Below are 47,621 nucleotides of genomic sequence, written 5' to 3' on the forward strand. Positions count from 1 at the left end.
CGATGGCCGACGTCGGCTCGTCCATCACCATGAACGATGCGCCGCGGTAGAAGTTCCGGGCCATCGCCAGCCGCTGCCACTGCCCGCCGGAAAGGCCGGAGCCCTTCCGCCCGCGCGGGTCCTCCATCCAGTTGCTGACGTGGTTGTCCAGGCCGTTGGGCAGTTTGTTGATGAATTCGAGGGCCTCGGCATCCGCGGCGGAGCGCCGGACCCGTCCGTCGTCGCGGGGCGAATCGACGTCGCCGAAGAAGATGTTTTCCGCCGCGGTGGCGAATTCATACTTCAGGAACTCCTGGCTGAGCACCGCCAGGTGCCGGTGCCAGGAGGTGACGTCGACGGCGGCGAGGTCCACGCCGTCGAGCATCACCTGCCCGGAGTCGGGACGGTACAGCCCGGCCAGGATACGGATCAGGGTGGACTTGCCGGCGCCGTTCTCCCCCACGATCGCGATGTGCTGGCCCTGCCTGATGGTCATCGAAATGCCGCGGATCACCTCCAGTTCGCTGCCGGTGTACGTGAAGCGGATGTCCCGCAGTTCCACCGTCTTCGGCGCCTGCAGCAGCGGCGGCGCGTGGCCGGACGGCACGGGCAGGGCCATGAAGAGCTCGTAGTCCGTGAGGTTCGCCAGGTCCTCATCGATTGAGCTCAGTGAGGAGACGAGGCTGTTGGCGGTCGAAAGGGCGCGGCTGACAATCTGCTGGACATAGAGGAACTGCCCCACCGGCTGGGCCCGGGCGATGATCTGGCCCACCACCCAGATCAGCGAGACCACCTCGGCGCCGTACTGCAGGGCATCGGCCGCGAGCTGTTTGGGGATGTAGCGCTTCTGGAAGTCCAGCCGGCGCTTTTCATCGGCGTCCCGCAGGCGGGAGCGCAGGCCCATCAGGTAGCCGACAATCCCGTAAAGCCGCATCTCGGCGATGTGCTGCGGCCGCAGGAGGTTGGTTTCGATCATCCTGCGCTGCCGGCGCGAATCGACCTGGGTGTTCCAGTGCGCGATCTGTTCGCGGGAGAGCTTGAACTGCAGGTAGACGCTGGGGACGATCGCAACCAGGACGATCACGGCGATCCACCAGCTGACCAGCAGCAGCGCGCCGATCGCCAGCAGCACGGAGACGAGCTGGGTGAAAATGGCGGCGATCCGGTCCAGGACGCGGGCGTAGGAGTCGGAGAAACGCTTCGCCCGGTCGTACAGGTCCACGGTCTCTTTGTCGTCGTAGCGCCAGAAGTCCAGGGTCAGGAAGCGCTCGTACATCAGGTCACCGACGATCGCGCCGACCCGGAAACTCATGAGCTGCTGGATGTAGCGGTCCACGCTGCTGAACGATCCCCAGAAGAGCCCGAGTGCCGCGGTGATGATGACGTACACGACGGCCTGCGCGCCGGCGTCGGCGTCACCCGCGTAGGCGGCGGCCAGCGCCGTGGTGGTCAGGGCGGCGAAGTACGTCGTGACCAGCGGCAGCAGTGCCGAGATCAGCGAGCCCAGGACCTTCATGACGACGGCGGCGGGCGAGGCGCGGAAGCTCACCCGCAGCACTTGTGCCACGGCGCGGGCGTAGGGCTTGAGCGCGAGCTTGCGTTTGGGCGCGCGTGCCGGCAGGAGTTCGGACATGCCTCCAGCCTAGTTCCGGGACCCGGAGCCGGGCGTGAGCGGCACTGCCGCCGGGATTCGGGGCGCCCTTAAACCGGGTGAGCCCGCCGAAACTGTGGTTTCGGCGGGCTCACCCGGGTTAAGGGCGGCGGGTTTTAGCGCGACCCGTAGTTCGGGGCTTCGACCGTCATCTGGATGTCGTGGGGGTGCGACTCCTTGAGCCCGGCCGCGGTGATGCGGACGAACTTGCCGCGCGCCTTCAGCTCCGCCACGGTCGGTGCGCCGGTGTAGAACATGGTCTGGCGGAGCCCGCCGACCAGCTGGTACGCCACCGACGACAGCGGACCGCGGTACGCGACCCGGCCCTCGATGCCTTCCGGGATGAGCTTGTCATCGCCGGAGACGTCGGCCTGGAAGTAGCGGTCCTTGGAGTAGGAGGTGTTCTTGCCACGGGTCTGCATGGCGCCGAGGGAGCCCATGCCGCGGTAGCTCTTGAACTGCTTGCCGTTGACGAAAATCAGGTCGCCCGGGGATTCGTCGCAACCGGCCAGGAGGGAGCCGAGCATCACGGTGTCGGCGCCGGCGACGAGCGCCTTGCCGATGTCACCGGAGTACTGCAGGCCGCCGTCGGCGATCAGCGGCACGCCGGCCGGGATGGCGGCCTTCGCCGACTCGTAAATGGCGGTGATCTGCGGGACGCCGACGCCGGCCACCACACGGGTGGTGCAGATGGACCCGGGACCGACGCCGACCTTGATGCCGTCGGCACCGGCGTCGATCAGGGCCTGGGCGCCTTCGCGGGTGGCGGCCTGGCCGCCGATGATGTCCACGTGCGCGGCAACGGGATCGGACTTGAGCCGGCGGATCATTTCCAGCACACCCTGGGAGTGGCCGTTCGCGGTGTCCACGAAGAGGGCATCCACACCGGCGTCGATCAGCGCCATGGCGCGTTCCCAGCCGTCGCCGAAGAAGCCGATCGCCGCGCCGACGCGCAGGCGGCCTTCGTCGTCCTTGGTGGCGAGCGGGTACTGCTCGGCCTTGGTGAAGTCCTTCGTGGTGATCAGGCCCTTGAGCCGGCCCTGCTCGTCAACGAGCGGGAGCTTCTCGATCTTGTTCGTGGCCAGCTTGTGCGAGGCTTCCTCGCGGCTGATGCCGACGTGTCCGGTCACGAGCGGCATCTTGGTCATGACATCGCTGACCAGCCGCAGCGGGAAGTCGGATTCGGGCACGAAGCGGGTGTCGCGGTTCGTGACGATGCCCAGCAGCCTGTTGCCCTCGTCCACGACCGGCAGGCCGGAGACGCGGTAGCGTGCGCAGATTTCGTCCAGCTCGGCCAGCGTGGCCTCGGGGCCGATGGTCAGGGGGTTGGTGATCATGCCGGATTCGCTGCGCTTAACCCGGTCCACCTGGTCGGCCTGGTCGGCGATCGAAAGGTTGCGGTGCACGACGCCGAGACCGCCCTGGCGGGCCATGGCGATGGCCATCCGGGACTCCGTGACGGTGTCCATCGCGGCGGAGAGCAGCGGGGTCTGGACCGTGATGCGCTTGGAGATCCGGGACGACGTGTCCGCTTCCGAGGGGATCACGTCGGTGTGGCCGGGCAGGAGCAGGACGTCGTCGTACGTCAGGCCGATGAAGCCGAAGGGATCGTGTTCGGGCTGGGTCATGAGTGCGCCTCTTACCTTGGGTTACGGGTTCACGGGTAGGGGTTGCAACAGATGACCAGCCCGTCATTACGGGTCTGGCCTGTGCAGAAGGTCATGCAGAAGGTTCGTGCAGATGATTCGTGCAGAAGTCCTCAATAAATAGTAGAACCTTGGCGGCGATAGCCATATTCCGGGCGGTAATGTCCGGTTTCAATGTGAGCCGCCCCATGCCGGACGGCTCCCCCGGCTCCCCCGTCCGGCCGGTGCTGCTCCCCGGCCGGTCGGCGTCGGACTACTTCCAGCCGGTGGCGGCGAGCAGCCTACTTCCAGCCGGTCGCGGCGAGCAGCCGCCGTTCGAACATGGGGATCATGGTCTGGACGTACGTCTTGGTCAGGTGGTTGTCGTCCTTGTAGACGTACACGTTGCCGACCACCGCGGGGCATGTTCCGTTGGCGCAGATGAAATCGCTCATGTCCATGAGGTGCAGCCTGGGCACCTGGCCGCGGTACGCGTCCAGCGGCGAGGACCCCGCGAGCGATTCCTGCTCCGGCACGTTGCACTCCGAGGCATCCGGGCCGTTCTTCTGGACGCACTCGGGCATATTGATGGTGAAGCGGGGGTTGTCGCGGATGCCCACCACGTCCATGCCGGCGTCGGTGAAGGGCTTGATGCCCGCCAGGTACTCAGGCACTTCGGTCTCGAACGGCGCTTCCTTGTGGGTCAGGGACGCAACCGTGAAAACGGCGTCGGGGCGGTGGTCCAGGACGTATTGCGCGCTGGCCCGGTTGAAGGCGTTGCAGTCCGCGTCCCGCTCCGGGGACTCCCCGCCGAAGCGGCAGTTGCCTTTAAGGAGCGTGACAACTTCCCAGCCGTGGCTTTTCGCGATGGGGCCCAGCGCCGCCATGTACTGCTGGGCATGGGAGTCACCTAGCACCACGATCCGTTTGGTGACCTTGTCCGGCTTGTTGTTCTGCAGGCACCCCTGAAGCAGGGGGTCGCTGGGGACGTTGGCGTCCGTGCACAGCCCGTCGATGTCCGCCCACTCGTTCTTCATCGCCGCCGGCGCGGGGATGATCTTGGCTTCCGGCGTGGGCTTGCCGGCGTTTTCCGGTGCCAGGGCGGCCGCGCCGGGAGTCAGTTCCTTGGGCTGGGACGCCGCCTCGGCTTCGTCGGCCAGGAGCTGGCTCTGCCACACGGCGACGGGACCCGCCAGCAGGGCACCACAGGCGGCAATCACGACGGCGGTGCGCCAGGCGCGGCGCTTGGGCCAGTGCCATTCGCGCAGGGGCTTCTCGACGAAACGGGTGGTGAGCACGGCCAGGACGAGGGACGCGGCAACGATGCACAGCCCCTGGAACAGGTTGGGCGCCGTGATGCCCGCCCCGGCGAGGGCCAGGACCAGCAGCGGCCAGTGCCAGAGATAGAGCGCATAGGAGTTATCCCCCAGCGCCACCAGGGGTTTCCAGGTCAGGAAGCGGTCAACCCCGAAGCGGCTGCCGCTTTGACCGGCGGTGATGATCGCCGCGGCGGCCAGCGTGGGCCACAGCGCGATGAATCCGGGGAACGAACGGTCCACGGTCAGCAGGAGCCCGCAGGAGAGCATGGCCACGAGGCCGCCCCAGCCGAGCACGACGCGCAGGACCCTGCCCGGTTTCAGGTACGGCAGGGCGAGGGCCAGGAGCGAGCCGAGCGCGAACTCCCAGAGCCGGGCTCCGGTGTCGAAGTAGGCGTGGGCCTGGTTCGTTGCGGTCTGCTGGATCGAGTAGGCCAGGGACACCGCGAAGATGGCGCCGAAGGCCGCGGCCAGCAGGGAGCGGTAACGCAGCAGGACGTGGTCCTGGCGGGTCCGGCGGCGGAGCAGGCGGGAAAGAAGTGCGGTGCCGGCAAAGACGAGCGGCCAGAGCACGAACACCTGGCCCTGGATCGAGAGTGACCAGAAGTGCTGGAGCGGGCTCGCACCCGAATGGTCCTGGGCGTAGTAGTCCACGGCGCTGTCCGCCAGGAGCCAGTTCTGCCGGTACAGCAGGGAGGCCCAGGCCTGTTCAAGGACGTCGGGCCAGCGGCTTTGCGGCAGGATGGCCCAGGTGCCGGCGAGGACGCCGAGAACCACCACGACGACGGCGGGCAGCAGGCGCTTGAGCAGATGCAGCCAGTGGCTGAGCAGCCGCAGCGGCACGCCGCTTTCGACTTTCCGCGTGAAGCTGAGTGTCATCAGGAAGGCTGAAATGAGGAGGAAGATGTCCACGCCGCCGGAGACCCGGCCCAGCCACACGTGGTACGTGACCACCATGAGGACCGCGAGGGCGCGAAGGCCCTGGACTTCGGGGCGGTAGCTTGTTTTTCGGGTCGCCGGAGAACCTGCATCCGCCCGTGGCGGGGTGACGGTGGTTCGCTCGTTCGACACAAAGATCCCTTCAGGCCGGTTTCCAAAACATCAATGTTACCGAAACGTAATTTTCTTTGCCAATCACACGGGCCCGGCGGTGTCCTTCACACGCCTGGCCGGCGGCGCACCCAGGGGGGCGGCGGCGCCGTCGGCCGCGGGGCGGAAGCTAGGCTGGTAGGAGTCTGAGGAGGCCGCCACGTGATCGTGCAGGTGCGCATTTGTGTTCCGGGTGAATTGTCCGGAGTTGTTCTCGAAAGTTGTACAAACCACGTCGGCGTCTCGGAAGTGGCGCTCGCGAAGGCCTCTTCCGTCACGCCGCCCGGGGACGTCATCGAGGTTCTGCTGGCCCGGGAATCCGTGGAGGGGCTCGTGGAGAAGCTGCACGCCCTCGACGTCCAGCAACGGGGATCGATTACGGTCATCGCACCGGACCTTGTGCTCTCGGACCGCGCCGACAGGGCGGAGGCGGAGGCTCCAGGTGAGGGCGCGGACGCCGTGATCTGGGACGAGGTGTCGCGGCAGACCGGCGAGGATTCGCGCCTGACGTGGAGTTTCCTGGCGTTCCTGGTCCTGGCGACCCAGCTGGCGGCCATCGGCATCGTGACGGACTCCACCATTGCGATCGTCGGCGCCATGGCCGTGGGCCCGGAGTTCGGCCCGCTGGCTGCCCTGGCCGTAGCCCTGGTCCGGCGCCAGCGGCGGCTCGGACGTGACGCGGCGCTGGCCCTCGGCGTCGGTTTTCCCGTCGCGATGCTGGCCGCCGCGCTGACCGCGTGGCTCTCCGTGCCACTCGGGCTGTTCCCCGCGGACGCGCTGGACCACGGTTCAGCAGTCGAATTCATCTACCACCCCGGCCCTTATTCCCTGATCGTCGCCGTCCTCGCCGGGACAGCCGGGATGCTGTCGGTCATCAGCCGGCGCTCGGCGGCGCTGATCGGGGTGTTCATCTCCGTCACGACGGTGCCGGCAGCCGGGTTCGTGGCCGTGGCACTGGTCCTGGGCGAGTACCAGAAGGCAGCCGGCTCCGCCCTGCAGCTGTTCCTGAACCTGCTCGGAATCGTGGTGGCCGCCGTCGGCGTCCTGTTGTTCTACCGGCTGGTGACCAGGCGGCTGGCGCCGGACGCCGCCCGCCAGCTGCGGCGCAGGGCGGACCGCTCCCAGCACTGACCCACGGACGCCGCAGGTGCCCACGACGGCCGGCAGTCCTGGGGACTACAGCCGGCAGGCCCGGGGACCGTGGAGCTTAGGGGCCCGGGGACCGTGGAGCTGCGGGGACTACGGCCGGCAGGCCCGGGGACCGTGGAGCTTAGGGGCCCCATCCGGTCGCGGCGAGGAGCCTCTGGCTGAACATGGGGGCCATGCTGGCCGCATAGCTCCGGCTGAGGTGGTTGTCGTCCAGGTAGACGTAGGTGTTGCCGACCGCGCCCGGGCATTCCGTGCCATTGCAGATCAGGTCAGTCATGTCAACGAACGCGACGCCCGGCACCTTGCCATCCAGCGCGGCCAAGGGATTCGTTGCCGCAAGCATGCCCTGCTCGCGCGGCCTGCAGTCCGGCGCGCCGGCACCCTTCGTCGCTACGCACTCTGCCATGTTGAAGGTAAAACGCGGATTGTCCCGGAGGGCCACGACCTTGATGCCCTCGTCCGTCCAAGCCTTCGCGGTGGCTTCGAAGCCCGGGATCACGGTCTCCTGTGGCGACGACGGAGCCGCCTCCGTGCCCACGATGATAATGGCGTCCGGCGGGTTGTTCTTCACTTCCGATGCGACGGCCGCATTGAAATTGTCGCAATCCGCCGAGACGTGCTGCGGCGCGATGTTGGGCTTGCAGGCACCCTTGAGCATGGCGTAGAGCCGCCAGCCCTTCTCATCGCTGAGGGGAGCAATCGAGCCCAGCCATTGCTGTGCGTGGGAATCCCCGATCACGAGGACCTTTTTCGCTCCGGTGTCGGATTGATTGTTCTGGAAGCAGTCCTTCTGAAGGACCGGGTCCTGTGGCTGCAGGTCACCGGAGCACGAGTTAGGGAGGCTGGCCCAGTCCTGCGGCAGCGTCTGCGGGGTGGGGAGCAGGACGGCGTTGGCGTCGGCCTGGTCCACAAAGCCCGGCGTCAGCGCCAAGGCGCCCGGGTTGTTCTTCGGGGCTTGGGCCAGGACTGCTTCGCTTTCGAGGTGCTGCTGGATCTGAATCCCCGCCAGCGGCACGGCGGCGGTGACCACGGCCACGGCGATGGCAACGAGGGCGCGGCGCCGCCGCACCTCCGGCCACTGCCACTCACGCCAGGGCTTCTCAATAAAGCGGGTGGTGAGGTAGGCGAGCACCAGCGAAACAGTGACGATGACGGCGCCTGTGATCAGACCCGCTTTTTCCCTGTGCATCACGGCAAGGGAGATGACCAGAACCGGCCAGTGCCACAGGTACAGGGCATACGAAATGTCGCCAAGCCGGACCAAGGGCTTCGAACTCAGGATCCGGTCGACGCCCAGCTTGCTGCCCGACTGCCCGGCTGCGATGACACAGGCGGCCGCCAGGGTGGGCCAGAGCGCCACAAACCCGGGAAAGGAAGCCTGGACGTTGAGCAGGAGGCCGCAGCTGAGCATGGCCACAATGCCCAGCCAGCCAAGCCCGATCCGCCAGCCCCGCGGAAGCCGCAGGGCAGGAAGGGCCAAAGCCACGAGCGTGCCCAGGGCAAACTCCCACAGCCGGGCCCAGGTGTCGAAGTACGCCTCCGTTTGGCTCGCCTGGGTGAAGACGATCGAGTAGAGCAGCGAAACAACGAAGATCACGGCGAAGACGTAGGACAGCAGCACACGGTAGCGGAGCCTGAAGCGCTTGGCGACGAACGCGGCCCCCACAAAAATGAGCGGCCACAGGATAAAGACCTGGCCCTGGATCGAAAGGGACCAGAAATGCTGGAAGGGACTGGCCTGGCTGTGATCCGCGGCGTAGTAGTTTGTCGCCTGGGTCTGCAGGAGCCAGTTCTCGGCATAGCCCAGGGAGGCCCAGCCCTGGTTGATGATTTCCATCCACCGGGTCCGGGGCAGGAAGAGGACAGTTGCGGCAAGGATGGCCACCAGGACGGTGACGGCGGCAGGGACGAGGCGCCGGAAAAGGTGCAGCCAGTGTTTGATGAGGGCCATGGACCGGCCCTGCTCGTACCGGCCCACGAACTGCAGCGTCATAAGGAAGGCCGAGATCAGCAGGAAGACGTCCACGCCGCCGGAAACCCGGCCCAGCCAGATGTGATAGGTCATGACCATCAGCACAGCGAGGGACCGGAGTCCCTGGATTTCGGGCCTGAAGGTGGATTTTCGGCCAGACTTGGCTGCGGGATCGTGCCCCGTCGCGGCAATGTGCCGGGCAGGCCGGGGCAAGGTTCCTTGCTGTGTCATAGAACTACCCCTCAACCAGATAACCAAAGCCTCCATGTTACCAAACCGTAATTTTGATGGCCAATCGTCACGGCGGCCACTGAACCCCATTGAGGCATGCCAACGTGGGAGTTTCCAGTGAACCCGGGACGCTGGAGCGGCACCTGACGGGTTAACTCTGCCAGAATCACGGCAACTTGCGGCCACGAACACGGCAGGACGGCAGCAGAGACTCGACAGAAAAAGGGACGGCCCGGCAGATGCCGGACCGTCCCCCCTGCGGGCAGAGCCTAGTGCTTGTGCCCTGCGTGCTCGTCTTCGTCAGCCGGCTTCTCCACCACGAGGGTTTCCGTGGTGAGGACCAGTGCCGCGATGGAGGCCGCGTTGCGCAGAGCCGCACGCGTCACCTTCACGGGGTCGATCACGCCAGCGGCGATCAGGTCTTCGTATTCGCCGGACTTGGCGTTGAAGCCCTGGTTCACGGCGGATTCGGCGACCTTGGCAGCCACGACATAGCCGTCGAAGCCGGCGTTCTGGGCGATCCAGCGCAGCGGCTGGACCAGGGCGCGGCGGACGATGCCGACGGCCGCAGCCGCGTCACCTTCGAGGGCCTGGACGGCCGCGTCCTCGTCGAGCGCCTTCAGCGCGTGGATGAGGGCGGAGCCGCCGCCGGCCACGATGCCTTCTTCGAGGGCAGCGCGGGTAGAGGACACGGCGTCCTCGATGCGGTGCTTCTTTTCCTTCAGCTCAACCTCGGTGGCGGCGCCGACCTTGATCACGCCGATGCCGCCGGCCAGCTTGGCCAGGCGTTCCTGCAGCTTTTCCTTGTCCCAGTCCGAATCGGTGCGGGTCAGCTCGGCGCGCAGCTGGGCAACACGGGCGGCGACGTCCTCGGCCGAACCGGCGCCGTCGACGATCGTGGTGTTGTCCTTGGTGATCGTGATGCGGCGTGCGGTGCCGAGCACCTCGAGGCCAACGGTGTCCAGGCTCAGGCCCAGCTCCGCGGAGACAACCTGCGCACCGGTGAGGGTCGCGATGTCCTGCAGCATGGCCTTGCGGCGGTCACCGAAGCCCGGCGCCTTGACGGCGACGACGTTCAGCGTGCCGCGGATGCGGTTGACGATCAGCGTGGACAGGGCCTCGCCCTCGACGTCTTCGGCGATGATGAAGAGCGGCTTGGAGCTCTGCAGCGCCTTTTCCAGCAGCGGCAGGAAATCCTGCACTGAGGAGATCTTGCCCTGGTTGATCAGGATCAGGGCGTCCTCGAGGACGGCCTCCTGGCGTTCCGCGTCGGTGACGAAGTACGGGGACAGGTAGCCCTTGTCGAACTGCATGCCCTCGGTCAGTACCAGCTCGGTCTGCGTGGTGGAGGACTCCTCGATGGTGATCACACCATCCTTGCCGACCTTGCCGAACGCCTCGGCCAGCAGCTCGCCGACCTCGTCGCTCTGGGCGGAGATTGCGGCAACGTTGGCAACCTGCGTGCCTTCAACCGGGCGGGCGTTCTCCAGCAGGCGGGCGGCGACGGCCTCGACCGAAACCTCGATGCCGCGCTTGATTTCGCCCGGCGCGGCGCCTGCCGCTACGTTGCGCAGGCCTTCCTTGACCAGGGCCTGGGCCAGGACGGTGGCGGTGGTGGTGCCGTCGCCGGCAACATCGTTGGTCTTGGTGGCGACCTCCTTGGCAAGCTGCGCGCCAAGGTTCTCGTAGGGGTCATCCAGCTCGATTTCACGGGCGATGGTCACACCATCGTTGGTGATCGTGGGGGCGCCCCACTTCTTGTCCAGTACGACGTTGCGGCCGCGCGGACCCAGCGTGACCTTGACGGTGTTGGCGAGCTTATCGATGCCGGCTTCAAGCGACCGGCGGGCAGCGTCGTTAAACGCAAGCTGCTTTGCCATGGTTTTGTCCTTTCAAGACAGAACCCCGCGCAACTGATCCATTCAATGCGAAAGGATCGGCTGCGCGGGGGTCCAAGAGAGTTACTTTACGACGATCGCCAGAACGTCGCGGGCGGAGAGCACGAGGTACTCGGTGCCGCCGGTCTTGACTTCGGTTCCACCGTACTTGGAGTAGATGACGACGTCGCCAACGGCAACGTCAACGGGAACGCGGTTGCCGTTGTCATCGAAGCGGCCGGGGCCTACTGCAACAACTTCGCCTTCCTGCGGCTTCTCCTGCGCGGAGTCCGGGATAACCAGGCCGGAAGCCGTGGTCTGCTCGGCTTCGAGCGGGCGGACAACAATACGATCCTCAAGAGGCTTAATAGAGACCGACACTCGGACCTCTCCTTTTCGTCAGCAAATTCGTGGACTATGAAGCGGTGATGCCAAGGCGCACAGACCGTCGTCGCGGTGCCGGCAGCGTGCCTGGCGGAACGCGCTTCATGTGTTAGCACCCTCCTAGGGAGAGTGCTAATGACGACTCTATGTAAATGGTTAGCACTCGGTCAAGGCGAGTGCCAGAAATTCGTTCCGGGTGAACATTTCCCCCTAGGGGACATGCCCATTTTTGCCTGCGGCCAGAGGACACTTGGGCATCATGCTCTGTGCCCGCGCTGAGCGATGGACATGCCCTACGGGTCCGGGCTGCCCGGGAGGACATGCCCATCCGTGGCGCAGGAGGCTGGGCATGTCCCCTGGCCCGTGGCCGTTGGCCGTTTGGCGGTGCGGTGCGCGCCCACCAGCGGCGTCTATTCGCGCGCCTACTCGATGGCTACTGGTCTGCGAGGTCGTCGAAGTCCACGTCCTCGCCGTCGTCTTCGTCCGTGTTCTGGCCTTCGTCATTCCGGTGCCGGAACGACAGCACGGCGCCGGCGGCGGCCAGCAGAATGCCGGCGACGAGGAAGATGATGCCGCCGAGCCGGGCCGCGGCATACGTCTCGCGGATGGCCCGGGCCTCGTCCGTGGCGTCCTGGACGTTCTTGCCGCCGACGGAATACACGGTGGCGTTGAAGGAATCGAGGAAGAAGATAATCACCAAAAGTGCGACGGACACGACGGCGATCACCGCGCCGGCGATCAGCGCCGGTTTTGCGTAGCGGGCCAGTCCCTGCGGCCGCCGGCGCTCCTGCCTGGCGTCGTCGTCGCCGGCCGTGTCCTGCCCGGCCGTGTCCGCTGAGATGCTGTCGCCTGTGCCGCTGTCTTCCATGCCATCAAGCCTAGCCCCCGCCGTCCGGTCACAGCGCGCCCGCTGACCTCAACTACGCTGGATGCCATGACTGACGCACCGCAGGAATATATTGCCCCGATCCTCACCCCCGAGGGCTGGGAGCTGCTGGCGTCGTTGGGCCCGTACCGCGAGGACGAGGCCTTCCGCCTCACGGCGTCGCTGCGCAAGGCCGGCCACTCCCCCGAGCTGGTCTCGGCCGTGCTCACCCAGTCCCGGCTGCGGACCAAGGCCGAGGCGAAGTTCGGCGAATTCGCCCGGCAGATGATTTTCACGAAGGCCGGTCTGGAGCAGGCCACCCGGCTCACGGTGGCGGCGCGGCATGCGCAGCGGTTCGCGGAGGCCGGGATCGGCCACGTCGCGGATCTCGGCTGCGGGCTCGGGGCGGACTCCATGGCCCTGGCATCCCTGGACTTGACGGTCACGGCCGTGGAAATGGATGAGGCCACGGCCGCCTGCGCCACGATGAACCTGATCCCGTTCCGCAATGCCACCGTGGTCCATGCCGATGCCACGTCGGTATCGCTCGAGGGGATCGACGGCGTCTGGCTCGACCCGGCCCGGCGCACGACGTCCACCTCGGGTACCAAACGGATCTGGGATCCGGAGGATTTTTCCCCGCCGCTGTCCTTCGTGGAGTCACTCGCCGGCTCCGGGCGCGCCGTTGGCGTGAAGATGGGACCGGGCATGCCGCACGATTCCGTGCCGGCCGGCTGCGAGGCGCAGTGGGTCTCCGTGGGCGGGGACGTGACCGAGGTGGCCCTGTGGTTCAACGCGGTGCGGCGTCCCGGGGTGCGGCGCGCGGCCCTCGTGCTCGGACCCCTTGGTTCCGCTGAGCTCACCAGCGGCGAGGACTTCGGTGCCGGCCCGGTGGCGCCCGTGGGACCCGTGGAGGGGTACCTGTATGAGCCCGACGGCGCGGTGATCCGCGCCGGCCTGGTGGCCGACGTCGCCCTCCAGCTGGGCGGGCACCTCGTGGACGAGCACATCGCCTACATCTGCGCCCCGGAGCTGCATGACACCCCGTTCGCCAAGGCGTACAGGGTCCTGGAGGTGATGCCGTTCAACGTCAAAGCACTCAAGACCTGGGTCAAGGATCAAGGCATCGGGGTCCTGGACATCAAGAAGCGCGGTATGGCTGTCACGCCCGAAGAGCTGCGCAAGCAACTCCTGCCCGGCGGCAGCGCAAAGCACAAGGACAAGAAATCCGCCACCCTGGTCCTCACCAGGATCGGCGAGGACCGGGTGGCCGTCTCGGTGGAGCCGGTCTAGCACCGGCGTCCCGGAATCCCGGGACGAAACGGCGGGGCTATTGGGCCCGCGTGAACTCCTCGGCTGCCCGGATTTGCTCGTCGGTCGGCCGGACGCCGGTGTACAGCACGAACTGCTCGAGCGCCTGGATCGTGGCGACCTCGGCTCCGGTGATCACGGTCTTGCCGGCCGCGCGGCCGGCCTTGATCAGCGGTGTCTCGGCCGGGAGCGCGACGACGTCGAACACCACTTTGGCGGCATCGATGGCCTCCTGCGGGAAGGGCAGCGAGGCGGTGTCCGGGCCGCCGGCCATCCCGATGGGGGTGACGTTGATGAGCATGTCCGCCGTGCCGGTACCGGAAGCCGCAGAGCCCAGGTCCGCGCGCCAGGCGAAGCCGTACTGTTCGGCCAGGGCGCGGCCGGAGCCCTCGTTGCGGGCCACGACGGTCACGTCCTTGAACCCGGCATCCCGGAGCGCGGCCACGGTGGCCTTGGCCATGCCGCCGGAGCCCAGGACCAGCACCGAGTAGTCCGTGGGGACTGCATTGCTCTGCAGGAGCTGCTCGATTGCGGTGTAGTCGGTGTTGTACGCCGTGAGCCGGCCGCCGTCGTTGACGATGGTGTTGACCGAGTCGATGGCCTTCGCCGACGGGTCCATGACGTCAACGAGGGCGATCACGTCCTCCTTGTAAGGCATGGACACGGCGCAGCCGCGGATGCCGAGGCCGCGCACCCCGGCGATCGCCTGGGCGAGGTCGGTGGGGGCAAAGGCCTTGTAGATCCAGTTCAGGCCCAGCTGTTCGTACAGGTGGTTGTGGAAGCGCGTCCCGTTGTTGCTGGGCCGGGCCGAGAGCGAGATACACAGGGTCATGTCTTTGTTCAGAATGGGCACAGCTCCATTAAACGCCAGGATCGCTCCGGCCACCCGCAGCCCAACGCGGAACCGCGCGCGCCGTCGCTGACCAGCGACGTTGTGAATACACTCACGCACCAGCGGCAACTTTGACACCGTCCCGGGGCCGCCCCTGCACTAGACTTGGACCACCCGTAGCCCTGCCGGCCCCCGGCCGGCGCACTGGTGTGTGGGAAATTGCACGTGACACCGCCGGTGCCATGTCCAGAGGCATGTCCGAGGATGTTCGCCAGCGCATTTCCCCACCAGGACCACGGCCAGCGACAGCAGAACAGTGAAGGGACCACATGAAGATCGAGTTCGCTTCATCCAGGCAGTCGACCCTAGGCGTGGAATGGGAGCTGGCGCTCGTCGACGCCGAGACCGGCGAGCTGGCCTCCGTGGCGAACCAGGTGCTGCGCGGCGTCGCTGCCCGGCATCCCGAACTCAATGAGGACGACGAGCACCCGCACATCAAGCAGGAGCTGCTGCTGAACACCGTGGAGCTCGTCACGGGCATCTGCACCACTGTTGCGGAGGCCAAGGCGGACCTGAGCAGCTCGCTCGCGGCGGTCCGGGACGTGACCGATCCGATGGGTGTGGAGATCTTTTGCGCCGGGAGCCACCCCTTCAGCCCGCCCCAGCTGCAGCCCGTCACGGACAAGGAACGCTACGCCAAGCTCATTGACCGGACCCAGTGGTGGGGCCGGCAGATGGTCATTTACGGCGTCCACGTGCACGTCGGACTCGACAGCCGGGACAAGGTCCTTCCGGTGCTGGACGGCCTGGTCAATTACTTTCCGCACTTCCAGGCGCTCTCCGCGTCCAGCCCTTTCTGGGGCGGCGAGGACACCGGATACGCCTCCCAGCGGGCGCTGATGTTCCAGCAGCTGCCGACCGCCGGGCTGCCCTTCCAGTTCTCCAGCTGGGAGGACTTCGAGGCGTACGCCCAGGACATGTTCACCACCGGCGTGATCGATTCGCTCTCGGAGATCCGCTGGGACATCCGGCCCGTCCCGCACTTCGGCACCATCGAGATGCGCATCTGCGACGGCCTGGCCACGCTCGAGGAAGTCGGGGCCATCGCCGCCCTGACGCAGTGCCTCGTCGACGAGTTTTCCACGACGCTGGACAACGGCGGCACCATTCCCACGATGCCCCCGTGGCATGTGCAGGAAAACAAGTGGCGCGCGGCCCGGTATGGCCTGGACGCGATCATCATCCTCGACGCCGACGGCAACGAGCAGCTCGTAACAGAGCACCTGCGCGAGACGCTCAAGCGGCTTGAGCCGGTGGCGGCGAAGCTGGGCTGCAGCGCCGAACTGGCCGACGTCGAGAAGATCATCGAGCGCGGCGCCGGCTACCAGCGGCAGCGCCGGGTCGCCGCCGAGCACGGCGGGGACCTGCGCGCCGTCGTCCTGGACCTGGTCAAGCAGATGCGCCAGGGCCCGGACGCCTAGCTCCGGCGCCCAACAGCCGCCACGCAGGCGGCCGAAGCCCCAGGCCGTCTAGCTCCACGCGGACGAAGCCTCAGGCTGTGGCCTCAAGCGGAGACGGTCGTGACCGGCATTGAGGAATCCGGCGCAAAGCCGATCCCGCTCGGTTTCACGCCGGCCATCACCAGTTGCGCCCCGAGCGCGGCCACCATGGCGCCGTTGTCCGTGCACAGCGGCAGCGGCGGCACCGTCAGCCGGATGCCGGCCGCACTGCAGCGTTGTTCGGTGAGCTGGCGGAGCCGCGAGTTGGCGGCGACCCCGCCTCCCAGAAGGACCTCCGTGATGCCGTTTTCGCGGCAGGCGAGCACTGCCTTGGCGGTAATTACATCCACCACGGCTTCCTGGAAGGCCGCGGCGATGTCCGCCACGGGCACCTCCTCGCCGCGGGCCTCGAACTGCTCCACGCAGCGGGCGACGGCGGTCTTGAGCCCGCTGAAGGACCAGTCGTAGCGGTGCGGCCCGGGCTCCTCGGCGGTCCCCATGTACTTGGGCTGGGTGAGCCCGCGCGGGAACCGGATGGCTTTGGCGTTGCCCGTGCGCGCGAGCTTGTCGATGGCCGGACCGCCCGGGTAGCCCAGGCCCAGAAGCCGCGCCACCTTGTCATACGCTTCGCCGGCGGCGTCATCGATCGTGGAGCCCAGCAGCTCGACGTCGTCCGTGATGCTCCGGATCCGCAGGATCTCGGTGTGGCCGCCGGAGACCAGGAGCGCGCCCATATTCTCCGGCAGGGCGTGCGGCGTTGTTTGCGGCGACGGCGCGACGGCGCCCTGCTGCAGGAGCCCGACGCCGACATGCGCCACCAGGTGGTTGATGGCGTAGAGCGGTTTGCCGGTGGCGACGGCGAGCGCCTTGGCCGCGCACACTCCCACCATGAGGGCACCTGCCAGGCCCGGCCCGGAGGTGACGGCGATCGCGTCGATGTCCGCGAGCGTCACTCCCGCCTCCGCGAGGGCCTCCTCGAGGGTGGGGACGAACGCTTCGAGGTGGGCGCGGGAGGCGATCTCGGGGATCACGCCGCCGAAGCGGACGTGTTCGTCCATGGAGGACGAGACGGTGTTCGTCAGCAGGGTGGTCCCCCGGACGATGCCGACGCCGGTTTCGTCGCAGGAGGACTCGATGCCGAGCACGAGCGGCTGGGTGCGGTTCATGGTCGGCCTGCTTCCGTTGGCTGGGGGCTGAGCGGTTCGCGGGGCAGCTGGAGCCGCATGATCAGGGCGTCGACGCCGTCCCGGTAGTAGCGGGGCCGGATGTGGATCTGTTCGAAGCCGAAGCGCAGGTAGAGCTGCTGGGCCCGGGGGTTGTCCGCCCTGACCTCGAGCAGCACATCCTGGGCGTGCCGGCGCCGGCTTTCCGCGATCAGCTCGGTGAGCAGGGCAGAGCCGATGCCCTTGCCTTCCTGCTCGGGCACCACGGCGATCGTCTGGACGTCCGAGATCGGTTCGATGCACATGAGCCCGGCATAGCCCACGATCCCGCCGTGGGTCTCCGCCACGAGGTAGCGGCGGGTATCCACCTGCGCCAGCTCGTCGTGGAACATCTGCAGCGGCCAGGCATCCACGGGAAAGAGCCGGAGTTCCAGGGCGTGGATGGCGGGGATGTCCGCGGCGTCCATGTCCCGCAGGGTGACTCCGCCGGGCAGCCGGACGGCTCGCTCCGCGCTCACAGGGCACGCTTCCGGGGTCCGGGCACCTGGGCGTCGGATTCGCGCAGGTACAGGGGGGTGGAGTCCAGGAGCTGTTCCCCCGCGGAGAGCCGGGCGAGTGCGAACTGGCCGAGCGAGAGGGCCTCCGGCTGGCGGGTGCTGAATTCCGCGACCGCCTTGACGGCGTCGGAGTAGATTCCTGCCCCTGCACCGTACACGGGCAGATCCGGCAGGTCCGCGGCGAATCCCACGTGCGGGCCGTCCTCCAGATGCGGCAGCTGGGCATCGGAGAGGGTGTACCGGGCCCAGTACACTTCCTTGCGGCGCGCATCGGTGGCGACAATGAACTCCGCGGCCGAGTCGGTGGATTCGGCTACTTCCAGGGCGATCGCGTCCAGGCTCATGACGCCGTACAGCGGCTTGCCCCAGACAAAGGCGAGGGTGCGGGCCGTGACGATCCCGGAGCGCAGTCCTGTGAACGGGCCGGGGCCGACGCCGGTGACGATAGCGTCGACGTCGTGGCCGCTGACGCCGGCCTCAGCCAGGAGCCCGTCGATCCCCGGGGCCAGGACCTCCGCGTGGGTGCGCGTGTCCTCGGTGGCGAAGCTGGCGAGCACGGATTCCGGCGCATCATCGGAGACCAGGGCGGCGCTGGCGACAGCTGAGGTGTCGATGGCGAGGATCAGCATCAGGGATTCCGTTCCGGGGTCTGGGGCGTGGTCCCGGGGAGGGGCCCGGCGCCGGGCATGGTCTCGGACAGGGGCCCGGCGCCGGGCATGGTCCCGGGCAGGGGCTCGGCACCGGGCAACGTCGGCGCTTCAGCCCAGCGCGGACCGAAGCCGCGGATCACGACGGTCCGCGGCTCGTCGTCGTCGTCCGTGTCGAAATCCAGAACGGGACTGGCGCCGGTTTCGGCGGGGGCTTCGGGGGTTTCGGCGGAAGCGGCGGCGCCTCCGCGGGTGCGGTGGAGTTCCACCTCCAGCCGGCTGTCGCTGAGGTGCTCAACCCGGCCGCGGCCCCACTCGACCACCGTCACGGCGCTGTCCATGGTGTTTTCAAGATCGATGTCGTCGATTTCAGCGGCCGACTCCAGCCGGTAGGCGTCCACATGCACCAGGTCCGGTCCGCCCGGCCGGGGTCCTCCGGGCAGGTTGGGGTGGATGCGCACCAGGACAAAGGTCGGCGAGATAATGCCGGCCCGCACTCCCAGGCCCTCCCCCAGCCCCTGCGTGAACGTGGTCTTGCCGGCACCCAGTTCGCCGGTCAGGACCAGCAGATCGCCGGTTTCCAGCACGGCGCCGAGGGCCGCGGCGAGCGCATGCGTCTGCGCCGCCGTGTGGACCTCAAGGCTCCGTTCCCACGCGGGCGCGCTCACGGCCGCTCTTCGCCGGTGGAGGGCTCTTCGTTCAGGTAGCGGCGCGGCACGCGGGGGCTGATCCTGGTGACGATCTCGTAGTTGTTTGTACCGGCGGCCTTGGCCCAGTCATCTGCCGTGGGTCCGCCGTCGGCGCCGTCGCCAAACAGCACTGCCTCGGCGCCGAGGATGCTCGGGCCTCCGGCCGCCACGTGGCGGGGTCCGAGGTCGATCACCATCTGGTCCATCGCAATGCGACCCACTACCGGATAGTTCACGCCCTCGACCCGGACGGGGCCGCCGGTGGCGATGCGCGGCACGCCGTCGGCGTAGCCCAGCGGGATGAGCCCGAGGGTGCTGACGCCGTCCGTGCGGTAGTTCAGCCCGTAGGAAACGCCCTGCCCGGCGGGCACGTCCTTGCAGTGCGAGACCACCGTGCGGACCGTCATGGCCGGGCGCAGCCCGAGCTCGGCCGGACTTTGCCCTTCGAAGGGTGACAGCCCGTACAGGCCCAGCCCCACGCGGACGAGGTCAAAGTGGGTGTCCGGCCGGGAGAGGGTGGCCGGGGTGTTGGCGAGGTGGCGGACCTCGGGGTCCACGCCGGCGTCCTGGGCGACGGCGAGGACCTGGCGGAACGCGGCGAGCTGCTCGTCGGTTTCGGGCCGTTCGGGTTCGTCGGCGACGGCCAGGTGGGAGAAGATCCCCACGACCCGGAGCAGGCCCTGGTCCTGGTGTTCCATGGCTTCGCCGACCAGGCTGTCCCAGGCGTCGAGGGTGGCGCCGTTGCGGCCGAGCCCGGTGTCGACCTTCAAGTGGACGCGGGCGGGCCGTTCCTGCTCGCGGGCCGCGGCCACGATCCGGTCCAGTTCCCAGCCCGAGCAGCCGATGTCGATTCCTGCGGCCACTGCCGCGGCGAAGTTGCTGTCCGGGGTGTGCAGCCAGGCCAGCAGCGGCGCCTCGATCCCGGCGGCGCGCAGGGCGAGGGCCTCGGAAATGTGGGCGACGCCAAGCCAGCTGGCCCCCGCGCCGAGGGCCGCGCGGGCCACCTGGACGGCGCCGTGCCCGTAGGCGTCGGCCTTGACCACGGCCATGACCTGCGCGGGTGAGGCCACCGCTGCGATGCGGCGGACGTTGTGCCGGATGGCGTCGAGATCGATTACGGCTGAGCGCTCCTCAGCGTGGGCCGGCACTGCCGCCGAACCGGGCAGGAGATCGCCTGTTGCTGCTTGGTAAGTCACCTAACGATTCTAGGCGCGGCGCTGCGGGCCGAATAATCGGCCGGGCCCGGCCACCGCTGGACATGCCCATTCCTCCCCGCGGGACATGCCCAATCTTCACACCCAAGGCCGCGCAAAACGGGTCCATGCCCACGAATCCGGCCCCAGCGGAGGACATGTCCACTGGTGCCAGCCACGAAAGCCCAGCCGCGCCGGCCCGTCTACGCGTCGGACTGGTGGGCGATGGTCGCCGTCGCGCGCCGCTGCGCCTCGGGCGGGACGTCGTGCACGATCTCTTCCAGGAAACGGTAGCGGCGAAGCCATTGGCTGCTTTGCCGTTCCTTCCGTGCGTTGGCCCGCTGCCACCAGTCGGCAATGTCGCCCCAGCCGGGCGCGGCCAGCGAGCCGCCCACCTCCTGGACGGCCAGGGCGGCGCACAGATTGGCGAAGCGGAGACGGTCTCCCAGCGGCCAGCCGGCCAGGGAGCCGACAATGAAGGCCGCACCGAAGCAGTCACCGGCGCCGGTGGGATCGTAGGCCCGGACCGGCAGGGACGGGACCCACTCCTCCTCCCCCGTTTCCGAATCCACGGCCATGGAACCCTGGGCGCCGAGGGTGACCACCGCCACCGGAACCCGGTCCGCAAGCGAGTACAGGGCGGACCAGGGGTCGTCGCAGCCCGTGAAGTTCATGGCCTCGTGCTGGTTCGGCATGAAAGCATGGAAATACTTCAGGTGGTCCAGCCGGGTCGAGGACCACGCGCCGGTGGGGTCCCAGCCGACATCGCCGAACAGCTGGACGCCGTTCTTGTGCGCGTCGACAGCCCACGGTTCGAGTTCCTCCCCCAGCTCCGCAACGGCTGCGAGCGCCGGCGGCGGGCAACCGACCAGCTCGGTGGAAGTCACCGGCGCCGGGTGCCCGTGCGTCACCATGGACCGGTCCTTCTCCACGCTCAAGGACACCGTGACGGGCGAATGCCAGCCCGGAACACGCCGGGACAGGGACAGGTCCACGTGTTCCTGGGCGGCCAGAATCTTCCAGTTGTAGTCACCGTAGCCGTCATCGCCGAACACGGCGGCAAGACCGGTCCGCAGTCCCAGCCGGGAGGCTGCGATGGCCTGATTGGCGACGCCCCCGGGGCAGCTGCCCATCCCGTCGCTCCAGATTTCCGTGCCGGGCTGCGGCGCGTGGGGCAGCCCGGTGAAGATGATGTCCTGGAACACGGTCCCGGTCAGGAGCAGGTCGAATCCGTCCGCGGCCGGGCTGCGGACGGCAGAGAGCGGATCAAATCGCCGCGCCGGGGTCGCGTCCATATACGGCACATTACGCCGTACCGCCGTCGAGGGATACCAGGGGAAAGCGGGGCCCAAACCGGCGGCGAACAAGGCGGGGAATAGACTGTCCGCATGCGGCTCACGATCGCCGGCGGGGGCGGCTTCCGCGTCCCCCTGGTCTACCGGGCGCTCTCTGCCGGGCCTTTCGCGGGGCTGGTGCGGGAGCTGGTGCTCTACGACGTCGACCCCGCCAGGCTGGCGGCCATCGAGGCGGTCCTGGCCTCCCTGGCCCGGCAGGGCCCGCAGGGTTCCGGCCCGCCGGGTTCCGGCCCGCAGATCCGTGCCGTGTCCTCGCTCTCCGAGGCCCTGGACGGCGCCGACATGGTCTTCGCCGCCATCCGGCCCGGCGGCACGGCCGGCCGGACCGCCGACGAGCGGATCGCCCTGGACCTCGGACTCCTGGGCCAGGAAACCACCGGCGCCGGCGGGATCTCCTACGCGCTGCGCTCCATTCCGCCGATGCTGCGGCTCGCGGAGGAAATGCGGAGCCGCTGCCCCGGGGCGTGGCTGCTCAACTTCACCAACCCCGCCGGCATGGTCACGGAGGCCCTGGTCCCCGTGCTCGGTCCCAGGGTGATCGGGATTTGCGACTCCGCCAGCGGCCTGGTGCACCGCGCGGCGCGGGCCGCCGGCGTCGCGCTGCCCGAGGGCACGCTCGGCGGCGTGGGCTACTACGGCCTGAACCACCTCGGCTGGCTGTACCGGCTGGAGGCCGGGGGCCGGGACGCCCTCCCGGCACTGCTCGCGAACCCTGCGGCGCTGTCGGAATTCGAGGAAGGCCGGCTGTTCCCGCCCGGGTTGCTGGCCAGCCTTGGCTGCCTGCCGAATGAATATCTTTTCTACTACTACGACACCGTTCGTGCGGTGGCCGGCATGCGCGCCGCAGGTCAGACCCGGGGGGAATCGATCGCCCGGCAGCAGACCGAACTCTATCCCCGCCTGGCTGCCGCCGGAGCCGAGGCTTTTGCGCTGTGGGAGGATGCCCGCCGGTCCCGCGAGGAGGGCTACCTCGCGGAGGCCCGCACCTCGGGCGAACGCCGCGACGAGACCGACCTCGCCGGCGGCGGCTACGAGCGGGTGGCGCTGGCGGCCATGCGCGCCCTCTCCGGCGGCGGCGCGGCGGACCTGATCCTCAACACGCGCAACGCCGTCACCACCCCCGGGTCCGCCGGCCCGGAAGCGGCGCCCACCGGCCCGGAAGCGGGCGGCGCCGGGTCCGGAGCACAGGTGGTGCCGGCTGTCCCGGGGCTGCCGTCCGACGCCGTCGTCGAAGTTCCGTGCCGGGTGACGCCCCACGGCGCCAGGCCGGTCCCGCAGGACCGCCCGGGACCGGCGCAACTGGAGCTGCTGCGGCGCGTCAAGGACGTCGAACGGCTCGTGGTGGAGGCGGCGACGACCGGCCGGCGGGAGGCGGCCCTCGCCGCGTTCGCCAGGCATCCGCTCGTGGACTCGGATGACCTCGCTGGAAAACTGCTGGCCGGCTATGAAGCAGCCTTCCCGGAACTGGGCCGTCTCTGGCACGGCGGGCCGTAGCTGCCCGCGGGCCTTAACGGCCCGCCAACATCAGCGTCCCGGCGTCCCGCGGCACCGGGCCGGCAACCCTACAGCTTTCGGTACATCACGTGCAGGCCCACGTAGCCCAGTTCAGGGTGGTTGAACGCCTCGGGAATGGTCGCGAGCACCTCGAAGCCCATGGATTTCCACGCAGCCACGGCCCTGACATTGCTTTCCACCACGGCGTTGAACTGCATGGCCCGGAAACCGGCGTCGCGCGCGGCGTCAAGCGAATAGGCGCAGAGGGCCCGGGCCAGTCCGCGGCCGGCCTGGCCCGGGTGGACCATGTAACCCGCGTTGGCCACATGGCTGCCGCCGCCGCCCTGGTTGGGGTGCAGCTCGCCGGTGCCAAGAATCGCGCCGGTGTCGGAGGCAACCGCGACGAACGTCCGGCCCGGCGCCTGTTTGAACCAGCGTGCGCGGGCCTCGTCCTCGGCGGTGTCCCGGTCCCAGGTGAAGGTCTCCCCGGCCAGGACGACGGGTTCCAGGATCGCCCAGATGCCCGGCCAGTCCTCCGGGCGGGCCTCCCGGATGGTCCAGCCGGCTGCAGGTTCTTGTCCTGTCGTTGTGTTCACAGCGGCCACGTTAGCAGCACGCCCCGGTCTGCGAACCGAACGGGCCCGTGAACCGGGCGGCACTTCAGGAGTAATGTTTTATCGACATGCATTGGGCAGAAAGAAATGGGCAGAGGAAAGGGGAATCGTGTCGCTGATCCGCCGCGTCGCTTTCCTTTCCCTGCACACCTCGCCCATGGAACAGCCCGGCTCCGGTGACGCCGGCGGCATGAACGTGTACGTCCGGGCGCTGGCCGCCGCCCTCGCCGAAACCGGCGTGGAAGTGGAGATCTTCACCCGGTCCACCTCGGCCACGCAGCCCGCCGTCGAACACCCGTCCCCGGGCGTGTGCGTGCACAACGTCCTCGCCGGCCCGCCCCGTAAGCTGCCCAAGGAGGAGCTCCCGGGGCTGCTGCACAGCATGGTCGCCGAGATCAACCGGATCCGGCAGCTCCAGCCGCACGGCCGGTATGACGTCATCCATTCCCACTACTGGGTCTCAGGGGTGGCCGGGCTGGAGCTCGCGGAGCTGTGGCGGCTGCCCCTCGTCCACACCATGCACACGATGGCGAAGGTCAAGAACCAGCTCCTCGAGTCCGGCGAACAGCCCGAGCCTCGGCGGCGTGAGGACGGCGAGCACCGGATTGTCGACGGCGCGACCCGGCTGATCGCCAATACCGGCACCGAAGCGGCCGAGCTGGTCTCGCACTACAACGCCGACATCGACCACATCGACGTCGCGCCGCCCGGCGTGGACCTGGCCGTCTTCACGCCGGCCTTCAGGAACCGGGCCAGGGCCCAGCACGGCATCGCCCCGGGCAAGTTCCATCTGCTGTTCGCAGGCCGTATCCAGCGGCTCAAGGGCCCGCAGATCCTGATCAAGGCGGCGGCGCTCCTGCGCTCCCGGCGCCCGGACATCGACCTGCAGCTGACCATCCTGGGGGCCGTCAGCGGCGCCAAGGACTTCAACCTCAAGACGCTGATCAGCGCCGCCGGAATGGACGACGTCGCCACCCACCACCCGCCGGTGAACGCCCCGGAGCTGGCCGGCTGGTACCGGTCCGCCGACGTCGTGGTGATGCCCTCCTACAGCGAGTCCTTCGGCCTGGTGGCGCTGGAGGCGCAGGCCTGCGGGACGCCGGTCCTCGCCACGAAAGTCGGCGGCCTCTCCCGCGCCGTCCAGGACGGACGGACCGGGATGCTGATCGAGGGCCACAAGGCCAGCGACTGGGCGGACGCCCTCGAGTCGCTCTTCGACGACACCCAAACCCGCACCGACATGGGGCGCGCCGCCGCGATCCATGCCCAGGAGTTCGGCTGGCAACGCACCGCCGCGATTACGCTGGAGAGCTACCACACCGCCGTAAGCCAGTATTTTGGAAGCCTGACCATCCCGGTGGGCCACACACCCTGAACCGGTTCCACCACCTCCGCCCGCTCCAACCCCGCCCGGCAACACCGGACCGGGACAAACCCGCCGACGCCACGAGCCGAAGGACAACGATGTCTGAGACCACCACTGCCGGGAACAACGTCCCCAGCGACCTGGAAATTGCCCAGCGGGCAGTCATGAAGCCGATCGGGGAGATTGCGGCGGCCGCCGGCATCGCCCCGGACGCGCTGGAATTCTACGGACCCTACAAGGCCAAGATCGACCCGGCGAAGCTGACCGTTCCGGCGGGCGCCCCCGTGCGCGCGCCCGGCAAGGTGGTGCTGGTCTCCGCGATGTCGCCCACCCCCGCCGGCGAAGGCAAGTCCACCACGACGGTGGGGCTCGCGGATTCCCTGGCCCGGGCCGGGCACAGCGTGATGATCGCACTGCGCGAACCCTCGCTCGGCCCCATCCTGGGCATGAAGGGCGGCGCGACCGGCGGCGGCTACTCCCAGGTGCTGCCGATGGACCAGATCAACCTGCACTTCACGGGCGATTTCCACGCCATCACCTCGGCGAACAACGCCCTCATGGCCCTCGTGGACAACCACATCTTCCAGGGCAACGAGCTCAACATCGATCCGCGCCGGATGACGTTCAAGCGCGTCCTGGACATGAACGACCGGTCCCTCCGCGAGGTCGTGATCGGCCTCGGCGGGCCCGCCCAGGGCACGCCGCGGCAGGACGGCTTCGATATCACCGTGGCCTCGGAGATCATGGCCGTGTTCTGCCTCGCCACGGACCTGAACGATCTGCGCGACCGGCTCGGCCGGATCACGTTCGGCTACACCTACGACCGCCGGCCCGTCACCGTGGCCGACCTCGGCGTCCAGGGCGCCCTGACCATGCTGCTCAAGGACGCGATCAAACCCAACCTCGTGCAGACCATCGCCGGCACCCCGGCGCTGGTGCACGGCGGGCCCTTCGCCAACATCGCCCACGGCTGCAACTCCCTCATCGCCACGCAGACGGCCCGCCGCCTTGCGGACATCGTCATCACCGAGGCGGGGTTCGGCGCGGACCTCGGCGCCGAAAAGTACATGGACATCAAGGCGCGGATGGCCGACGTCGCCCCGTCCGCCGTCGTCCTCGTGGCCACCGTCCGGGCGCTCAAGATGCACGGCGGCGTGCCGAAAGACCTGCTCAAGGAGCCCAACGTGGATGCGCTGGCCGCCGGCGTCGCCAATCTGCGGCGCCACATCCGCAACGTCGAGAAGTTCGGCATCACCCCGGTCGTGGCGGTCAACAAATTCGCCACGGACACCGCCGAGGAGCTGGACTGGCTGCTTCAGTGGTGCGCCGCGGAGGGTGTCCAGGCCGCGGTGGCCGATGTCTGGGGCCGCGGCGGTGGCGGCGACGGCGGCGACGAGCTCGCGGCGAAGGTGGCGGCCGCGATCGACGCCCCGCACGACTTCCGGCACCTGTACCCGCTGGAGATGTCCGTGGAGGACAAGATCCGGACCATCGTGCAGGAGATCTACGGCGCCGACGGCGTGGATTTCTCCGTGCCCGCGCTCAAACGGCTGGCCGAGATCGAGAAGAACGGCTGGTCCGGGATGCCGGTGTGCATGGCGAAGACCCAGTACTCCTTCACCGACGACGCCACCCGCCTCGGCGCGCCCAAGGGCTTCACCATCCACGTCCGGGATCTCATCCCCAAGACCGGTGCGGGCTTCATCGTTGCCCTCACCGGCGCCGTGATGACCATGCCGGGCCTGCCCAAGGTGCCGGCAGCGATGCGGATGGACGTCGACGACGCCGGCAACCCGGTCGGCCTCTTCTAACCCACCCGATGCTCCCTCACCGTTGCGCTATCACTTTGGGTTGCCATGCCGTCTCTTTGACCGCTCCAAGTGATAGCGCAACGGGGGCTGTGGATAACCGGAGCGGCGACATGGGGTTCGGACAAGAATGGTCCGCATGCACCCACCAGCACCCCTGCCGGCCCACCTTTCCGCCGCCCCGTTCACGGTCTATGAGGCGCGGGCCGCGAGCCTGGGCAGCGCACGGCTCCGTTCCTCCGACATCACCTCGGCGGGCCGGCTGATCCATGTGCCCACAGGCTGGGAATTTGAACTCCGAAGCCTGGCCCGTGCCCTGTCAGTTGCGACGCCGGGTGCGTGGATTTCGCACCTCACGGCCGCAGTACTGCTGGGGCTGTGGCTCCCATCCTGGTACCGCGGCTGCCGCGAACTGCATCTCAGCAAACGCAGGGCCCTGCCGCCGGTCCGGCGTGAGGGCGTGGTCGGGCACACCGTCCTTGCGTTCGACGACGAGCTCATGGTTCTGGACGGCATCCGCATTTCATCACCCGCCCGGACCTGGCTGGACCTTGCCCGCATCCTGCCGCTGGACGATCTCGTGGCAGTGGGCGACCAACTCGTGCGCCGGCCACGCCCTGAACTGGAAGGCCGCACGGAGCCGTGGGCCACCCTTCCCCAACTGACCGCGATGCTGAAACGGCACCCAAAGCTCAAGGGAATCGTGAAAGCACGCCAGGCGACGGCACTCATCCGGCCCGGTGCCGACTCGGCCCCCGAGACGTTCCTGCGCCTGGCGCTGACCGCGGCCGGGTTGCCGGAACCGGAGTTGCAGCTCCGGATTGCGCCGGAAGACCCCCGTTCGCCCGCCGCTGACCTCGGCTACCGCCGGCAGCGGGTGGCCATCCAGTACGACGGCGGGCACCACCTGACGCGCGAACAGCAGTCCCGGGATAACCGACGCGACGAATCGTTCAACGCGGCCGGCTGGCGGTACTTCAAGTTCAACGCTGACGATCTTGCGGATGATTTCCGCGGCGCGGCCCAAAGAGTCCGCTCCGCCCTTCGTCCCCGTTAAACGCCGGTTGCCCTATCACTTGCAGCGGCCAAACCAGAGGTTTAGGAGCCGCAAGTGATAGGGCAACCGGGGGTGGGGAAGGCGGTTAGCGCTCCAGGTCGCCGCGGATGAAGGCCTCGACCTTTTCACGGGCGAGGTCGTCGTTGAACTGCTCCGGCGGGGACTTCATGAAGTAGCTCGACGCCGAGACCAGCGGGCCGCCGATGCCGCGGTCCAGGCCGATCTTGGCGGCACGGATGGCGTCGATGATCACGCCGGCGGAGTTGGGCGAGTCCCAGACTTCGAGCTTGTATTCCAGCGACACCGGGGCGTCGCCGAAGTTGCGGCCCTCAAGGCGGACGAAGGCCCACTTGCGGTCATCAAGCCACTGGACGTAGTCGGACGGGCCGATGTGGACGTCCTTGGCGGCGAGCTCGGCCTCGACGTTGGAGGTGACGGCCTGGGTCTTGGAGATCTTCTTGGACTCCAGGCGGTCGCGCTCGAGCATGTTCTTGAAGTCCATGTTGCCGCCGACGTTCAGCTGGTACGTGCGGTCCAGGGTGACGCCGCGGTCCTCGAACAGCTTGGCCATGACGCGGTGCGTGATGGTGGCACCGATCTGGCTCTTGATGTCATCGCCCACGATCGGCACGCCCGCGGCGGTGAACTTGTCCGCCCACTCCTTGGTGCCGGCCAGGAAGACCGGCAGGGCGTTGACAAACGCCACGCCGGCATCGATCGCGCACTGGGCGTAGAACTCGGCGGCCTGCTGGGAGCCGACCGGCAGGTAGCAGACCATGACGTCAACCTGGGCGTCCTTGAGGGCCTGGACGACGTCGACCGGCTCCTCCGGGGACTGCTCGATGGTCTCGAGGTAGTACTTGCCCAGGCCGTCCAGGGTGTGGCCGCGCTGGACCGTGACGCCGGTCGGCGGGACGTCGGCGATCTTGATGGTGTTGTTTTCGCTGGCCAGGATGGCGTCGGACAGGTCCTGCCCCACCTTCTTGCCGTCGACGTCGAACGCGGCAACGAACTGGACGTCGCCGACGTGGTACTGGCCGAACTCCACGTGCATCAGGCCCGGGATCGTGGCCTTGGGGTCGGCATCTTTGTAGTACTGGACGCCCTGGACCAGCGAAGCGGCGCAGTTACCTACGCCGACGATTGCAACACGAATCGGATGTGAAGACACGGAACTCCTTTTGAGAAACAAGGGTGACCGGCGCGGCCGCACTCTGAGGTACTGCATCAGTTGTGCGGGCGGCAGGCGGACACGACGCCGTAAGGCGCCCTTAGTAGTCTAGTCAACGCCGCCGGGGCCGCGGTTGTTCCCCGGCGGCCCCGGCACTTGTGTTAACTGCGGATGCCTACGACTTCTGGGCCCACAGGTTGATATCTGATTCGACGGCGAATTCATCGATCGCGTCGATCTCATCGGCCGTGAAATCCAGGTTGTTGATCGCCGACAAGGTGTCCTCAAGCTGCCGGACGCTGGACGCGCCCACCAGTGCGGACGTGACCGACGAGCCCTTGCCCTGATCGCGCAGGATCCAGGCGATGGCCAGCTGCGCGAGCGTCTGCCCGCGGCCCTCGGCGATCCGGTTGAGCCCGCGCACGCGGTCCAGCTTCTCCTCGGTGATCATGGATTCGCCCAGGGACTTGTGCTGGGCGGCCCGGGAGTCGGCCGGAATGCCCTTCAGGTAGCGGTCGGTGAGCATGCCCTGGGCCAGCGGCGAGAACGCGATGGATCCGGCGCCCACCTGCTCCAGCGCCTCGAAGAGGTTGGGGCTGCCGTTCTCGGTCCAGCGGTTGAGCATGGAGTAGCTGGGCTGGTGGATCAGCAGCGGGGTGCCGAGTTCCTTGAGGATCCCCGCGGCCTCGATGGTCTGTTCCGGGGTGTAGGACGAAATGCCTGCGTAGAGCGCCTTGCCGGAGCGCACGGCCTGGTCCAGGGCGCCCATGGTTTCTTCCATCGGCGTTTCGGGGTCCGGGCGGTGGCTGTAGAAGATGTCCACATAGTCCAGGCCCATCCGGCCCAGCGACTGGTCCAGGCTGGCCAGCAGGTACTTGCGGGAGCCAAAGTTGCCGTACGGGCCCGGCCACATGTCGTAGCCGGCCTTGCTGGAGATGATCAGCTCGTCGCGGTACGGCTTGAAGTCGTCCTTGAAGTGGCGGCCGAAGTTGGTCTCGGCGCTGCCATAGGGCGGGCCGTAGTTGTTGGCGAGGTCAAAGTGGGTGACGCCCAGGTCGAAGGCCCGGCGCAGGATGGCGCGCTGGATCTCGAACGGCTTGTCGTCGCCGAAGTTGTGCCACAGGCCCAGTGAGATGGCCGGAAGTTTCAGGCCGCTGCGCCCCACGCGGCGGTAGGGCATGGAGTCGTAGCGGGTATCAGCTGCCAAATATGTCATACGTCATATCCTGCCTTAGTGGGTGAGAACCGCGGCGCTGTGGCCGGGTAGATGCAGTGGTGTGGCCGGCGCCGCGCCGCCAGGAGCGGGTTCAGCATCGGAAGCCGGGTCCAGCCGGACGCCGTCGTCGGTTGCCAGGGCCAGGGCCGCCCCGCGGACCGGGACCCGCCGCGCCTCGGCGGAAAAGTTCATCGCCACCTCGGTGCGGCCGCGGCGCAGCAGCAGCCAGCCCTCGCCCTCGCTGACGTCGACGGCGGTGTCCTCGAAACCGGGTTCCGTCAGGTCCGGCGTGGTGCGGCGCAGCGCGATGAGCGCCCGGTACAGCTCCAGGAGGCGGGCGTGGTCCCCTCCCGAGGCCTCGGCCCAGTCCAGCTTGGACCGGGTGAAGGTCTCCGGATCCTGCGGGTCGGGGACGACGGCGGGGTCCCAGCCCATGCGCTCGAACTCCCTGATCCGGCCCTCGGCCGTCGCCTTGCCCAGCTCCGGTTCCGGGTGGGAGGTGAAGAACTGCCACGGGGTGGTGGCCCCGTATTCCTCGCCCATGAACAGCATGGGCGTGAACGGCGAAGTCAGGGTGGCGACGGCGGCGAGCGCGAGCGGCCCGTAGCCCAAGGTCTGGGACAGCCTGTCCCCGGTGGCACGGTTGCCGATCTGGTCGTGGTTCTGGCTGCACACCACCAGCGCGGCCGGGTGGACCTGGGCCGGGTCGATGGGCCGGCCGTGGTGGCGGGCGCGGAAGCTGGAGTAGCTGCCGTCGTGGAAGAACCCGCGCTCCAGGACCTTGGCCAGCGCCCCGATCGAGTCGAAGTCGGCGTAGTAGCCGGTGGTTTCGCCGCTGACGTTGACGTGGACGGCGTGGTGGAAGTCATCGCTCCACTGCCCGGCCAGCCCGTACCCGTTGGTGTCCCGCGGGTAGAGCAGGCGCGGGTTGTTCAGGTCCGATTCCGCGATCATCGTGGCCGGGCGTCCGGTCTCGGCGGCTATTTCGTCGGCGAGGGCGCCGAAGTCCTCCAGCAGGTGCACGGCGCGCTCGTCCTTGAAGGCGTGCACGGCGTCCAGCCGCAGGCCGTCCACGTGGTAGTCCCGCAGCCACATAGCGGCGTTGTCCAGGATGTAGCGGCGCACCTCGTCCGACTCCGGGCCGTCCAGGTTAACCGAGTCGCCCCAGGTGTTGCCCTCCCCCGATTTCAGGTAGGGCCCGAACCGGGGAAGGTAGTTGCCGCTGGGGCCGAGGTGGTTGTAGACGACGTCCTGGATGACGCCCAGGCCGGCGGCGTGGGCGGCGTCCACGAAGCGCTGGTACGCGGCGGGTCCGCCGTAGCCTTCGTGCACGGCGTACCAGAGGACACCGTCGTAGCCCCAGTTGTGGGTGCCGTTGAACCCGTTGACCGGCAGCAGCTCGACGAAGTCGATGCCCAGCTCCGCCAGGTACGCCAGCTTCCCTGCCGCGGCGTCCAGTGTTCCCTCCGGCGTGAAGGTGCCCACATGGAGTTCGTAGATGACGGCGCCCTTGAGCTCCCGCCCCGCCCACTGGCCGTCAGCCCACTGGTATTCTCCGGCGTCGAACGTGCGGGAGAGCGCGTGCACGCCCGCGGGCTGGCGGCGGGACCGCGGGTCCGGCAGCGGGGTGGGATCCCCGTCCACCAGGTAGCCATAGTCCACGTCCCCGGCGGCGGGCGCCCCGGCGGCGGTCCACCAGCCGGGTGCCTCCGCGCCGCGGCGGGTCATGTCGTACTTCCGGCCGTCAGCGAGGAGCGTGACGTCCTGCGCTTCCGGTGCCCAGAGATCGAAGCGGTCGCTTCCGTGTGCAGGCGAGGTCATGGCATTCTTCCGTTCCCCATGTCGGTACTTTTCCCCATATCGAAGGACTGCTTAGGCGGTGGGCACCAGGAGGGCCACGGGGTAGTCCCCCAGGATCTCCCCCACCGCCACGGTGCCCGGACCGTGTGTGGCACCGGTCAGTTCATCGGCCATGGCCGCGGCGAGCTCGACGGTCGTGTCCTGCCAGCCGCCGCGCTGCTCCAGGCCGCGGGGCAGCCGGGTGGCGAGCGTCAGCGCGCCCGGGGCTGCGGGAGTCCCGCGGTCAAAGGCGAGCAGGTGCGCAGCGGCGGAGCCCGTGGCGGTTACCGGGGCGTACCCGGTGAACAGCTCCGGCCGGTCCCGGCGCAGCCGCAGGGCCCGCGAGGTGACGAGGAGTTTCGCTGCCTCGTCCAGGAACGACGCCGGACGCTCACCGGCGTCGAGCGCGGCGAGGGCGCGCCGGCGGCCACCGAAGTCGAACGGCCGCCGGTTGTCCGGATCAGTCAGCGAGCGGTCCCAGAATTCGGTGCCCTGGTACACGTCCGGAACCCCGGGCATGGTGAGCTGCACGAGCTTGGCGCCCAGGGAATTGGCGGCCCCGTAGGGCTCCAGCAGGGCCACGAGGGACTCCAGTTCGGCGGTCACCTCCGGGGTGTCGAAGGCGGCGTCGACGGCGGCTGCAAGTTTCGCCTCGAAGGCATCGTCCGGATCGATCCAGTTGGTCGAGTTCCCGGCCTCCCGGGCGGCTTTTTGCGCGTAGGACTGCAGCCGGTCCCGGTCTGCGGGCCAGACGCCCGCGACGGCCTGCCACAGCAGGTTGGCCAGCGGTCCGTCCGGCAGCGGCGCAAGCTTCTGCAGCCGCTGCAGGGATGCCTGCCATTCCGGTGCGAGCTCGGCCAGCACCGAGATCCGGGCCCGGGTGTCCTCGCTGCGCTTGGTGTCGTGGGTGCTGAGGGTGGTCATGGACAACGGCAGCTCGGCCTGGCGCCGGGCCATCCGGGTGTGGAATTCCTCCGGTGCCACGGCGAACTCGGTGGGGTCGGCGCCGACTTCGGTCAGGGTGCCCAGCCGGGTGTAGCGGAAGAACGCGGTGTCTTCCACGCCCTTGGCCATGACCATCCCGGAGGTCTGCTGGAAGCGCATGCCGAGTTCTGCGGAGGGGGCTGCCTGCGCGTCGAGCAGCAGCGGCAGCAGCACGCCGACGGCGCCTTCCAGTTCGGGGCGGCGGCGGACCGCGAGTTCGCATGCCTCCTTCAGGACGTCAGCACCCTCCGGAAGGTAGCTGCGGTAGACCGGGAACGCGGCGATGATCTCGGACAGTGCGTCCGCCGCGGCTTCCTGGCCCAGTCCTGCCGCGGCAGGGACCAGCCGTGCCAGCCGGAGCATCTCCGAGTGCAGGATTCCGTCCGTGATCCGCCGTTTGGTGCCGCGGATCATGTCCTCGTAGTCGGCAGCACCGCCGCGCAGTTCGGCGTCGAGCGCGTCAAGCGGGGCCTGGCCCGCGGCGTCGACGAACACCCGGTCCACGTCAGCGAGGGCGTCGTAGCCGGTGGTGCCCTCGCACTCGAAGCCGGCCGGCAGGGCCTCGCCCGGTTCCAGGATCTTCTCGATCAGCAGGTAGCTGCCGCCCGTGGCCTCCCGCAGCCGGTGCAGGTATCCCTCCGGATCGGCGAGGCCGTCCGGGTGGTCGATCCGCAGCCCGTCGACGAGCCCCTCCCGGAACCAGCGCACAACCTCCGCGTGGGCTTCATCGAAGACCTCGGGGATCTCCACCCGGATCCCGGCCAGGCTGTTGACGGCAAAGAACCGGCGGTAGTTCAGGTCCGTGTCGGCCCGGCGCCAGCCGATCAGTTCGTAGTGCTGACGGTCGTGGACCTCGCGGGGATCGTCTGCAGTGGAGTCACCTGCGGTATACGTGCCCTCTGCAAGCGGAAAGCGGTGGTCGTAGTAGCGCAGTTCCCCGTCCTTGATTTCCAGCGCGTCGACGTCGGAGTCGTCCCCCAGCACCGGGATCCGCACCCGGCCGCCGCCGAAGTCCCAGTCGACGTCGAACGCCTGCGCGTAGCGGGACTGCTGCCCCTCCTTCAGGAGCGACCACCACCACGGGTTCTGGGCCGGGGTCGCGACGCCGACGTGGTTGGGCACGATATCGACCAGCACCCCCATGCCGGCCTCCCGCGCGGCGGCCGACGCCGCCAGCAGGCCGTCCGCGCCGCCCCGGTCCGGATCAATGGCGGAGGGATCGGTGACGTCGTAGCCGTGGTCCGAGCCGCGCTCCGCCGTGAGGATCGGCGAGAGGTAGATCCAGTCCACGCCCAGCGACTTCAGGTACGGCACGGTCTGCGCGGCGTCCTGCAGCGTAAACCCGGGCCGGATCTGCAGCCGGTACGTCGAGACGGGGGTTCTCATTTAGCCCGGCCCTTCGGGGTCTTCGGCTTGTCGGCCCCCGCCTTTTTCGAGCCGGAGGCTTTCGTCGAGCCCTTGGAGGCGCCGGTTGCCGGGGCCTCCGGAGCCGGGGCCGCCGGAGCCGGCGCCTCCGGTGCCGGGTCCGCCGGAGCTTCCGGTGCCTGGACCGCAGAACCTGCATCCGCCGAATCCTCGTGCTCGGCCATCGCGGCGAGGGAGGCTGCCGCGGAGTAGTCCACTTCCACCTCGGGGCCGGAGTGGGCCCGGAGCACCACCATCGACTTTGCCGCCAGCTTCAGCACGGACCCGGCTTTCAGCGGGGCCTCAGTGTCCGCCTGGTCTGCGGTGTCCACCAGCACGTCCCAGAACCGTGAGTACTCCTCGGCCGGCAGGGCGAAGTCCACGTCGCCGTCGTGGGCGTTGAAGCCGAGCAGGAAACTGTCGTCGGTGATCCGGCGTCCGCGGGAGTCCTGTTCCTGGATGCCGTGGCCGTTGTAGAACACGCCGATGGTCCGGCCGAAGCCGCTGCCCCAGTCCTCCGGGAGCATTCCGGTGCCGTCGGTCTTCAGCCAGACGATGTCCGGCAGTTTCTCGCCCTCACCGCGGACCACCGGGCGGCCGTCGAAGAAGCGGCTGCGGCGGAACGTCGGGTGGTCGTGCCGGATCTTGTTGACGACGGCGGTGAACTCCACCAGCGGCTGGTCCATCGCGTCCCAGTGGATCCAGCTCAGCTCGGAGTCCTGGCAGTAGGTGTTGTTGTTGCCCTGCTGGGTGCGGCCGAGCTCGTCGCCGTGCAGGAGCATCGGGACGCCCTGCGAGAGCAGCAAGGTGGCGATGAAGTTGCGCTGCTGGCGGGCACGGAGGGTCAGGACCTGGTCGTTGTCCGTGTCCCCTTCCTCGCCGCAGTTCCAGGAGCGGTTGTGGGATTCGCCGTCGTTGTTGCCTTCGCCGTTGGCGTCGTTGTGCTTCTCGTTGTAGGACACGAGGTCGCGCATGGTAAAGCCGTCGTGCGCCGTGACGAAGTTGATCGAGGCCACCGGGCGCCGGGCGGAGCTTTCGTAGAGGTCGGCGGAACCGGTCAGGCGGGAGGCGAATTCGCCCAGGGTCGAGGGCTCGCCGCGCCAGAAGTCGCGGACCGTGTCGCGGTATTTGCCGTTCCACTCGGTCCACTGGGGCGGGAAGTTGCCCACCTGGTAGCCGCCCGGGCCGATGTCCCACGGCTCGGCGATCAGCTTGACCTGGGAGACGATCGGGTCCTGCTGGATGAGTTCGAAGAAGGTGGACAGCTTGTCCACGTCGTAGAACTCGCGGGCCAGGGTGGAGGCGAGGTCGAAGCGGAAGCCGTCGACGTGCATTTCCGTCACCCAGTAGCGCAGGGAGTCCATCAGCAGCTGAAGGGAGTGCGGGTGCCGGACATTGAGGGAGTTACCGGTGCCGGTGTAGTCCATGTAGTGCTTCTGGTCATCGTCCACCAGCCGGTAGTAGGCCTGGTTGTCGATGCCCTTGAAGGACAGCGTGGGGCCGAGGTGGTTGCCTTCAGCGGTGTGGTTGTACACCACGTCCAGGATCACTTCGATGCCGGCCTTGTGCAGCTCGCGGACCATGGCCTTGAATTCCTGCACCTGGTGCCCGACGTCGCCGGAGGAGCTGTAGGTGTTTTGCGGGGCGAAGAAGCCGATGGTGTTGTAGCCCCAGTAGTTGTTGAGGCCCTTCTCCTCGAGCGTGCCGTCGTTGACGAACTGGTGGACGGGCATGAGCTCGATCGCGGTGACGCCGAGCTTCTTCAGGTGCTCAATCACGGCCGGGTGGGACACGCCGGCATAGGTGCCGCGCTGCTCTTCGGGAATTTCCGGGTGGAGCTCGGTCAGGCCCTTGACGTGCGCCTCGTAGATGACCGACTGGTGGTAGGGGATCCGCAGCTGGCGGTCGCCGTCCCACTCGAAGAACGGGTTGATGACGACGCCGTGCATGGTGTGCGGGGCCGAGTCGCTGTCATTGCGCGAGTCGGGGTCGCCGAATTCGTAGGTGAAGAGCGCCGGGTCCCAGTCGATCTGGCCCTGGACGGCCTTGGCGTAGGGGTCCATCAGCAGCTTGTTCGGGTTGAAGCGGTTGCCGTGTTCGGGTTCGTACGGGCCGTGGACCCGGTAGCCGTACTTCTGTCCGGGCTGGACCTGCGGCAGGTAGCAGTGCCACACGTAGCCGTCCACTTCGGTCAGTTCGATCCGGGTTTCGGTGAGGTCGTCAGCGAGGAGGCACAGTTCCACCCGCTCGGCACGCTCGCTGAACAGGGCAAAGTTGGTGCCAGTGCCGTCAAAAGTGGCTCCCAGCGGGTAAGCCGATCCGGGCCAGACTTCCATGTGTACTCCTCGTGCGGAACGAATATTCTCTAGACAGACTACTTGTAAGTAGGGTTAGTATTTGCCCGGGCGCTCGGAGCGCCCCCGTTTGTTACAGCTCCCGCATCACCTCCGGAATGGCACGGGCGATGGCCGTTGCGGTCACTGGCCCCCCGCGGGAAGCCCGGACTCCGGCAAGACCGTGGATGCTGGCTGCCATCGCCGCGATCGCCGCCCATCTGGCGTCGGGGTCGATGTCATATGCACCGAAGCGCCCGACGTCGGCGCCCAACTGGGCCAGCAGCGCGCCGATGACTCCGGCCAGGACGTCGCCGCTGCCTGCCGTGGCGAGCCAGGGCGTGCCTTCGGACTGGCTGAAGAAGTCCTGGAAGGGGGAGGCCACAAGGGTCGTGGCGCCCTTGAGCAGCACGGTGGCTTCAGTCAGGCCCGCAGCCCGCCGCACAGCGCTGAGGGTGGATGCTTCGACGGCGGAGCGGTCCAACCCAGCCCCGAGGCGCTGAAGCAATGCCGACAGTTCGCCGGCGTGGGGTGTCAGGATCACTTGCGGGGCGAGCACATCAGGCAGGGCCGGCAACGCGCCGGCGTCGGCGATCGTCGGCAGGCCCGAGTCGGCGGCCTCACGGGCGCGCTGCAACTGCTCCTCATCGGAGTCATCGAGTCCGGAGCCAACGAGCCACGCCTGAACGTGCGTGTCGGCCACGGCGCCGGCGCTGCACACCACCTCGGGACAGGAACGGCGAACCAGGTCGGCGACGTCCGGCGGCCCCAGGTACCGCACCATTCCGGCGCCGGCTGCCAGGGCGGCCTGGCAGGCCAGCACCGCGGCGCCGGGATAAGCGCCGGAGCCCGCGACCACCCCCAGCACCCCCCGGGAGTACTTGTGCGCCCGCCGCTGCGGGCGTGGCAGGAGGGCGGACAGGTCTGCGGCCTCAAGCCGTCGCAGGGACGGCCATGGCAGCGCCTGCTCGATTCCGATCGGGACCACCCGGATGGCGCCCGCGAAGTCCGCGCCCGGGTCCGCCAGCAGGCCGGCCTTGGCGGCCCCAAAGGTCACCGTCATGTCGGCCGCCAGCACCGGTGCGTGCGCCTCCCCCGTGTCCGAGTCCACCCCGCTGGGGATATCGCAGGCCACCACCAAGGGGGAACGGGAGCCCGGCCGGGAGCGCTCCAGGGCCGCGACCAGTTCGGCGGCCGGTCCGCGCAGCCCGCCCTGGGCTCCGGTCCCGAGGACTGCGTCGATCACGACGTCGGCGCCGCCCGCCAGCGCGGCGAGTTCGGCAGCGTTGTCACCGGTGAGGGCCACGGCATGGCCGCCGGCTTTCCTGAACGCCGCCAGCCCGGCGTCGTGGGCCGCGCCCGCGGTGAGCACCGCCGTCGTGCGCATGCCGCGGCGGGCCAGCAGCGCGGCGGCGAAGAGCCCGTCTCCGCCGTTGTTGCCCTTGCCCGCCAGCACGGCCACGCTGGAGCCGTACAGCCGCTGCCCGCGGCTCCGCAGTTCGCGGATCACGGCGTTGGCGAGGCCGTACGCGGCCCGCTGCATAAGAACAGCGCCCGCACCGGAGCCCAGGGTGTCGTCGAGAAATGGCTTTTCGGCCTCTCGCACTTGGGTTCCGGTGTAGGCGCTGATCATGGTTTCAGTCCATTCGCGGTCGCTGGGGAATGCTCGGCGCTGGGGCCGGTTCTGCCTGGACGGCCGTCTCAGCCTTCGGCGACAACCGTCGCGGTGGCGATCCCGCCGTCGTGGCTCATGGACAAGTGCCAGCGCTTGACGCCCTTGGACTCCGCCACGGCCAGCACGGTGCCTTTGACCTGGACGGTGGGGCCGTTCTGGTCCAGCCCGATCCAGCAGTCCTGCCAGTTCATGCCGGCCGGCGCCCCCAGCACCTTGGCCACGGCCTCTTTCGCGGCGAACCGCGCGGCGAGGGACCGCGTGTTCAGTTCCCGCTCGGCGGGGACGAACAGCCTGTCGCGCAGCCCGGGGGTGCGCTCGAGCTGGCGCCCGAACCGCTCAATGTCTACGACGTCTACGCCTATGCCAACAATCATGGCGTTATTCTACGGTCACGCTCTTGGCCAGGTTGCGTGGCTGGTCCACGTCGTAACCCTTGGCCGAGGCGAGTGCGAGGGCGAAGATCTGCAGCGGAACCGTTGCGAGCAGCGGCGCCAGGAGCGTAGGGGTCTCCGGGATGTAGAAGACGTGTTCGGCGTACGCCTTGACGGCCTCGTCGCCTTCTTCGGCGATCACGATCGTCTTGGCGCCCCGGGCACGGACTTCCTGGATGTTGGAGACCACCTTGGAGTGCAGCGAGTCGCGGCCGCGCGGGGAGGGGACCACCACGAAGACGGGCTGGCCTTCCTCGATCAGCGCGATCGGGCCGTGCTTGAGTTCTCCTGCGGCGAAGCCCTCGGCGTGGATGTACGCGAGTTCCTTGAGCTTCAGCGCACCCTCCATCGCCACCGGGAAACCGACGTGGCGGCCCAGGAACAGCACGGACTTGGCGTCAGCCATGGACTGGCCCAGTTCCTTGATCTGGGCCTCGTTGTCGAGGATTCGCTGGATCTTGGCCGGGATCTTGCCCAGGTCGGCCAGGATGTCCTTGATCTCGCCCTGGAACTTGTTGCCGCGCAGCTGTGCCAAATAAAGGCCCAGCAGGTAGGCGGCCGTGATCTGGGCCAGGAACGCCTTGGTCGAGGCCACGGCGATTTCGGGTCCGGCGTGCGTGTAGAGCACGGCGTCCGATTCGCGCGGGATGGTGGAGCCGTTGGTGTTGCAGATGGAGACGGTCTTGGCGCCCTGTTCCTTGGCGTAGCGGACCGCCATGAGGGTGTCCATGGTCTCGCCGGACTGGGAGATGGAGACAATCAGCGTGTTCTCGTCCACGATCGGATCCCGGTAGCGGAATTCGTGCGAGAGCTCGACCTCGGTGGGGATCCGGCACCAGTGCTCAATGGCGTATTTCGCCACCTGTCCGGCGTAGGCGGAGGTGCCGCACGCGAGGACGATGATCTTGTTGACGTTCTTGAGCAGCTGCGGATCGACGCGGAGCTCATCAAGCGTCAGCTTGCCGTGGATGTCGGAGCGGCCCAGCAAAGTCTGGAGCACGGCATCCGGCTGGTCGTGGATTTCCTTTTCCATGAAGGACGGGAAGCCGCCCTTTTCCGCCGAGGCCGGGTCCCAGTTGACGTGGTATTCCTTGCCCTCGGCGGGGGCCCCGTAGAAGTCCGTGATTTCCACGGAGTCGGCGGTGATCGTGACGATCTGGTCCTGGCCGAGTTCCACAGCGCGCCGGGTGTAGTCGATGAAGCCGGAGACGTCGGAGCCGAGGAAGTTCTCGCCTTCGCCGAGACCGACGACGAGCGGGGAGTTCCGGCGGGCGGCGACCACGACGTCGGGCTGGTCGGCGTGGACGGCGAGGAGCGTGAAAGCGCCTTCGAGCCGCTGGCAGGCAAGCTGCATGGCCCGGGTGAGGCCGCCGTTGCTGGCGTCACCGCCGAGCTGGTTCCGGTACACATCCCCGAGCAGGGCAGCCGCCACTTCCGTGTCGGTCTCGGACTCGAAGGTGGCGCCCTTGCGCTGGAGTTCGAGCTTGAGCTCGGCGAAGTTCTCGATGATGCCGTTGTGGATCAGGGCCAGCTTGCCGCCGTCGGACAGGTGCGGGTGCGCGTTCTGGTCCGTCGGGCCGCCGTGCGTGGCCCAGCGCGTGTGGCCGATTCCCGTGAGGGATGCCGGCAGCGGACGGGTGTCCAGCTCCGCAATGAGGTTGCTTAGTTTGCCCGACTTCTTCCGGGAAGAAATGGTGCCGTCGGCAACCACCGCAATACCCGCAGAGTCGTAGCCCCGGTACTCCAAGCGCCGCAATCCTTCAAGGACAACGTCCAAGGCATTGTGTCCAGCATTTACCCGGCCATCTGAGTGGCCCACATATCCAACGATTCCACACATGGTCATAAGCCTAGCGGGTTTCCGGGAGGGAGGACGTGGGACGACGAGGCGTGACGGCCCCTGCGCGGGGCTCAGGACGGCCGGCCCCGGCTTCCACCGGCCAGCCCATTTCGCTCTCGGCGTTGTGAAGGGCAGAATCTCTAGGGTGACTTTGCAACGCAATGAAGCGAACGGGGAAGGTGTCTCCCCGTTCGTGGAGCTGGACCGGCAGACCTGGTCCCGGCTCGCTGCCCAGATGGAGCAGCCCCTTAATGAAGAGGATGTGTTCCGCCTTCGCGGCCTCGGGGACCCCCTCGACATCAAGGAAGTGCGCGAGGTCTACCTGCCGCTGTCCCGGCTCCTGCACCTGTATGTGGAAGCCGCGGGCCAGCTTCACGCGGCCACCACCACCTTCCTCGGCGAAAGCACCCAGCGCACGCCGTTCGTGATCGGCGTGGCCGGTTCGGTGGCCGTAGGCAAGTCCACCATCGCCCGCGTCCTGCGCGAAATGCTCCGGCGCTGGCCCGGCACCCCCAACGTGGAGCTCATCACCACGGACGGATTCCTCTACCCGCTCGCCGAGCTCAAGCGTCGGCAACTGCTCGAGCGCAAGGGTTTTCCGGAGTCCTACGACCGCCGTGCCCTGCTGCGCTTCGTGAGCGAGATCAAGGGCGGCGCCGAGGAAGTCCGGGCCCCCTGGTATTCCCACGTCACCTATGACATCGTCCCCGGCAAGGAAGTGGTGGTGCGCCGCCCGGACGTGCTGATTGTCGAGGGGCTGAACGTCCTGGCCCCGGCCCGGCCGCGGCAGGACGGCAGGCAGGGCCTGGCCCTGAGCGACTTCTTCGATTTCTCCATCTACGTCGACGCGAAAACTTCGTATATCGAGGAGTGGTACGTGGACCGGTTCCGCAAACTGCGGAGCACAGCCTTCGCCCAGCCGGAATCGTACTTCCACCGTTACGCAACACTCTCCGATGCCGAGGCCGAAGAGACCGCCCGTGAGATCTGGAAGCGCATCAACGAGCCCAACCTCGAGGAAAACGTCCTCCCGACCCGGGGCCGCGCGCAACTGGTCCTCACCAAGGACGCCGACCACTCCATCCGCCGGATGCTGCTGAGGAAGGTCTAGCACAGATGTGCTACGACGACGCTGACGGGACGGCGGGACGGCAGGAAGCCGGCCCGGAATCGCCGAGCCGCCGGGCCTTCAGCCGCCTCCTGCTGGCGGGCACGGGCCTCGCGGCGCTGTCCGCCTGCACCCCGGCCCAGTCCTTCACCCCGTCCGGCACGCCGGGGCCGACGCCGGGCACGGGCAGTTCGACGCCGACCGCCGCCGCCGCGGCGTCGACCCCGAAGGCAAGCTCATCGTCGGCGCCCGTTCCGGCAAGCACCGCTACGGCGACGCAGGCGCCGTCGCCTGTCCCGCCATCGTCCGTTACTCGCCCTCCTTCGGCCGCGGCGCCGGGGCCGCAGCACTCCCTTTCGGACCCCACCAGCCCGTGGGTGATCGTCAACAAACACCGCCCGCTCTCCCCCGCCACCTTTGTGCCGCCGGACCTGGCCCGGCCGGCCGTCCGCCTTGCAACGTCGGGCGAGGCGGCACTGGTGAACGGCACCACGGCGGCAGCGGCTGAGCGGATGTTCGCGGCAGCGGCTGCCGACGGCGTCATCATCACCCTGGCCAGCGGGTACCGTTCGTTCGCGACGCAGCGCGCAACCTACGGCAGCTACGTGAATTCCCGCGGACAGGCGGAGGCAGACACCGCCTCGGCCCGGCCCGGCTACTCAGAGCACCAGACGGGCTGGGCGTTCGACATCGGCGACGGCAGCGGTGCGGACTCTTTCACGCCCCAGTTCAAGGACCGTCCGGCGGCGATCTGGGCCAAGGCGAATGCCCACCGCTTCGGCTTCGTGGTCCGCTACCCGTGGATGCTGCATGAAATCACCGGGTATTTCTACGAGCCATGGCACCTGCGCTTCATCGGTGTCCAGGCCGCCACGGACATGGCCGCCCGCGGGATCGCCACGTTGGAACAGTACTTCGGCCTGGAGGCCGCCCCCGCCTACCGGTAAGGGCGGCCCTCCGAAGTACCCCTCGGACTTTCCAGCTCAGGGCGCATATACCGTGTACATTGTCCGAATGGGGGATACCGGGGACGGCAGCGTGCGCGACGAAATCTACGCCACTGTGGGGCGTATGGCCGCACTGACGTATGCCGCTGAGCGGCATGTGTGCGCGCTGGCCCCTCGCCTTTACAGCTCTCAGCCCCCGGCTCACGCCATCGATGGTTCCTTGCTGGACCTGCTGATGTTCCCGGACGTCCGGCTGGCTCATGGCAGCAGCACGTTTCACCAGTTCTTTGACGGCGTCAAGACCATCCTGGGCCCGACGCCGAAGTTAGGGTCTGCAACTCTCCGGAAGGCAATTTTTCGATGAAACTTCGTGAGCTGTCGAGGTCAATTGACGTTGAACGGGTAATTTTGGTCCCAGTCATGGCGCTCTTGTTGTTATCTGCGGTTAACGCGCTATTTTCGGGTGGAAATCACGCATCGTCGTCTGTTCTCGTCGCCGCACTGTACCTGAGCTACCAGGTACTCATGACCATCTTCTATGTCATGGTGGTCATCTTCCTTCTCACGAGGAACCCTGCAAGTGCCCGGAGCAAAGGGATTGCGCCCACGGTCGCTGCCTACTTGGGGACTTTCCTGCCATTCCTCTTTGCGTTTGCTGGCGGATCGGAAGTGTCCGAGGGATTTGCTTTGTTTGCGGTGGGGCTCATGACTCTGGGAATGTCGTTCACTGTCTATGCACTGATCACGCTGGGCAAAAGTTTCGGCGTTGGGCCCCAAGTGAGAACGCTCGTGCAGCACGGACCGTACCGGCTCATCCGTAACCCACTTTACGTCGGAGAGATGGTGACTCTGACCGGGGCAGTATGCTTCGAACCCACGTGGCTGAAGACGGTAATTCTCTTGGCGCTGGGCGTGATCCAGGCCTACCGCGCAGCCCAGGAGGAACAGCTACTGGAGGCGAACTTGCCCCAATATGCAGCTTACAAGCTGCGAACTAAGAGATTTGTGCCCGGCGTGTTCTGACCACGCCGCGGCCAAAGGCGACTGGCGGCATCCGCACTTTGCATGATCATGTGGCCCCGTATCCTGCCCCGCTCACGGGGAGCTCTCCCAGTGGCTAGCTTCCCGGGAAGCCCCCAATCTCAGCAACTCAGGCGCTAGTGCCTGAGTTGCTGATTGCGCTGTGCGCGTATCAGTCGACCATGAGCTCCAGGGCCAATTCGGTCCGGACCACCTGGGCCAGCCGCTCGGCGACGTCCGAGGCGGTTTCATGGTCTGCGGCCTCCACCATGACCCGCACCACCGGTTCGGTGCCTGAGGGACGCAGCAGGACGCGGCCGGTGTCGCCGAGTTCGGATTCGGCGATCGCCACGGCCGCGGCCACTACTTCATCGCCCTTGACCCGCGTACGGTCCACGCCCTTGACGTTGATGAGGACCTGCGGCAGCTTGGTCATCACCGTGGACAGTTCCTTGAGCGGGCGCCCGGTGAGGGCCACCTGTGCCGCGATCTGCAGGCCGGTGAGGACGCCGTCGCCGGTGGTGGCGTGGTCGGCAAAAATCACATGTCCGGACTGCTCGCCTCCGAGGCTAAAGCCGCCGTTGCGCATTTCCTCGAGGACGTAGCGGTCCCCCACGCCGGTTTCGCGCAGGCTGATCCCGGCGTCGCGCAGGGCGAGCTTCAGGCCGAGGTTGCTCATGACGGTGGCCACAAGGACATCGTCCTTAAGCTTTCCGGCGGCCTTGAGGGCCACGGCCAGGATGGCCATGATCTGGTCGCCGTCCACCTCATTGCCTTCGTGGTCCACGGCCAGGCAACGGTCGGCGTCGCCGTCGTGCGCAATGCCGAGGTCCGCCCCGTGGTCCAGGACAGCGCGCTTGAGCGGGCCAAGGTGCGTGGAGCCGACGCCTTCGTTGATGTTGAGCCCGTCCGGTTCGGCGCCAATGACGATCACGTTGGCGCCGGCGTCCTTGAACACCTGCGGGGAACAGCCGCTGGCCGCGCCGTGGGCGCAGTCGAGGACGACCTTCAAACCGTCCAGGCGGTGCGGAAGCGTGCCGAGCAGGTGCACGATGTAGCGGTCCTCTGCGTCGGAGAAACGCTGGATCCGTCCCACCTCACCGCCGACGGGCCGGTATGGCTCCTTGGCGAGCTGCACTTCAATGGCGTCCTCGACGTCGTCGGGCAGCTTCTGGCCGCCGCGGGCGAAGAACTTGATCCCGTTGTCCGGCGCGGGGTTATGGGAGGCGGAGATCATGACGCCGAAGTCGGCGTTGAGGTCCGCCACGAGGTAGGCGGCGGCCGGGGTGGGCAGCACGCCGGCGTCGTAGACGTCGATTCCCGAGCTTGAGAGCCCTGCCTCCACGGCGGCCGCGAGGAACTCGCCGCTGGCCCGCGGGTCGCGTGCCACCACGGCGATCGGCCGTTTCCCGGTCGTGTTGCGGTCATGGCCAAGTACGACGGCGGCGGCCTGGGCCAGCTGCAACGCGAGCTCGGCGGTCAGCAACCCGTTCGCCAGGCCACGGACTCCATCGGTTCCAAATAATCTAGACATCGGACCAAGTTTAGTCGATGGACGGGGCAAGTCCGGCTTAAACAGCGAAAGCCCGCCCCGCCGAGTGGCGGAACGGGCTTTCGTGCAAGCGCCAGAAGCGCTTGGAAGCGGAATTAACGCTTCGAGTACTGCTGAGCCTTACGGGCCTTCTTGAGACCGGCCTTCTTGCGCTCGATGACGCGAGCGTCGCGGCGCAGGTAACCGGCCTTCTTCAGGGTGGCGCGGTTGTTCTCGGTGTCGATCTCGTTCAGCGAACGGGCGATGCCGAGGCGCAGGGCACCGGCCTGGCCGGAGATGCCGCCACCATGGATGCGGGCAATGACGTCGTAGGCGCCGTCAAGATCGAGGATCTTGAAGGGCTCGTTGACGTCCTGCTGGTGCAGCTTGTTCGGGAAGTAGTTCGCCAGCTCGCGGCCGTTGATGGTCCACTTGCCGGAGCCGGGCACAACGCGAACGCGCGCAACGGCTTCCTTACGACGGCCAACTGCAGCGCCGGCAACGGTCAGTGCCGGGCGTTCCTTCTTCGGCGCAGCTGCTTCCGCAGCACCGCTCTCCGAGGTGTAGCTGGTCAGGTTTTCCTCAGCCTCAACGGCTTCGGTGGTCAGTTCTTCGTTCTGAGCCACGATTCTCCTTGATAAAAAGTTGGTTGGTGGCCAGGACTACTGGGCGACCTGGGTGATTTCGAAAGTCTTGGGCTGCTGGGCGGCGTGGGGGTGCTCTGCACCGCGGTACACCTTCAGCTTGCCCAGCTGCTGTGCAGCGAGGGAGTTCTTCGGGAGCATGCCCTTGATGGCCTTCTCCACGGCGCGAACCGGGTTGGACTCAAGCAGCTCCGCGTAGTTGACGGAGGTCAGGCCGCCCGGGTAGCCGGAGTGGCGGTATGCGCGCTTCTGCTCCAGCTTGGCGCCGGTGAGGGCAACCTTTTCAGCGTTGATGATGATGACGAAGTCGCCCATGTCCATGTGGGACGCAAAGGTGGCCTTGTGCTTGCCGCGCAGCAGGATTGCGGTCTGGCTGGCGAGACGACCAAGGACAACGTCGGTGGCGTCAATGACGTGCCACTGGCGGTTGATATCGCCGGGCTTCGGGGTGTACGTACGCACGGTGTTTGCCTCGTTCTTGTTCTGGCGTTCTTGTTTTAGGCGTCACTCTTACGGTGCACCTACTATCTATGCGCTACCGGAACAGAGGTGAGGGCTCCATGTAACCAGTCATCCTGAGGTCTCGAATGTGCACGTTGAGTAGTTATCCTGCAACCGGATTCTCAAGCGGGCACGCACCATCGAGATAGGACACGCACAACGACTACCAAGAATAGCCGACGGCGGCCTCTTGGGTCAAAATGGGGTGTCCGGATGCATCCTGTCTGCTCTCTTCGCAGACTGTCCCGTGCCGGCCCGTCGCATCCCTGGAGGAACCGTGTCCGATCCCGCCGCCGCCAGCACCGTCTCGCTGCTGTTCACCCAGCCGGCCGGATCGCTCACCGGGATCCTCTTCTTAGCCGGCGTCGCTCTCGCGGGCGCTTGCCTCTCCCTGTTGGCCGAGCTCCTCATCCTGCGCGCGCTCCCCCGCCTTGGCGGACCCCTGTCGGTACGAACCAGACTGACGACGGCGGCGGCCACCTTTGCGCTGTCCGCACTGCTGGCCTGGCGCTTCGGGCTCTCCCCTGAACTCCCCGCCTACGTCCTGCTGGCAGTGGCCGGCGTCCAGCTGGCGCGCATCGACCTGATCCACCACCTGCTGCCCAACCGGCTGGTCCTGCCTCTGCTGGGGGCCGGAATCGTGCTACTCGGGGTCGCTGCGGGGGTGTCCGGCGAGGCGGGAAGCCTCCTGCGAGGGGCGGGCGGCGCCTTAATTTTGTTCGTTTTGTACCTTTTTCTTGCCCTGACCAGCCGAAACGGTCTTGGAATGGGTGATGTGAAGCTCGCAGCACCACTTGGACTGTACTTGGGCTACCTAGGCTGGTCCCACTTGTTCTACGGCGGAGCCTTGGGGTTCGTCGCTGGAGGCGCTGCCTCGCTGCTTCTGGTCCTCAAAAACCGCGGAAACAAGCCGACGGAAGTGCCTTACGGGCCCTCGATGCTGGCTGCCGGCCTGGCAGTCATCCTGCTGCTGCCGTAAGTGGCCTCCGCGTCCGCGTGGACACCGCTTAAGTAAGACGACTTATCAAACCAAGTAGTAGAGCCCCGCTCCTACTTGGAAACTGAGTACACCTCTCATTTGTGGGCAAGTGGTACCCCCAATTCCCCTCCAAAAGTCGAGTATCGATCTTCATTGCGCCGCCGATTACGGCCGTGCAAATGTTGTCCCAACGAACTCCAGTGAATAGGCAAAGGGGATTTGCTGGAAATTCGTTCACTATTCGCAAACTCTGGAAAAGGAAATTAAAATGACTG

Annotated in this window: 39 protein-coding genes (1 of these 39 running past the window's edge); 12 read left to right on the forward strand and 27 right to left on the reverse strand. The window is 67.7% G+C overall.

The window, feature by feature from the left end:
- The 3 genes from AC1DHX_RS06085 to AC1DHX_RS06095 form a co-directional block, all read right to left on the reverse strand.
- A protein-coding gene (locus AC1DHX_RS06085) for an ABC transporter ATP-binding protein (protein WP_028275742.1) crosses the window boundary here: on the reverse strand, positions 1 to 1,612 show its 5' portion. It extends 239 nt beyond the left edge of the window; 1,612 of the gene's 1,851 nt are visible here — the first part of the coding sequence; its start codon is at positions 1,610 to 1,612; its stop codon lies off the left edge, out of view.
- 134 nt (positions 1,613 to 1,746) lie between these two features.
- Positions 1,747 to 3,258, reverse strand: coding sequence for an IMP dehydrogenase (guaB, locus tag AC1DHX_RS06090; protein ID WP_018773740.1), 1,512 nt, complete (start codon positions 3,256 to 3,258; stop codon positions 1,747 to 1,749).
- A gap of 299 nt (positions 3,259 to 3,557) precedes the next feature.
- Entirely contained in the window at positions 3,558 to 5,642 is a 2,085-nt protein-coding gene (locus tag AC1DHX_RS06095; RefSeq protein WP_476858956.1) for an acyltransferase family protein, read from the reverse strand.
- A 267-nt stretch (positions 5,643 to 5,909) separates the two neighbouring features.
- Here AC1DHX_RS06095 and AC1DHX_RS06100 point away from each other — a divergent pair, with 267 nt between their 5' ends.
- Positions 5,910 to 6,791 (forward strand): DUF389 domain-containing protein, encoded by an 882-nt coding sequence (locus AC1DHX_RS06100; protein WP_476858957.1) that lies wholly within the window; start codon positions 5,910 to 5,912, stop codon positions 6,789 to 6,791.
- A gap of 139 nt (positions 6,792 to 6,930) precedes the next feature.
- On the opposite strand, the gene AC1DHX_RS06105 is transcribed toward AC1DHX_RS06100, so the two are convergent.
- The 4 genes from AC1DHX_RS06105 to AC1DHX_RS06120 all read right to left on the reverse strand — a co-directional run bounded on the left by AC1DHX_RS06105 (position 6,931) and on the right by AC1DHX_RS06120 (position 12,141).
- Positions 6,931 to 9,012 (reverse strand): acyltransferase family protein, encoded by a 2,082-nt coding sequence (locus AC1DHX_RS06105; RefSeq protein WP_290370252.1) that lies wholly within the window; start codon positions 9,010 to 9,012, stop codon positions 6,931 to 6,933.
- A 269-nt stretch (positions 9,013 to 9,281) separates the two neighbouring features.
- The gene (gene groL, locus AC1DHX_RS06110; protein WP_018773736.1) at positions 9,282 to 10,892 is read right to left on the reverse strand and encodes a chaperonin GroEL; all 1,611 of its coding nucleotides are present in this window, start codon (positions 10,890 to 10,892) and stop codon (positions 9,282 to 9,284) included.
- Between the two features lie 81 nt (positions 10,893 to 10,973).
- Complete coding sequence (gene groES, locus AC1DHX_RS06115) at positions 10,974 to 11,270, reverse strand: co-chaperone GroES (protein WP_028275747.1); 297 nt, start codon at positions 11,268 to 11,270, stop codon at positions 10,974 to 10,976.
- Positions 11,271 to 11,706: 436 nt separating this feature from the next.
- A complete protein-coding gene (locus AC1DHX_RS06120) occupies positions 11,707 to 12,141 on the reverse strand; it encodes a hypothetical protein (RefSeq protein WP_476850299.1) in 435 nt (144 codons plus the stop codon).
- A gap of 66 nt (positions 12,142 to 12,207) precedes the next feature.
- On the opposite strand from AC1DHX_RS06120, the gene AC1DHX_RS06125 reads away from it, so the two are divergent.
- Positions 12,208 to 13,431: a class I SAM-dependent methyltransferase gene (locus AC1DHX_RS06125; protein WP_476858958.1), complete on the forward strand. Its 1,224-nt coding sequence runs from the start codon at positions 12,208 to 12,210 to the stop codon at positions 13,429 to 13,431.
- Between the two features lie 37 nt (positions 13,432 to 13,468).
- On the opposite strand, the gene AC1DHX_RS06130 is transcribed toward AC1DHX_RS06125, so the two are convergent.
- Positions 13,469 to 14,302 carry a shikimate 5-dehydrogenase gene (locus AC1DHX_RS06130; protein ID WP_476858959.1) on the reverse strand — a complete coding sequence of 278 codons (834 nt, stop codon included), beginning with the start codon at positions 14,300 to 14,302 and terminating at the stop codon, positions 13,469 to 13,471.
- A 308-nt stretch (positions 14,303 to 14,610) separates the two neighbouring features.
- Between AC1DHX_RS06130 and AC1DHX_RS06135 the strand changes: the two genes are divergently transcribed.
- A complete protein-coding gene (locus AC1DHX_RS06135) occupies positions 14,611 to 15,762 on the forward strand; it encodes a glutamate--cysteine ligase (RefSeq protein ID WP_476850296.1) in 1,152 nt (383 codons plus the stop codon).
- Positions 15,763 to 15,845: 83 nt separating this feature from the next.
- Here the strand turns inward: AC1DHX_RS06135 and tsaD are convergent, their stop codons facing one another.
- The 6 genes from tsaD to AC1DHX_RS06165 all read right to left on the reverse strand — a co-directional run bounded on the left by tsaD (position 15,846) and on the right by AC1DHX_RS06165 (position 21,324).
- Positions 15,846 to 16,946, reverse strand: a complete 1,101-nt coding sequence (gene tsaD / locus AC1DHX_RS06140; RefSeq protein ID WP_476858960.1) for a tRNA (adenosine(37)-N6)-threonylcarbamoyltransferase complex transferase subunit TsaD — start codon at positions 16,944 to 16,946, stop codon at positions 15,846 to 15,848.
- Entirely contained in the window at positions 16,943 to 17,410 is a 468-nt protein-coding gene (gene rimI, locus AC1DHX_RS06145) for a ribosomal protein S18-alanine N-acetyltransferase (RefSeq protein WP_476850367.1), read from the reverse strand. Before rimI ends, tsaD begins: the two co-directional genes overlap by 4 nt.
- Positions 17,411 to 17,457: 47 nt before the next feature.
- Positions 17,458 to 18,129, reverse strand: a complete 672-nt coding sequence (gene tsaB / locus AC1DHX_RS06150; RefSeq protein ID WP_028275754.1) for a tRNA (adenosine(37)-N6)-threonylcarbamoyltransferase complex dimerization subunit type 1 TsaB — start codon at positions 18,127 to 18,129, stop codon at positions 17,458 to 17,460.
- A complete protein-coding gene (tsaE, locus tag AC1DHX_RS06155; RefSeq protein WP_476858961.1) occupies positions 18,129 to 18,815 on the reverse strand; it encodes a tRNA (adenosine(37)-N6)-threonylcarbamoyltransferase complex ATPase subunit type 1 TsaE in 687 nt (228 codons plus the stop codon). Before tsaE ends, tsaB begins: the two co-directional genes overlap by 1 nt.
- Positions 18,812 to 20,032 (reverse strand): alanine racemase, encoded by a 1,221-nt coding sequence (gene alr / locus AC1DHX_RS06160; RefSeq protein ID WP_028275756.1) that lies wholly within the window; start codon positions 20,030 to 20,032, stop codon positions 18,812 to 18,814. The genes tsaE and alr overlap by 4 nt, the downstream gene beginning before the upstream one ends.
- 200 nt (positions 20,033 to 20,232) lie before the next feature.
- Entirely contained in the window at positions 20,233 to 21,324 is a 1,092-nt protein-coding gene (locus AC1DHX_RS06165; protein ID WP_476850291.1) for a carbohydrate kinase family protein, read from the reverse strand.
- 93 nt (positions 21,325 to 21,417) lie between these two features.
- Between AC1DHX_RS06165 and AC1DHX_RS06170 the strand changes: the two genes are divergently transcribed.
- Positions 21,418 to 22,878 carry a family 4 glycosyl hydrolase gene (locus AC1DHX_RS06170; protein WP_476858962.1) on the forward strand — a complete coding sequence of 487 codons (1,461 nt, stop codon included), beginning with the start codon at positions 21,418 to 21,420 and terminating at the stop codon, positions 22,876 to 22,878.
- A gap of 68 nt (positions 22,879 to 22,946) precedes the next feature.
- Here AC1DHX_RS06170 and AC1DHX_RS06175 read toward each other — a convergent pair whose 3' ends face one another.
- On the reverse strand, positions 22,947 to 23,474 hold the full coding sequence (locus AC1DHX_RS06175) for an N-acetyltransferase family protein (RefSeq protein WP_476858963.1): 528 nt from the start codon (positions 23,472 to 23,474) through the stop codon (positions 22,947 to 22,949).
- 127 nt (positions 23,475 to 23,601) lie between these two features.
- Between AC1DHX_RS06175 and mshA the strand changes: the two genes are divergently transcribed.
- The 3 genes from mshA (at position 23,602) to AC1DHX_RS06190 (ending at position 27,723) form a co-directional block, all read left to right on the forward strand.
- A complete protein-coding gene (gene mshA, locus AC1DHX_RS06180; RefSeq protein WP_243181048.1) occupies positions 23,602 to 24,867 on the forward strand; it encodes a D-inositol-3-phosphate glycosyltransferase in 1,266 nt (421 codons plus the stop codon).
- 89 nt (positions 24,868 to 24,956) lie between these two features.
- Entirely contained in the window at positions 24,957 to 26,669 is a 1,713-nt protein-coding gene (locus AC1DHX_RS06185; RefSeq protein ID WP_476858964.1) for a formate--tetrahydrofolate ligase, read from the forward strand.
- Between the two features lie 136 nt (positions 26,670 to 26,805).
- Complete coding sequence (locus tag AC1DHX_RS06190; protein WP_476858965.1) at positions 26,806 to 27,723, forward strand: DUF559 domain-containing protein; 918 nt, start codon at positions 26,806 to 26,808, stop codon at positions 27,721 to 27,723.
- An 85-nt stretch (positions 27,724 to 27,808) separates the two neighbouring features.
- Here the strand turns inward: AC1DHX_RS06190 and AC1DHX_RS06195 are convergent, their stop codons facing one another.
- The 8 genes from AC1DHX_RS06195 to glmS all read right to left on the reverse strand — a co-directional run bounded on the left by AC1DHX_RS06195 (position 27,809) and on the right by glmS (position 40,616).
- Positions 27,809 to 28,894, reverse strand: a complete 1,086-nt coding sequence (locus AC1DHX_RS06195) for an inositol-3-phosphate synthase (RefSeq protein ID WP_018773719.1) — start codon at positions 28,892 to 28,894, stop codon at positions 27,809 to 27,811.
- Between the two features lie 175 nt (positions 28,895 to 29,069).
- Positions 29,070 to 30,110 carry an L-glyceraldehyde 3-phosphate reductase gene (gene mgrA / locus AC1DHX_RS06200; RefSeq protein WP_476850284.1) on the reverse strand — a complete coding sequence of 347 codons (1,041 nt, stop codon included), beginning with the start codon at positions 30,108 to 30,110 and terminating at the stop codon, positions 29,070 to 29,072.
- A 15-nt stretch (positions 30,111 to 30,125) separates the two neighbouring features.
- The gene (gene treZ / locus AC1DHX_RS06205; RefSeq protein ID WP_476858966.1) at positions 30,126 to 31,931 is read right to left on the reverse strand and encodes a malto-oligosyltrehalose trehalohydrolase; all 1,806 of its coding nucleotides are present in this window, start codon (positions 31,929 to 31,931) and stop codon (positions 30,126 to 30,128) included.
- A gap of 51 nt (positions 31,932 to 31,982) precedes the next feature.
- Positions 31,983 to 34,319, reverse strand: a complete 2,337-nt coding sequence (gene treY / locus AC1DHX_RS06210) for a malto-oligosyltrehalose synthase (RefSeq protein ID WP_476858967.1) — start codon at positions 34,317 to 34,319, stop codon at positions 31,983 to 31,985.
- The gene (gene glgX, locus AC1DHX_RS06215; RefSeq protein WP_476858968.1) at positions 34,316 to 36,673 is read right to left on the reverse strand and encodes a glycogen debranching protein GlgX; all 2,358 of its coding nucleotides are present in this window, start codon (positions 36,671 to 36,673) and stop codon (positions 34,316 to 34,318) included. The genes treY and glgX overlap by 4 nt, the downstream gene beginning before the upstream one ends.
- A gap of 91 nt (positions 36,674 to 36,764) precedes the next feature.
- On the reverse strand, positions 36,765 to 38,303 hold the full coding sequence (locus AC1DHX_RS06220; RefSeq protein ID WP_476858969.1) for an NAD(P)H-hydrate epimerase: 1,539 nt from the start codon (positions 38,301 to 38,303) through the stop codon (positions 36,765 to 36,767).
- 68 nt (positions 38,304 to 38,371) lie between these two features.
- A complete protein-coding gene (locus AC1DHX_RS06225) occupies positions 38,372 to 38,719 on the reverse strand; it encodes a holo-ACP synthase (protein ID WP_018773713.1) in 348 nt (115 codons plus the stop codon).
- A gap of 4 nt (positions 38,720 to 38,723) precedes the next feature.
- Positions 38,724 to 40,616 carry a glutamine--fructose-6-phosphate transaminase (isomerizing) gene (glmS, locus tag AC1DHX_RS06230; protein WP_476858970.1) on the reverse strand — a complete coding sequence of 631 codons (1,893 nt, stop codon included), beginning with the start codon at positions 40,614 to 40,616 and terminating at the stop codon, positions 38,724 to 38,726.
- 145 nt (positions 40,617 to 40,761) lie between these two features.
- On the opposite strand from glmS, the gene coaA reads away from it, so the two are divergent.
- Positions 40,762 to 41,727 (forward strand): type I pantothenate kinase, encoded by a 966-nt coding sequence (gene coaA / locus AC1DHX_RS06235; protein ID WP_026266484.1) that lies wholly within the window; start codon positions 40,762 to 40,764, stop codon positions 41,725 to 41,727.
- A 10-nt stretch (positions 41,728 to 41,737) separates the two neighbouring features.
- Here the strand turns inward: coaA and AC1DHX_RS06240 are convergent, their stop codons facing one another.
- Positions 41,738 to 42,112 carry a hypothetical protein gene (locus AC1DHX_RS06240; RefSeq protein ID WP_476858971.1) on the reverse strand — a complete coding sequence of 125 codons (375 nt, stop codon included), beginning with the start codon at positions 42,110 to 42,112 and terminating at the stop codon, positions 41,738 to 41,740.
- Between AC1DHX_RS06240 and AC1DHX_RS06245 the strand changes: the two genes are divergently transcribed.
- The 3 genes from AC1DHX_RS06245 to AC1DHX_RS06255 all read left to right on the forward strand — a co-directional run bounded on the left by AC1DHX_RS06245 (position 42,102) and on the right by AC1DHX_RS06255 (position 43,694).
- Complete coding sequence (locus AC1DHX_RS06245) at positions 42,102 to 42,671, forward strand: M15 family metallopeptidase (RefSeq protein WP_476858972.1); 570 nt, start codon at positions 42,102 to 42,104, stop codon at positions 42,669 to 42,671. The genes AC1DHX_RS06240 and AC1DHX_RS06245 overlap by 11 nt on opposite strands.
- Positions 42,672 to 42,738: 67 nt before the next feature.
- Positions 42,739 to 43,035 (forward strand): hypothetical protein, encoded by a 297-nt coding sequence (locus AC1DHX_RS06250; protein ID WP_476858973.1) that lies wholly within the window; start codon positions 42,739 to 42,741, stop codon positions 43,033 to 43,035.
- A complete protein-coding gene (locus AC1DHX_RS06255; protein WP_476858974.1) occupies positions 43,032 to 43,694 on the forward strand; it encodes a methyltransferase family protein in 663 nt (220 codons plus the stop codon). Before AC1DHX_RS06250 ends, AC1DHX_RS06255 begins: the two co-directional genes overlap by 4 nt.
- A gap of 169 nt (positions 43,695 to 43,863) precedes the next feature.
- Here the strand turns inward: AC1DHX_RS06255 and glmM are convergent, their stop codons facing one another.
- The 3 genes from glmM to rplM form a co-directional block, all read right to left on the reverse strand.
- Positions 43,864 to 45,225, reverse strand: a complete 1,362-nt coding sequence (glmM, locus tag AC1DHX_RS06260) for a phosphoglucosamine mutase (protein WP_476858975.1) — start codon at positions 45,223 to 45,225, stop codon at positions 43,864 to 43,866.
- A 113-nt stretch (positions 45,226 to 45,338) separates the two neighbouring features.
- On the reverse strand, positions 45,339 to 45,848 hold the full coding sequence (gene rpsI / locus AC1DHX_RS06265; RefSeq protein WP_018773707.1) for a 30S ribosomal protein S9: 510 nt from the start codon (positions 45,846 to 45,848) through the stop codon (positions 45,339 to 45,341).
- Positions 45,849 to 45,884: 36 nt separating this feature from the next.
- Positions 45,885 to 46,328 carry a 50S ribosomal protein L13 gene (rplM, locus tag AC1DHX_RS06270; protein WP_015937805.1) on the reverse strand — a complete coding sequence of 148 codons (444 nt, stop codon included), beginning with the start codon at positions 46,326 to 46,328 and terminating at the stop codon, positions 45,885 to 45,887.
- Positions 46,329 to 46,644: 316 nt separating this feature from the next.
- Between rplM and AC1DHX_RS06275 the strand changes: the two genes are divergently transcribed.
- Entirely contained in the window at positions 46,645 to 47,346 is a 702-nt protein-coding gene (locus tag AC1DHX_RS06275; protein WP_476858976.1) for a prepilin peptidase, read from the forward strand.
- Positions 47,347 to 47,621 lie beyond the last annotated feature (275 nt).

It is taken from the genome of Arthrobacter sp. 05N33_2 (assembly GCF_056397425.1).

Bases quoted from the DNA above. Each gene is read 5' to 3' on its own strand.
- AC1DHX_RS06220 (WP_476858969.1), bottom strand. From the start codon at position 38,303: ATGATCAGCGCCTACACCGGAACCCAAGTGCGAGAGGCCGAAAAGCCA.
- AC1DHX_RS06135 (WP_476850296.1), top strand. From the start codon at position 14,611: ATGAAGATCGAGTTCGCTTCATCCAGGCAGTCGACCCTAGGCGTGGAA.
- AC1DHX_RS06105 (WP_290370252.1), bottom strand. From the start codon at position 9,012: ATGACACAGCAAGGAACCTTGCCCCGGCCTGCCCGGCACATTGCCGCG.
- AC1DHX_RS06255 (WP_476858974.1), top strand. From the start codon at position 43,032: ATGAAACTTCGTGAGCTGTCGAGGTCAATTGACGTTGAACGGGTAATT.
- AC1DHX_RS06125 (WP_476858958.1), top strand. From the start codon at position 12,208: ATGACTGACGCACCGCAGGAATATATTGCCCCGATCCTCACCCCCGAG.
- groL (WP_018773736.1), bottom strand. From the start codon at position 10,892: ATGGCAAAGCAGCTTGCGTTTAACGACGCTGCCCGCCGGTCGCTTGAA.
- rimI (WP_476850367.1), bottom strand. From the start codon at position 17,410: ATGGACGCCGCGGACATCCCCGCCATCCACGCCCTGGAACTCCGGCTC.
- AC1DHX_RS06165 (WP_476850291.1), bottom strand. From the start codon at position 21,324: ATGGACGCGACCCCGGCGCGGCGATTTGATCCGCTCTCTGCCGTCCGC.
- AC1DHX_RS06120 (WP_476850299.1), bottom strand. From the start codon at position 12,141: ATGGAAGACAGCGGCACAGGCGACAGCATCTCAGCGGACACGGCCGGG.
- tsaD (WP_476858960.1), bottom strand. From the start codon at position 16,946: ATGAACCGCACCCAGCCGCTCGTGCTCGGCATCGAGTCCTCCTGCGAC.
- glmM (WP_476858975.1), bottom strand. From the start codon at position 45,225: ATGTCTAGATTATTTGGAACCGATGGAGTCCGTGGCCTGGCGAACGGG.
- treZ (WP_476858966.1), bottom strand. From the start codon at position 31,931: ATGACCTCGCCTGCACACGGAAGCGACCGCTTCGATCTCTGGGCACCG.
- guaB (WP_018773740.1), bottom strand. From the start codon at position 3,258: ATGACCCAGCCCGAACACGATCCCTTCGGCTTCATCGGCCTGACGTAC.
- AC1DHX_RS06225 (WP_018773713.1), bottom strand. From the start codon at position 38,719: ATGATTGTTGGCATAGGCGTAGACGTCGTAGACATTGAGCGGTTCGGG.
- glgX (WP_476858968.1), bottom strand. From the start codon at position 36,673: ATGGAAGTCTGGCCCGGATCGGCTTACCCGCTGGGAGCCACTTTTGAC.
- AC1DHX_RS06250 (WP_476858973.1), top strand. From the start codon at position 42,739: ATGGGGGATACCGGGGACGGCAGCGTGCGCGACGAAATCTACGCCACT.
- mgrA (WP_476850284.1), bottom strand. From the start codon at position 30,110: ATGACATATTTGGCAGCTGATACCCGCTACGACTCCATGCCCTACCGC.
- AC1DHX_RS06185 (WP_476858964.1), top strand. From the start codon at position 24,957: ATGTCTGAGACCACCACTGCCGGGAACAACGTCCCCAGCGACCTGGAA.
- treY (WP_476858967.1), bottom strand. From the start codon at position 34,319: ATGAGAACCCCCGTCTCGACGTACCGGCTGCAGATCCGGCCCGGGTTT.
- tsaB (WP_028275754.1), bottom strand. From the start codon at position 18,129: ATGCTGATCCTCGCCATCGACACCTCAGCTGTCGCCAGCGCCGCCCTG.
- AC1DHX_RS06190 (WP_476858965.1), top strand. From the start codon at position 26,806: ATGCACCCACCAGCACCCCTGCCGGCCCACCTTTCCGCCGCCCCGTTC.
- glmS (WP_476858970.1), bottom strand. From the start codon at position 40,616: ATGTGTGGAATCGTTGGATATGTGGGCCACTCAGATGGCCGGGTAAAT.
- AC1DHX_RS06170 (WP_476858962.1), top strand. From the start codon at position 21,418: ATGCGGCTCACGATCGCCGGCGGGGGCGGCTTCCGCGTCCCCCTGGTC.